This window comes from Blochmannia endosymbiont of Camponotus sp. C-046 (assembly GCF_023585865.1).
Classification (GTDB): Bacteria; Pseudomonadota; Gammaproteobacteria; order Enterobacterales; family Enterobacteriaceae; genus Blochmanniella.
This window is the reverse complement of sequence record NZ_CP097752.1, coordinates 403701-461371: the sequence shown is the minus strand read 5'-3', so window position 1 is coordinate 461371 and position 57671 is coordinate 403701. Positions and strand designations below refer to the sequence as shown.

Below are 57671 nucleotides of genomic sequence, written 5' to 3'. Positions count from 1 at the left end.
AATCTTCAATGTATCTTTTTATATTATACTATAAATTATTTTTTTATTAATTAAAAATTGATCATTACTCATATTGCATATACAGTATTGCTACTGTAATAACAGTCCAATGACTGATATTTGAATTTTATTTTTCTTACAATTTATATTGTTATTAAAATAATAAGAAGTAGTTTTAAAAATATTTGTTTAACAAAATCTAAAAAATTTTATTCAATTAAATTTATTTATATATGTCAGTCATTCGTATTGTTAAACACCCAGATAAATTGGATTGCATGAATAAAACAATATTTTAGTAAAGATATACACTTTTACTAATTTATAAAATTAATTCTTTATAAAATAAAATTAAACAGTTTAATTTAATGATGAAAAAAACAACACATAACGCGATAACACCGTTCACTTCGGAACAGTTGGATTACATTCGATCATTTTTAGATACTTTGTCTAGATCTCAACTCATTTGGATATCTGGATATTTATGGGGATTGACAAGCGTTTCAGGATCTAAAAAAATAACTGGTATTTCTGAAAACACGACAATAGAAGATGTTCACCTTAATAAAAAAATTACTTTGATATCTGCTTCTCAAACTGGAAATGCACGTCAATTAGCTGAACAATTACGCAATGATATTAATGCAATTAATTTGGATGTTGTGTTATTTAATGCTGGAGATTACAAATTCAAACAAATCTTCAAAGAAACATTTTTAATTATTATTACTTCCACCTATGGAGAGGGAGAGCCTCCAGAAGAAGCAATTGAGTTATACAGATATTTATTTTCCAATAAAGCAATTAAAATGATAAATACCTATTTTGCAGTATTTAGCTTTGGAGATCGGTCATATGAATATTTTGCTAAAGCTGGAAAAGATTTTGATCACCGCTTAGAAGAGCTTGGGGGGCATCGATTATGCGATCGAGTCGACGTCGATATCGATTTTAAAGAAGAAGCGAATATATGGAGAAAAAAAATAGTTCTTTTGTTAAAAAATAAAATAATATCCACTTCCATATTTAATAAAAATAATAATATTTGTAGTATTGAACAAATAAATCACACTGTATATAACAAAGAGTATCCATTGCTTGCTTGTTTATCAACCCGATACAAAATTACTAGTCGCAATTCACTTAAGGATGTACACCATTTAGAGATAGATATTGCCGATTCTAATTTATATTATCAACCAGGAGATGCGTTAGGAGTGTGGTATGAAAATGATCCTAACCTTATTAATGAGTTATTAACATTATTAAGATTAAAAGGAACTGAGCAAGTACTAGTTAAAGAAGAGCCGATGTCTCTTCTTGAAGCATTACAAAAATATTACGAATTAACTCATAATACTTCTATTGTTGTAAAAAATATAGCTACTATTGCTCAGGATAAAATGTTGTTGGATTTATTCCGGAATCAAGAAAAATTAAATAAATTTATTTTAACTACACCTATTATTGAAATGATGCATCGTGTATCAATTTCAATAACTCCTCAAGAGTTATTAAAAATATTACGTCCTATGCAACCCCGATTTTATTCCATTTCTTCTGCTCAATCAGAAGTGGGAGATGAAATACATATTACTGTGAGTGTAGTACGATATAAGACAAATGAACGCTTCAGAACAGGTGGTGCTAGCGGTTACTTAGTAGATCGCATCAAGGAAAATGAAAAAATACGCATTTTTGTTGAACCTAATAATAATTTTAGATTACCAAAAAATCCTAATGTTCCAGTAATTATGATTGGAGCTGGGACAGGTATTGCTCCGTTTCGTGCTTTTATGCAACAAAGATCTTCAGATGGTGCGTCAGGAAAAAATTGGTTGTTTTTTGGGAATTTAAGATTTATAGATGATTTTCTTTATCAAATTGAATGGCAACGTTATTTTAGAGATGGGTTATTAACAAAAATTGATACAGCTTGGTCCAGAGATCAAAATAATAAGATTTATGTACAAAACAAATTGTTAAAGAATAGTGTTGAACTATGGTCATGGATTCAAGAAGGAGCTCATGTTTATGTGTGTGGCGATGCTAAGCACATGGCTCAAGATGTCAATGAGGCTTTAGTTACGTTAACATCTAAACACGGGAGCATGGACTTAGATAAAGCACATGAATTTTGGAATAAAATGCGGATACAACACCGTTATCAGAGAGATATTTATTAATGAACAAAAAACATGATTATTATAATAATAATGAAAATATAGAGTTATTATCCGATAATGAGCGCATTAAAGAAGCAAGTAACTTTTTAAGGGGTACTATTGCTCAAAATTTAGACAATAACTTAACCGGTGGATTTAATACAGAAGATGCTCAATTAATTAGATTTCACGGCATGTATCAACAGGATGACCGTGATGTACGTGTAGAACGAGTACACCAAAAGTTAGAACCATTAATTAATATGATGTTACGTTGTCGTTTGCCAGGTGGTGTAATCACGCCGGCACAATGGTTGGCTATCAACGATTTTTCAGAAAAATATACTTTATATGGAACGATACGTCTTACTAGTCGACAAACTTTTCAACTCCATGGTTTACTAAAACCTAATTTAAAAAGTGTGCATCATTTGTTGAATAAATTGGGATTAGATTCCATAGCTACTGCTGGAGATGTAAATCGTAATGTATTATGTACAGCTAATCCAATGGAATCAACATTACATTATCAGGTTTGGGAATTAGCGAAAAGTATTTCTTCATTTTTACTACCGAAATCTAATGCATATGCAGAAATTTGGTTAGATTCAAAAAAAACAGAATCTCTAGATTCTGAACCAATTTTAAGCGCCACTTATTTGCCTCGTAAATTTAAAATAGCAATTGCGATACCACCTATAAATGATGTAGATGTTCATGCCAACGATCTGAGTTTTATTGCTATCAAGAATGATAAAGCTGATCAAATAATTGGTTTTAATGTGTTAGTAGGTGGGGGATTAGCGATGACTTATGGAGATATTACTACATATCCTCGTAAAGCTAGTGAATTCGGATATATTGCTGAAAAAGATGTTTTAAAAATTGCAGAAGCAGTAGTTACAACGCAAAGAGATTGGGGAAATAGATGTGATCGTAGACATGCTAAAACAAAGTATACTTTAACTCGAGTTGGAGTAACAACATTTAAATCAGAAGTTGAACGTCGTTCTGGGGTAAAATTTTATCCAATTCATCCTTATGTATTCACGGACAGAGGAGATCGATTCGGATGGGTACAGGGTATCGATGATTATTGGCATCTCACTTTATTTATAGAAAACGGGAGGATTTCAAATAATGACCCCCATAAGTTGTTAAAACGTGGGATCGCAGAAGTTGCTCACATACATTCAGGTTCTTTTAGATTGACTTCAAATCAAAATTTAATTGTTTCTGGAGTATCCAAGGACAATAAATTGATAATTGAAAATACATTAAGAAAATATGGTGTAATCAATGATGATATTACACCGCAACGAAAAGCATCTATGGCATGCGTAGCGTTTCCTACTTGTCCATTAGCGATGGCAGAAGCAGAACGATTTTTACCGAAATTTGTTACTAAGATAGAAAATATCATGTCAAAATATGGATTAGATAAAAATGCTATTATTTTACGAGTAACAGGTTGCCCAAACAGTTGCGCTCGAGCGATGTTATCAGAAATTGGACTAACAGGAAGATCAATAGGACGTTATAATCTTTATTTAGGAGGTGATAAAATTGGTACACGTATTCCTCGTTTGTACAAAGAAAATATCACAGAAAATGATATTTTAAATATCCTTGATATAACTATTCATCGTTGGGCGCGAGAGAGAAATAATCAAGAATCTTATGGAGATTATGTAATAAGATCTGGAATAGTTAATGCTGTTGTAAATTCTGAAAAAGATTTTTATGAATAAACTATTAAATATTATTAATCATTGTTGGACTTTTACAGAACTTAATTCACTAGACATGAATGAACAAAAATTGATTTTAATCAAAATAAATCAATATTTAGAATCTTTAAATACAGCTGATAGATTGATATGGGCTATAGAACATTTACCGAATCAAGCGATATTGTCTTCAAGTTTTGGTATTCAATCATCAGTCAGTTTACATCTCGTCACTCATTACTATCCTAATATTCCGATTATTTTAATTGATACTGGTTATTTATTTCCAGAAACATATCGATTTATTGACCGTTTGACAGAAAAAATGCAATTAAATTTACATATATTTTCCCCTAATCAATCTGCAGCATGGCAAGAAGCACGATATGGTAAATTATGGACGCAGGGTATAAAAGGAATTAAACAATACAACACTATTAATAAAATTGAACCTATGAATCGTGCTTTAAGAACTCTGAAAGTAAAAACATGGTTCTCAGGACTAAGGAGGAATCAATCAGATAGTCGTAAAACATTACCAATCATAACTATTCAAAATGGAATTTTTAAATTCCTACCTATCGTTGATTGGAATTCTCTTCAGATCCATAAATACATGCAAAAGCATTCTTTAGAATATCATCCATTGCAGCAACAAGGTTATGTATCCATAGGAGATGTACATACTAGCAGAAAATGGGAACCTGGTATGAGAGAAGAAGATACACGTTTTTTTGGGTTGCAACGTGAATGTGGTTTACATATTATTGATTGAATTTATTATTATTTACACGAAATATAAGAGTTGTCAGCAGTGTTCTGGTTGAAAGGATGATCTCTCGTATTTTAATAATTATTAAGATATTCTTAGTACATACGTTTATGATGATAGAAAGTAAAATTTTAAAAATGAAAGATATGAGCTATTCTTATAGTTGTAATTTACAATTATATAATTATATTATATATACATTAATGTTCCTGAGGTTGCTTGTATCCTCAACATCAGCGTCAACGTAATTCTGTGGAATATTTGCCAATATTCATTGATCTTAAAAATAGGCCAGTGTTAGTAGTTGGAGGAGGTAGTGTTGCTGCACGTAAAATAAAAATGCTACACAGGGCGGGCGCTACTATTACAATAGTAGCGCCCGCCCTGTGTAGGGAACTAAAAAACACTTTAATTACACATAAAATCCATTGGATTAATAAAGATTTTCACCCTATGATGTTAGATCGAGTAATTTTAGTGATTGTAGCAACCAATAATTCTAAATTAAATACTGTAATATACCAAAATGCTGAAAAACGCCATCTATTAGTTAATACTGTGGATGACAAGAATAAATGTTCATGTATTTTCCCTGCTATTGTGGATCGGGATCCCATTTTAATAGGCATTTCTTCTTTCGGGAAAGCACCTATATTAGTGCGTATTTTACGTGAAAAACTGGAATTGTTATTACCAAAGTCTCTTGGATTTCTAGCAAAATTGGCTGGAGCATGGCGTAATCGAGTGAAGCAACATATCGTAGATACAGTGCTCAGACGTCAGTTTTGGGAGAAAATATTTTATCATGGACAGGTTGCTGCCTTAATAGAACAAGGTCGCCCTAAAGAAGCTAAAAAAGTGTTAAAATATACTCTTAATAATTCTAGAAACAATAAAAGTGATAAAAAAGGTCATGTTGTATTAGTAGGAGCAGGCCCCGGAGATATAGGATTATTAACTATCAGAGGGTTGCAAGTCATGCAACAAGCAGATATCATATTGTATGATTACTTAGTAAACTCAGATATTCTAGATTTAGCTCGTCGCGATGCAGATAAAATTTGTGTTGGAAAACATGTTGGAAATCATTCAATTTCCCAAAAAGAACTCAATCAATTTATGGTGCAATTAGCTCAAAAGGGGAATAAAGTCGTTAGACTCAAAGGGGGAGATCCATTTATTTTTGGACGGGGTGGAGAGGAATTACAGGCAATATCAGAGGCAGGTATTAAGTTTCAAGTAGTTCCTGGTATTACAGCAGGAATAGGTGTTGCAGCTTATTCTGGTATCCCCTTGACTCATAGAAAATTTGCTCGTAGCGTTATTTTTATTACAGGGCATAATACAAATGACCACAACGATCAATTTAACTGGAACAGTTTGTCAAACAATAAGCAGACATTAGTGATTTATATGGGGAAACTTAATGCTATAAATATTAGGAACAATTTGATTATTCATGGACGAAATATACATACTCCCATAGCTGTAATTAGTAAAGGAACATATCAAGATCAAAAAATCTTAATTGGCACCTTAATTGAATTAGAAAAATTAGCACAAATGGCTGATAACCCCGCCTTGTTAATTGTTGGTGATGTAGTTTTATTGCATAATCAAATAAATTGGTTTGGTCAAAAAGCATTGAATTACTATCCTATTAATTCAATTATTAATTTGATATAAATTAAAAGGGTAATATATGATCTATAATAGAAAATACATTACTTATTTTCATAAATTAGAATCAGAAAGTATCTATATTATTCGTGAAGTAGTTGCTGAGTTTCAAAAACCAGTCATGTTGTATTCTATTGGTAAAGATTCTTCAGTAATGTTACATTTAGCTCGAAAAGCATTTTATCCTAGTCCATTACCTTTTCCTTTATTACATATAGATACTGGTTGGAAATTTCATGAAATGTATGTATTTCGAGATAATACCGCTAAATCTCATAATTTAGAGTTATTAGTATATAAAAATCCAGAAGGGGTATCTATGGGAATCAACCCATTTATTCATGGTAGCGCTAAGCATACAGATATTATGAAAACAGAAGGTTTAAAACAAGCATTATATCAATATGGATTTGATGCAGCTTTTGGAGGTGCTCGCCGTGATGAAGAAAAATCTAGATCTAAAGAACGGATCTATTCATTTCGAGATAAATTTCATTGTTGGAATCCTAGAAAACAACGCCCGGAGTTATGGTACAACTATAATGGAAGAATTAATAAAGGAGAAAGTATTCGTGTATTTCCTTTATCCAATTGGACAGAATTAGATATTTGGCAGTATATTTTCTTTGAAAAAATTGATATAGTATCACTATATTTAGCTAAAAATCGCCCCGTAATTCATAGAGACGGCCATTTAATCATGGTGGACGACAATCGAATTAATCTTAAATCTGAAGAAATCGTAGAAACTCGTATGGTACGATTTCGTACATTAGGATGTTGGCCATTAACCGGAGCAATTGAATCTCAAGCAGAGACATTACCTGCAGTAATTGAAGAAATGTTAATGTCTAATAAAAGTGAACGTCAAGGTCGAATTATTGATTTCGATCAATCCGGATCTATGGAAAACAAAAAACGCCAAGGTTATTTCTAAAGGAACATCATGATAAATACCATAGAACAGGAAATTATCGATCATGGAGGAATTGAAAATTATTTATATGCGCAACAACATAAAATGTTGTTGCGCTTTCTTACATGTGGTAGCGTAGACGACGGTAAAAGCACCCTGATAGGCCGATTATTACATGATTCTTATCAAATTTATGATGATCAATTATCTATTCTTCATACGGATAGTAAAAAAATTGGTACTCAAAAAAATAAATTAGACTTGGCTTTGCTAGTAGATGGATTACAATCGGAACGCGCTCAAGGTATTACCATAGATGTTGCTTATCGTTATTTTTTTACTAAAAAACGTAAATTTATCATTGCTGACACTCCAGGACATATAGAATATACAAAAAATATGATTACTGGCGCTTCTACTAGCGACTTAGCTATTTTATTAGTTGACGCTCGTAAGGGCGTACAGAATCAAACTAGAAGGCATTGGTTTATCACTGTACTTCTAGGTATTCAGCATATTATAGTAGCTGTTAATAAAATGGATTTAATAAATTATAATCAAAAAATATTTCAAAAGATTATAGAAGAATATTTAGAATTCACTAAAAAATATTTACCTACCGAAATAAATACAAAATTTATCCCAATATCCGCTTTAGACGGAGATAATGTTACAACGTTATCAAGAAATATGAAGTGGTACAATGGACCCACATTATTAGAAATTTTAGAAGATATTCATATTGATGATGATTTGCATTTCGATAAAAAAGAATTACGTTTTCCAATACAATATGTAATTCGTCATAATTTAGATTTTAGAGGTTATATTGGTACTATTGCTTCTGGTAATATGCATGTTGGACAATGTATTAATATTTTTCCTTCGAATACTACTTCTATTATTAAACGTATTATTAAATTTAACACAGATCAAACACATGCTGAAGCTGGAGAGGCAATTGCTGTAATTTTGGAAGATGATCTTGACGTTAGTCGCGGAGATATGATAATTGATTCTCATGCCGCTATTACACCTGTTCAAAAGGCTTTGGTAGATGTAGTATGGATGAAAAAAGAAGCATTAAAAGAAAATCAATATTTTAATGTTAAAATCACTACTAAAACAGTAAAAGCTCAGATAAAAAGTATAGAATACCAAATAGATGTAGATACCTTGCAATATCGAAAAACAAACATAATCCCACTCAATGGAATTGGATTAATAAAATTGTTATTTTCTGAACCATTGCTATTAGATCAATACTCTCATTATCCAATAACTGGTAGCATGATATTTATTGATTTATTAACTAATGAAACTGTAGGAGCTGGAATGGTACGTACTCCTATCGTGTGCCATAAATTAAAGTATAACAACAAAAATTATAATGAATTTGAATTGGCATTACATGAATTTATTCGTTTTCATTTTCCTCATTGGAAAATCCCAAATTTATCATGACGACAATCATACTATGACTCACAAAAATAATCATCACATATCCAACAAAAATATTTTTTGGAACACTGGGTATATAACACAAAAAGATCGTGAATTTTTACATAAACATCATGCTATGTTATTATGGTTTACAGGACTATCAGGAGCTGGAAAATCAGTTTTAGCTAATATTTTAGAAAAAAAATTACACTACAGAAATGTTAGCACATATATGTTGGATGGAGATAATGTCCGATATGGATTATGTCGGGATTTAAGATTTAGAGATCATGATCGACATGAAAACATACGTCGATCGGGAGAAACAGCACGATTGATGGTTGATGCTGGCATAGTGGTATTAGCTACTTTTATTTCTCCTTATGCTTGTGATCGTCAAATGGTACGCAGTATGTTTCCTACCAATAATTTTGTTGAAATATTTGTCGACACACCATTTCATATATGTGAACAACGTGATACAAAAGGTTTGTATAAAAAAGCTAGATCTGGTGAAATAGAAAGTTTTACTGGTATAAGTTCTGCTTATGAAAGACCAAAAAAACCAGATATATATTTAGACGGTCAAAAATCAATTACAGAGTTAATTGACCAAATATTGCAATCATCATGTATTGAATATTTATTTACAATAGATCTATCTAATAATAGATAGGATATGTAACAAAATATTGTATAATTAATAATTTAAGTGAATTAATCATCTATGATAGCAGTCTTTATTAAAAATTAATTGATTATAACAAAAACCGTTGCCCTTTAAAAATACAATAAATCTTTCAAACAAGCAATATTCTTTTTATAATTAAAATTTAATAATTTATGAGATTTTTCAATCAATCATGACAACATTGCAATTCTAAATTTTACACCAATGAACTACAATTATGCATTTAATGATTATTATCATCTATCCAATAAATATTTATTCATTATTAGTAACAGAGAATTAATTGTACGATGAATATAATCGTTTAATTAATATGAAACATAATGAATTGGCGGCGCAAATGAACAAATTAAATTGTATGTTATTGGCATTGTTTGCTTGGTTACAGTATTCACTATGGTTGGGTAAAAATGGTATCTATGATTTAATATCTACTCATAATACAATTATATTATATAAAAATATTAATAATATCGATCAAATGAGGGCTCGTAATAATCAATTATTATATGAAATTTATGATTTACTTCATGGATATGAAGCAATTGAGGAACGATCAAGATATGATCTTGGCATGATTAAACTCGGTGAAACTTTTTATTTACCAACATTGTATAGTAATGTTAACTAAACTAACGTCAAAAAACGATCTAATCCCAATTAATTATATATAAATTGTTTGTTTATATCTGAATATGTTGAAAAAAAAATTTCCATACATTACTGCTATTCTTCCGGCAGCAGGCACTGGAAAACGCATGAATAGTTTATTACCAAAGCAATATTGTACCATAGGTAACAAAACTTTAATTGAATATTCCATCAATGCCTTGCTATGTCAATCATGTATTCGCCATTGTATTGTAGTAATTAATGCACAGGATCGTTGGTTTCATCAATTATCTATTTCTTATGACCCCAGAGTTAGTGTAGTTGTTGGAGGGCACACACGAGCTGATTCAGTGATGGCTGGATTACGGCATGTAAAAAAAAAATCAGTTTGGGTTATTGTGCATGATGCGGTACGTCCTTGTTTGCATCATGAAGATTTAATAAGGCTCTTTGAAATTACAAAATTTTCTCAAGTAGGTGGGATTTTAGCAATACCAATCTTTAATACTATTAAACGAAGTTACTATGGAACTAATTTTATTAAATATACTGTAAATCGTGAAAATTTATGGCATGCTTTAACTCCACAATTGTTTAATTATGATCTTTTAAAATATTGTCTTAAAAAAGCTTTAAAAAATAGAGTGACTGTTACTGATGAAGCATCAGCTATAGAATATTGTGGATATAAATCCATTTTGATACAAGGCCGCTCTGATAATATAAAAGTTACTCATCAAGATGATTTAAAATTGGCTAATTTTTATTTATCTAAATCATATAAAAAAACTTAATGAGATTGTAAACATGTTACGCATTGGTTATGGTTTTGATGTACATCAGTTTGGAGGATGTCGACCGCTTATTATTGGAGGAGTGGAGATCCCCTATATGAAAAAAATTAAGGCACATTCTGATGGCGATGTGATGATGCATGCTTCGATAGATGCTTTATTAGGAGCCGCTTGTCATGGTGACATTGGGTCAATGTTTCCGGATACTGATCCTAAATATAATAACATGGATAGTCGAAAATTATTACGAATTGCCTGGAATAAAATTACTATACAAGGGTATTTGTTAGAAAATATAGATATTACTGTAATTCTACAAATCCCAACAATAAATACATATATTTATCAGATGAGACATCATTTATCCCAAGACTTAAATTGTGCAGTAGATAATATTAATATAAAAGCTACCACCACTGACACACTGGGATATATCGGACGATCTGAAGGTATTGCGTGTATAGCAGTCGTATTATTAACACGTTAAAGTATTGATCAAACTGTACAATATATATTTTACAGTTACATATGCACCTATCAGGTACGATACGTTTATTAAAAAAGTATTTGATTATTATTTATTATTATGGCGTATCATTATGATGCGCGATTCGTTCTATTATCTGTTAGATAAAGTATTACATCAGTATCATCAAGTGTAATATAAAAGCTCAATGTATATTATTGCATAATATTTATGTTTGATTATCCATATTATATTATGGATACTAATGATTTATAAAAACATACGAAATTATTTAAATTTTATAAGATACTTATTCATTTTTGAATAATCATAAAAATATAGTCTAGTGGTTTTTATCTATGAAACAAAAATATGTAGATATTAAAAAAATATTATAACGATTCCTAAAAATTATAAAAAATAATCCATTGTTGTATACACATAAATAAGTATTTTTTACTAATTGTTGATATGCAGCATATAAGTGTATGTCACAAACATATGAGTTATTTATTTGATTATTAAAATATATCTAATATTAATGCCAAATGTATATGTGTTATTCATATAATGTGTGATTTTTAAATAAATAAATTATCAATAGAAAATAAGCAGGAAGCAGAGGAGTTTAACGCATCTATTATGCTGGTAGATAGCAGATCGATAATTTATATAATAGTGGTTCTTGTATTGCTGGAAGGATGTTCTAGTGACAATATCCATAAATACCATAATCAACGCGCGTCACGATCCACAAATTCTGATGTTACTATCTATATGTCGCAAGAAAAAAAGACAAATCTGCGATATCCTCAGAACACACCTATTGCGAATAACATACATAAGTACAATAATGCAAATTATAGTTCTTATCATAAATCTACATACACAGTAAAATCAGGCGATACCTTATTTTATATTTCTTGGATTACAGGAAATGATTGTCTAAATTTAGCAAAAATAAATAATATTAAGGATATCAATGTATTAAAAGTAGATCAAGTTTTAAAAGTACATCATAATACAATATGGTTGTATTTTCAAAAATTATTGAGAGAGATTTTCATCTCCTTTGATAGAGCTAATAATGCTTTAAAAAAAACATTGATTTTTGATGCAAAACAATCGTTTTATCCTAAACCGTATAATAATACTTATTCTAATCTCGATATGTCTTGTAATATGATTACTCGTTCAAAAATATCACATTTGGTGGCAATCAAAGATTGGTATTGGCCAACAAATGGCACAATTATTAATACTTTTTCTGATGCTGAAAGAGGCAATAAAGGAATTGATATATCCGGCACTTTAGGTCAGCCTGTTGTGGCTACCGCTAATGGAAAAGTAGTATACATTGGAAATACGTTAAAAGGATATGGCAACTTGATTATCCTCAAACATGATAATAACTATCTTAGTGCTTATGCACACAACGATATGATATTGGTTGCTGAACAACAGACAGTCAAAATGGGTGAAAAAATTGCAACTATGGGTAACAGCGGGACTGATAAAGTAAAATTACATTTTGAAATCAGATATAAAGGAAAATCTGTAGATCCTTTATATTATCTCCAGAACAGGTAAATTTAAATTGACTATAAGTTAATATTTTATTTGAATTAAATATACAAAATGCTGTATTTGTATAAATAAATACTACTTTTTATGTTTGCACTGGTTTAATACTGATTTAAAATATTTTGATTTAAAAATTTTAGTCAGTTATTAATCTAAAAATACAGTACATAATTTTTAAATTTTAATTTTTCAGGTATGAAGTAAGATATATCCATTGATATATATATTAAGCATAAAAAGGTCATATTTATCTCATTCTATAAAATATGGTATATATGTACTACATAATAACGTTTTAATGCACCTATAATATTAATCAAAACAGTAAAATTTAGTACTAATTGAGCAAAGGAAAATAAATCATAATAACTGTGAAAGATTATATATATTATTATGCATTTTTACTATTGTAAAAATGTTGTAAATGATTATGGCATTTGAAGGTATTGTATTAAATAAGTGACAATGTACTTTGATTTGATATATCCTAATTTTTTTTGAAAAATAAATATTGAAATATATATTTATATATATGTTATTACAGAAAAGATTATGTTACACAAACATACATTATCAACTAAATATTACATCCATGTTTAAAATTTTATCTATAAAAATAGATCATATAAACTACTTAAATGCCCATTCATCTATTATCGGTGAATAGAAAAAATTATTATAAAGAATTTTTTGATTTTATATTTTTTAAAATTTAATTTGTAATAGAATAAATTATAATATTACTAATAATAATCGGTAGTATTTATTCAAAAAAATGAATTTCTATATGACTTAAATATAAATAATATTCTATTGTTTTTGATTTCTATCTTTTTGAAAATTGTTTATAATGTGTAGTTATGCAATTTATATATGTGTGTGGAATTTTTTATTCCATGATGGAATTTGTATGTACAAAAATATTGATGATATTCGTCAAGAATTTCTTAGTTTTTTTAAAAAAAGAGGACATGAAATTGTATCAAGCAGTACTTTAGTGCCTAATAGTGATCAAACATTATTATTTACTAATTCTGGTATGAATCAATTTAAAAACATATTTTTAGGCATTGATCATCCATTATTTAAGCGTGTTGCTACCGCGCAACGTTGTGTACGTGCTGGAGGTAAACATAATGATTTAGATAATGTTGGATACACTGAATGGCACCTAACATTTTTTGAGATGTTAGGTAATTTTAGTTTTGGAGATTATTTTAAACATGAAGCTATTCAGTTGGCTTGGGAGTTATTGACTAACGTTAATTGGTTTAATCTGTCTAAAAATAAATTATGGGTAACAGTGCATATTTGCGATGATGAATCCTATGATATTTGGTCCAAAAAAATAGATATCCCTAACGAACATATTGTTAGGATTGGTAACAATACAAATGATTTTTGTGATTCTGATAATTTTTGGAAAATGGGAAATATTGGACCTTGTGGTCCTTGTTCAGAAATATTTTATGATCGTGGAGATCAGTTTCCAGGGGGACCTCCTGGTAGTGTAGAAACATTTGGAGAAAGATATGTTGAAATTTGGAATTTAGTATTTATACAATTTAATCGTCAAGAGAACGGTCATCTTTTGTCGCTCCCTATGTTATCAGTAGATACTGGGATGGGTTTAGAACGTATTACTTCAATATTACAAGGAGTAAATAGTGCTTATTCTATTGATGTATTCAAAAAATTGATATCTTCTATATCTCGAATCATGAAAATTAATGATATTCATGCGAATAGATCCGTATATGTAATCGCCGATCATATTCGTACATGTTCATTTTTAATTCAAGATGGCATTCTTCCTTCTAACGAAGGTCGCGGTTATGTATTACGTCGTATTATTCGTAGGGCTATTCTTCATGGAAGAAAACTGGGTATAAATGATATTTTCTTTTACAAATTAGTCCCCCCTCTTATTAAAGCTATGCATCATATAGCTAATATATTACATGAAAAAAAAGATTTTATAGAAAAAATTTTACTTAGTGAAGAAAAATTATTTAAAAATACTTTAAAAAGAGGATTAGAATTATTAGAGAAACAATTAATACGATTACAAGGAAATTGCTTACACGGTGAAATAGCATTTCATTTATATGATACTTATGGATTTCCATTAGAATTAACTCAAGATGTTTGTTTAAAACATGGTATACACATAGATCAAATAGGATTTGATCAAGCCATGTTAACACAAAAAAAACGTACAAAAGAATCAAACAAATTTGATATAACTTATGAAAAATTATCACTATATAATGTATCAAGTATATTTGTTGGACATGATAAGCTTAATTGTAAAGCTCGGGTAATAGCACTGTTTCAAAAAAATAAATCAATAAATAAAATTGACACAGAAGAAGAAGGAATAGTCATTCTAAATAATACTCCTTTTTATGGAGAATCTGGGGGGCAAATTGGAGATTGTGGTCAATTAAATACTAAATCTGGATTTTTTCAAGTTACTAATACAAAAAAATATGGGCACACAATAGCTCATCTAGGAATGGTCAATAATGGTGGAACTATTAGTGTTGGAGAAGAAATAGTTGCTCAAGTAGATCAACATAAAAGGAAATGTATTTCTTTGAATCACTCCGCCACACACTTGTTACATGCTGCTTTGTTTCAAGTTATTGGATCTCATGTGATGCAAAAAGGATCATTGGTAAATGATCGATATTTACGTTTTGATTTTTATCATCACGAAAAAATGACAACGATGCAAATAAATACAGTAGAAAATATTGTAAATCAACAAATTTGGAAGAATTCTCCTATTACAGTTGACGTTATGCCAATAGAAGTAGCTAGAGATAACGGAGCTGTAATATTGACCAATAAAAAATACGATAAAAAAGTTCGTGTTCTCAGAATAGGAAGTTTTTCTATTGAATTATGTGGGGGAACTCATGCTGCGCGTACTGGAGAAATTGGTGTGTTTGTGATTACCAAATACTTTAGTATTGCTTCTGGTATTAAACGTATTGAAGCAGTAACTAGTAACGTAGCGTTATCTGTAATACATCAACATAAGATGTTGCTTAAAAATATTTTTCAATTAACTCAAAGTGATGATAAAAATATATTAAGTAAAATACATGAATTTAAATACCGTTATCAAAAATTAGAAAAAGAGATAGATTGTTTAAGAAACCAACAAAATATACAACAAAGTTTATCATTCATTAAGAACACCTACTATATTAAAGATGTACCAGTCTTAATCAAACAAGTGGTTAATCTGACTCCAAAAACGTTACTTAAGATGATAGATTGCATTAAACATCAATTAAAATCAGGAGTGATTATTCTTATTAATATCAATGAAAACAACAAAACTAATTTAGTGACAGCTGTAACTAAAGATTTAATAGAACGTAATCGTATAGATGCTTTATCTTTGGTTCGGTGTATTATAAATGCCCTTGGTGGAAAGGGTGGAGGTAGACCTGATTTTGCTCAAGCTGGTATTAACAATATCACAACTACATCTAAAGTATCTATTGCAGTAGATTCTTTGTTACATAAGATATTGTAAATAATTACACAACTATATTAAAGTTGTTTTAAAATAAAAAAATTGTTCATGTATTGTGAAGTAGTGCGCTAAAATTTTCGAAAAGTAAAGTATAAATGTTATATACAGATATTGATTTCATATTGTTCATAAATTTTAAAAACAGTAAAATTTAAGCAGTCTGGGTTATTTGAATTTTTCAAGGAGTAAAGAATGCTTATTCTGACTCGACGAGTTGGTGAAACTCTCGTCATTGGAGATGAGGTTACAGTCACTGTATTAGGTATTAAAGGGAACCAAGTCCGCATTGGTGTAAATGCTCCCAAGGAGATATCTATACACCGAGAAGAAATTTATCAACGTATTAAAGCTGAAAAATCACAACAGAACTTGTGCTAAAGTTATTATTTTTTAATAAATTTATAAAATAGTAGTTTTATGACAAAAAATTTAGTTGTAAATTACATGAAAACAACGTAATGTAGCAGAGAATTTTTGATCATAATAAACAAATAAAATAAACCAATAAACAGAGCAGATAATAAAATGTTCAGTGAGGTGGCCGAGCGGCTGAAGGCACTCCCCTGCTAAGGGAGTATATGGTGCTTAACACTGTGTCGAGGGTTCAAATCCCTCCCTCACTGTTTTTTGTTTTGTTAGCAGTGACGATGCACCCGTAGCTCAATTGGATAGAGCACTCGGCTACGAACCGAGCGACCGGAGGTTCGAATCCTCTCGGGTGTATTGTATATTATTTAAATTATTAAATAATTAAAATTTAATTGATTATACAAGTAAATTTGTATTTCATTTATAACGGAAATGACACCATCTATGATGGACTGTGTCTACGATGATTTTAGTGCAATTGTATAATATGTTTATTCGAGTATTTGCTTTTGATTTTGAGCTATAGAAATGTTTAAAAACTTATCCAATAAAATATCACAATCAATACGTAATATTGTTGGTTCTGGACGTTTAACAGAAAACAATATTAAAGAAACTTTAAATACAGTTAAAATTGCTTTATTAGAAGGAGATGTGGCGTTACCCGTGGTACACAGTTTTGTTAATAAAGTTAAAAACAGCATAATAGGAAAAGATATAAACAAACATTTAACTCCAGGTCAAGAATTTATTAAAATCATGCATACGTCTTTGGTAAAAGTTATAGGAGAAGGATCAAATGATTTAAATTTAAATACTCAAATACCAGCAATAATATTAATAGTAGGTGCGCAAGGTTCTGGAAAAACTACTACTGTTGGAAAGCTTGCAAAATTTTTAAAAATTAAAAAAAACAAAAAAGTATTAGTGGCATCAACTGACGTGTATAGACCAGCGGGTGTACAACAATTAAAATCATTGATATATTCTGAAGATATAAGTTTTTTTGAAGATTATAATATTATTAAAAACAAACCAATTGATATACTAAAATCAGCAACCATGGTATCAAAATCATTATCTTATGATGTTTTATTAATAGATACCGCTGGTTGTTTAGATACAGATGATTATTTGCTTGCGGAACTATCTGAAATACATGAATTTATTACTCCAATAGAAACTTTATTCATTGTAGATTCTATGATCGGACAAGTAGCTATTAATAGTATAAACGTGTTCAATAAAACCTTACCGTTAACCGGAATTATTTTAACTAAATTAGATGGAGATTCACGCGGCGGGGTAGCTTTATCCATCAAATACCTTACTAATAAACCTATAAAATTCATAGGAACAGGAGAAAAAATTGATGCATTAGAGTCTTTCAATGCATACAGAATAGCTGGACGCATACTTGGAATGGGCGACATACTTTCATTAATTGAAGATATTGATAATCAATCAGAATGGGTTAAAGAAAAAAAATATATTAATAAAAATAGTGTAGACTTTAATTTATATGATTTTTTAGGTTACATAAAACAAATACGAAGTATGGGGGGGGTTAATAAAATAATAAGTAAATTACCTCTTAATATAGGAGGAGTGAACTTAGATAGTATTCAATCATATACTCATGACAATACATTCATACGTATGGAAGCCATAATCAACTCTATGACTCTGAAAGAACGTATGCATCCAGAAATAATTACGGGATCTAGAAAAAAACGTATTGCCAGCGGATCTGGAGTACATATGCAAGATGTTACTAAGTTACTAAACACATTTAATCGTATACGTATTACGATACAAAAAATAAACAAAAATGAAATATTTCGAATGATACGCACATTAAAAAATAAAATATCATCTAAATTTACAATTAATTAAAAGATATTTTATTGATTAAATCGATAAATATATATTCATATTATTGAATGTGAGTTTATTGATTTTTTTGGTTACTAATTTAAGGCATATACTTATGGTAAGAATCAGATTATCGCGAGGAGGTCATAAAAAAACTCCTTTTTATCACATAGTTGTTACTGATAGTAGAAATGCACGGGATGGTCGTTTTATCGAATGTGTTGGATTTTTTAACCCAATTAAATTTAGAAATCAAAAAGAATTACATATAAATACAAAACGTGTAAAATATTGGTTACATAGAGGAGCGAGTCCGTCTAAACGTGCTTTAAAATTAATAAAAAATTTATGAAAAATAATGAATACCCAATAGACAAAGAAGGCATTACGGCGCCACCCCCTCACCCTGTAGTAATAGGAAGAATAGTAGGCGCATATGGAATATTAGGGTGGGTACGAGTGATATCATTTACTGAACAAAATGATAACATATTTCATTATAGCCCATATTTTACTATCATCCAATCTACATGGAAATCCATTTATTTAGATCAATGGAAACTAATTGGGAAACATTATATTGTTAAAATACGAGGAATTTCAAATAGAGATTCTGCTCAATTGTTAAGTCGTTGTAATATTATTATTGATGACACACAATTTCCACGTATAAATAACGATGAATATTATTGGAGAGATTTAATAGGATGTGCAGTGATTACTGTACCGGGAGTCCTTTTAGGGAATATTGTCAGTATAATAGAAACCACAGCAAATGATGTTTTAGTAGTAAAAATGCATCAATCTAATCCTCATAGAATCAAAAATTGCCTTATTCCTTTTCTTATCAAAAGAGTTATTAAAAATATTAATTTTATCACGCATATTGTTACTGTAGATTGGGATCCTAATTTTTAATTTTATTATAAAATAAAGTATAAAAATATATGTTGTTAGGTGTAATTACTTTATTCCCAGATATGTTTCAGTCTATTGTTCGTTACGGAATAGTAGGCCGATCAATTCGAAGGGGTATTCTTTCCTTAAAATTGTGGAATCCGCGCGTGTTTTCAGATGATCGATACCACAAAGTAGATGACCGTCCCTACGGAGGAGGACCAGGTATGGTAATGATGATTGCACCTCTTAGGAATGCAATCAATCAAGCAAAAAATGCATTAGGAAATAACATTAAAGTAATTTATCTCTCTCCTCAAGGAAGAAAGTTGAATCAAAAATATGTATATAAATTAGCATATGATCATCAGAAGTTAATTTTAGTTTGTGGTAGATATCAAGGTATTGATGAAAGATTAATTCAAACAGAAATCGATGAAGAGTGGTCTATAGGAGATTATATAATTAGTGGAGGAGAGTTAGCAGCTATGGTGTTAATAGATGCGATATCTAGAGTTCTGCCTGACGTGTTAGGAAATAAAGATTCAAAAAAATCAGATTCTTTTTTCAAAGGAAGATTAGATTGTCCACATTATACGCGACCTGAAACTTTTAATGACATGAAAGTACCCTCAGTATTATTATCAGGAAATCACTATAACATCCATCGTTGGAGACAAAAACAAGCTTTGGGTTATACCTGGATTAAAAGACCAGATTTACTTAATGATACACAATTAACTGATGAAGAAAAAAATTTGCTTGCTGAATTTAAAAATGAATACTTTAATCATTAAATAAAAACTAGAGAATAATATATATGCATGAATCAATAAATAATTTTGAAGAAAAACAAATGAAAAAAAATATACCGTACTTACACCCAGGTGATACAATAGAGGTGAAAACATGGGTTATTGAAGGTAATAAAAAACGCCTACAAATTTTTGAAGGAATAGTTATTTCTATTAAAAATCGTGGATTACATTCTTCGTTTACTGTAAGGAAAATTTCTAGTGGAGAAGGTGTAGAGCGAGTATTTCAATCACATTCTCCTGTAATTGAAGAGATTAAAATTAAACGATTTGGCATCGTACGTCGTGCTAAATTATATTATTTACGTAATCTTAGCGGAAAATCAGCACGAATCAAAGTACGTATGAACTCATAACGTGATATATTTGTATTAAAAACATTTAATATGAGTTTGATACACAGTATTGGTTTATTAAAATTTTTAATCATTATTGTTTATGTAAACCAGTGATATTGGGATCATGGATCATGCAAAACATTTGGTTTTTTATAAAATAATCAATTCATTTAAAAGATTGTAATATTTAAATTTTTCAAAAAAATCATTTAATGCAATATAACTATTTGATATGACATAATATGTATTAAAATTAAAAACTATATTTCATATTATATATTATATAAATAATAATACATATTCATACAGATATGATTTAGCTTATGTATGAACAGAATCTTACATGAGATTCAACATTAAATGTCACTCAGTTCACCAATTTATAATAATTTATTAAAAATAATAATATATAACTATATTTACGTTAGTTTTATATGTGTATATATAATATGATATATGTTATCATTTTTAATGATTATTTTAGTTTTATAAATTTATTATACAATGCCTAATTATATTAAGGATAATAATATGCAGAAAAATGAGCACGATAATATCTATATCGATAACACATACCCAATCATTACTCCTAAACAATTAAAGACTCAATTTCCTGTAACATATTTTGAACAGAAAACCGTTGTAGATTCTCAAAATATAATTATGAATATTATTCATAGGCGTGATCCGCGTCTATTGGTAATATGCGGTCCTTGTTCTATTCATGATGTTAATGCTACTTTTGATTACGCTAATAAATTAAAAACCTTATCAACAGAGTTGCAGGATCAATTATATATCGTTATGCGTGTATATTTAGAAAAACCTCGTACTAGCATTGGTTGGAAAGGATTAATTAACGATCCACATATGAATGGTTCCAACGACATTGAATTGGGTTTAAAAATTGCTCGACATATGCTGGTAGAATTAATAAAAATTGGATTACCACTGGCTACTGAAGTATTAAATCCGTATATTCCACAATATATTGGAGAACTCTTCAGTTGGTCATCTATTGGAGCACGTACTACAGAATCCCAAATACATCGAGAAATAGCGTCTGGCTTATATACACCTGTAGGATTTAAAAACAGTACCAACGGAAATTTTTATAATGCAGTTAACGCAATACATGCTGCAATGCTACCTCATCGTTACATTAGCATCAACCAATCAGGTCAAGTATGTTTACTACATACTAAAGGCAATCCTAATGTTCATATAATTTTAAGGGGAGGAGAAAATCCTAATTATTATCCGGAAAATATTATTGATTGTGAACAAAAAATAATAGAAGCTAAATTACCCTTAGCATTAATGGTAGATTGCAGTCATGGTAATTCTAACAAAGATTATCGTCGTCAGGTTGATGTAGCACGATCCATTTTACGCCAAATTAAATGCGGAAACCGTTCTATTATTGGATTGATGATAGAAAGTTATATTCATTCTGGTAATCAATCCATCAATTTATCATCTTCTACAACACAATACGGAATATCAGTTACCGATGCGTGCATAGATTGGAAAACAACCAAACACTTACTATATGATTTACATAAAGAACTCAAACCATTGCTTATCAATCGCATATCGGGAGCTGAAATGGCATGACAACAGAACTAAATACTTTACGCAATAAAATTGATAAAATAGATCAGAATTTATTAAGATTGTTATCTCAACGACTTTTTTTAGTTTCAAAAATAGGAGAAATAAAAAGTCGTTGTGGATTATTTATTTATTCACCAGATAGAGAAGAAATGATAATCTCCTGTCGGAGACAAGAAGCATTAGAATTAGGTATTTCTCCAGATTTAGTAGAAGATATATTGCGTCGCATTATAAGTGAATCTTATTATAATGAGAATGAAAAAGGATTTAAAACGTTGCATCCAAACTTAGGGCCAATTGTGATCATTGGTGGAAAAGGACAAATGGGGCAATTTTTTTATAAAATGTTAACTTTATCAGGATATAAAGTGCGAATTTTGGATAAAGATAACTGGGGGCATGCAAAATCAATGTTAACCGATGCCGGGATGATAGTAATTAGCGTTCCTATTCATTCAGTTACTAATGTAGTTGAAAAATTATCATATCTACCCCCCCCAAACTGCATTATAGTAGATTTATCATCTGTAAAAAAAATATCCTTCAATGCTATATTGTCTGCGCACACTGGTCCAGTATTAGGATTACACCCTATGTTTAATCCGGCGGACTATGGAAGTATGGTAAAACAAGTAGTCATTTACTGTGAAGGACGTTATCCAGAAGCATATCAATGGTTATTAGAGCAAATACAATTGTGGGGTGCAAGATTGCATTCCTGCAATACAATAGAACATGATCAATACATGAGTATTATGCAAGGATTATGTCATTTTATTACTTTTGTAACTGGATATCATTTTTTAAAAGAAAACATTAATTTAAAAAAAATGCTATTTCTGGCTTCACCAACATTTCGATTGAAACTAATAACAATAGGGAAATTATTTAATCAAGATCCTCAGTTATATGCTGATATCATCATGAATTCTAAAAACAATCTCATATTGATTAAACGTTATTATAGAAGATTAGGTAGGATTGTAACATTATTAGAACAGGATAAAAAACAAGAATTGATTGATCAATTTAAAAAAATTCAAAATTGGTTTGGCTCATATACTGATCTTTTTTTTAAAGAAAGTCGTAAGATATTACGTCACGTTAATAATTATAAAGATAATGTATAACGTAAATAATAATCCGAATAATTATTTTAATTATATGGTGGTAATTTTTAATTAAAGCCTACTTGTGTAGGCCTAATAGTTTGCTATATAAGATAATTTTTTAAATTTAAAAATTATTTTACATGCACAAAAATATATATATATTTATTTTTTAAAATAATTGAATAGCATATATACGATTACAAGTATCCATTATTTTCTGCAATAAATTTTATAATTTATATGTTGAATAACATATAAATTATAAAATTTATTGCAGTATTGAACTACCTCAGTGATTAGATTCACCTAATAACAACCTAATATTTTTAATGAATAGGCAATTTTTTGTAATTCCGAAAAGATCTGTTGTGTATATATATTATTTATATGCGCCATCATTTCAATAATAACTATATTTTTTAATCTTTCATATGATAAGAGACGTGCTCTTAAATAAGTTGTGTGAGTATTATAAAATTGTAACACATTTAATATTTCATACAATTTCTCCGATTGTCCTTCAATAGAGACCATAAAAACAGTTTTTCTAGCTATAGAGCGATTAATAACTACAACATTTTTATTTTTTAAAATAATAAATCTAGTTGTATTTTTGTAAGAATTAGCAAGATTATATGTCAATAATGAATTTAATCCATAAAATTTACCTCCCTGTATACTGCCCAAAGCTGCCAAATTGGATTGATTTAATTTAGATATCGTTTCCATGGCAACTGCACTGCTTTCACAAAATACAATCTTCCATTCTGAGAAACATTTTAAAAATTTACTACATTGCTGAACGGGTTGAGGATGGCTGTATATAATTTGAATTTGATTTATATCAGTATGATTATTGACCAAAACACAATGATTGACAGGAATAGTAATTTCGTCTACTAACAACAATCGGGTGTTTAGTAATAATTCACCTATTTCATCGATTAATCCAGAACTAGAATTTTCTATGGGAATTACACCGTATTCTGCCTGATCACATTCTACTAAAGTAAAAACATCATCAAATCTTTGACAACTATACTCTATGACTTGATCAAAATGACGACTAGCATACTGTGTAGCGGCAATATGAGAATATGATCCTTTAGGACCCAAAAATGCTACATGCGCTATAGATTTGTAAATCATAAAAAAACTCATTAATGGTTATATTTTTATATTTAAATATAACATTTGTAGATAATTTGAGGTTTTCCGAGTGTCAGTAGTATCATTATTATAAATTGATATTTATTTATATGGATAAATATTCAATTCTTTACACATATTATATTATACTTCAACATACACAATGTTTAAAACATTGTTTCAATCATATAACATCTACAAATATAGATATTTTATTTATAAAAGTATATTTGAATTAATATACTGGATTAGTAGCAATAATTTTTGCTACTTTGTTAGCTTGATCCGGCAAATATATATTTCGATAAGCTTGTTGCATATAATATAGTGCTTTGCGAGTTGCTTGAGTATCTGGAAATTGATGTAACATTTTTTCTACACGAACTATTACTGATATGTAAGCATATTTTTTAGCATAAAATTTTACAATAGAAAGTTCATGTTCAGCTATTCTATTTTTTAAAATTAAACGTTTATAAGCGTCTGCAGAATATTGGCTATTTGGATATTGATGTATAAGTTTTGAAAAAGTATGGAATGCTATGCATGCATACATGGGATCACGATCAAACCAATTTATATTTAAATATTTTATTAATTTTTTATTATCTTCATCTAAGCACATGTTGAGTACGCCACGCATGTATAATACATAATCAAAATGTTTATGATTAGGATATGATTTTAAAAAATATTCTATGTAATGATTTGTGGATTTTAAATCGTTTAACTTGTAATAAGCGTAAATTAAATCTAAATAAATTTGCTGCGGGCAAGGGTCTAATAAATATAAGTTTAATAAACTTATCAAGTCCTCTGTAGCTTCTTTATAATCAGTGTTATATAATTTTCTTTGAGCGGACTTGTAAAGATTATGAGTAGTGTTGTTTAAAATATCAACAGAAGCATAGGTACAAGAAAGCATAATGATATTAATTACCAATATCATCATTATACAGTATTGATTACATTTCATAAAAATTTTTATTAATACTCCCTATTAATATGGCAAATGTTAGCCAAACAATATGTATCTAATATTTATTTAATCAATATAACCATACAATAATTTGGTTACATTAAAACTCAGTCGTTAGTCGCATATCAACATGATAACACCTAAATCTTATATTATAAAACCTATGATTGTGCAGAAATATCAATCTGGAAAACGATTAGATTGTGTTCTCTCTGAATTACTGCCAATTTATTCACGTTCTAAAATAAAATGTTGGATCCTGTCTAAAAAAGTAAACGTTAATAATCAGACAGTTATTATACCTAAAAAAAATGATAGGCGGTGAATTCATTGAAATAAAAGATATTGTTGAGATTGATAATAATGTAATTCCTCAAGATATTCCTCTTGAGATTATATATGAAGACGATGATATCGTAGTAATAAATAAAACAAAAAATATGGTAGTCCATCCTGGAGCTGGCAATTATTCAGGTACTATATTAAATGCTTTGCTATACAAGTATCCATATATCACAGAAGTATCCCGAGCGGGTATTGTTCAACGGTTAGATAAAGACACTACTGGTTTAATGGTTGTTGCCAAAAATATTATTGCATATCATAGTTTATTGCGATTGTTCAAAGAAAAAAAAATTACTAGGGAATATGAAGCGATAGTTCTTGGGAATTTTTTACATAATAAAGGAACGATCAACCAACCTATTCGAAGACATGCTGTTCATCGTACCTGTATGACAGTCAACCCTATGGGAAAATCAGCCGTAACTCATTATTTTATTACAGAATCATTTAGTATGTATACCAGAATTCGTGTACGTCTTGAAACTGGAAGAACTCATCAAATTCGTGTACATATGGCCTACATTAATCATCCGTTATTAGGAGATCATAAATATGGAAAATCAACTTATTTCATGAGAGGTGTATCTGATGAGATCAATGACTGTTTACATATGTTAAATCGCCAAGCATTGCATGCGGCGACATTACAATTATATCATCCTATTATTAAAATAAAAATGAAATGGGACATACCTTTACCGCGGGATATTGTAACATTAATAAATATATTAAGGAAAAATGTAAGAAAATATTAAATAACATTATCTATTCTTATAATAGGGGTTTTTATTACGTACAAATTATTGCAGAATATAGCCGCAGACTTATAATCTTTCGTACAAAAATCATATCATAAACTAAACTGTAGTTAGTACCATATCATATATTTTTAAATTTATGGGTTATATTAATTAATTTTTAAGAGAATGAAAATATACTTTTATTCCAGTAGTTTAGGTGCTTGAATTTTAGTAGTCTCCATATCCAGAATAGATGCATACTGTGTGTACGTAATCGATATTTTTATATTATTATAAGAGGAAAATGAATATTATGCGGTTAGGTCATTTTACTCATAATTTTCAATTAGCTATTTCTGATGCTCAATCCATAGCACTTAGAAAAGATAATCAGTTTGTTGAGCCCATTCATGTAATGCTTGCTTTTCTAAAAGAAAAAAATGGGTCAGTATATCAGATATTGGATCATGCTGGACTTAATATATCTCAGTTCACTACATTAGTTGAACAGACATGCGATCGTCTACCAAAAGTAGAAGGTATTAACGGAAACATTCAATGTTCTCATGATTTAATTAGAATATTAAATGTATGTGATAAATTAGCGCAAAAACATAATGATACTTTTATCGCATCAGAAATGTTTGTTTTAGCATCCATTGAAACTCATGGAACATTAAATGATTTATTAAAAAAATCTGGAATAAATCCAGAAAACATAAAAAAATCAATAGATTATATACGTAATAATCATTCAGTTGATAATCAACGGTCAGAATCTCAACGTCAAGCGTTACAAAAATTTACTGTCGATATAACTAAATTCGCAGAACAAGGTAATCTCGATCCTGTTATTGGTCGAGATGAAGAGATTCGTCGCACTATTCAAGTATTACAAAGACGTACCAAAAATAATCCTGTTCTTATCGGACAACCCGGAGTAGGAAAGACTGCTATTGTGGAAGGATTAGCGCAACGTATTATCAATGGTGAAGTTCCTGAGGGACTGAAACATAGTCGTATATTGGCTTTAGATATGGGAGGATTATTAGCAGGAGCAAAGTATAGAGGAGAGTTTGAGGAACGTTTAAAAAGTGTATTAAATGATGTATCCAAAGAAGATAGCAATATTATTTTATTCATTGATGAATTGCATGCTATGGTTGGAGCAGGTAAAGTTGATGGAGCAATGGATGCGAGTAATATGCTTAAACCAAGACTTGCTAGAGGTGAATTACATTGCGTTGGAGCAACTACACTTGATGAATATAGAAAATATATTGAAAAGGATGCAGCTTTAGAACGACGTTTTCAAAAAATACTTGTCGCCGAACCTAGCGTTGAAGATACTATAGCTATTCTTCGTGGATTAAAAGAACGTTATGAACTACATCATAATGTTCATATTACTGATCCGGCAATAGTAGCTGCTGCAATTTTATCTCATCGATATATTTCTGATCGTCAGTTACCTGATAAAGCCATTGATTTAATTGATGAAGCTGCTTCTAGCATTCGCATACAAATAGATTCAAAACCAGAAGAATTAGATAGATTAGAACGGCGTATCATACAGTTGAAATTGGAACAACAAGCGTTAAAAAAAGAATCAGATGATGCTAGCATAAAACGATTAGATCTATTGACTGCTGAACTCATCCAGAAAGAACAAGATTATGTTAAACTTGAAAAAGAATGGAAAAAAGAAAAAGTTGATTTAACTAAGGCTCAAAGTATTAAATCTGATTTAGAACAAGCAAAAATTGCTATTGATCAATCACGCCGCATTGGTGATTTGGCCCGTATGTCTGAATTACAATATGGTAAGATCCCAGAATTAGAAAAAAAGTTATCTATAATATTACAATCTAATCATAAAAAAATACGTCTTTTAAGAAATTGCGTTACTGATATAGAAATTGCTGCAGTATTATCTCGATGGACTGGTATCCCCATGTCTCACATGTTAGCTAATGAAAAAGATAAATTATTAAATATGGAACGTACTTTACATCAATTAGTTGTTGGCCAAGATGAAGCAGTAAAAGCAATATCTTATGCTATTCGTCGAAATCGTTCTGGATTATCTGATCCTAAACGCCCAATTGGTTCATTTATGTTTTTAGGGCCTACTGGAGTAGGTAAAACTGAATTGTGTAAAGCATTATCTATTTTCCTTTTTAATACTAATAATGCAATGGTGCGTATTGATATGTCTGAATTTATGGAAAAACATTCTGTATCTAAATTATTAGGAGCGCCTCCTGGTTATGTTGGATACGAATCAGGAGGATATTTGACTGAATCAATACGTCGTAGACCATATTCTGTTATTTTGCTAGATGAAATAGAAAAAGCGCATCCAGAAATTTTTAACGTATTGTTGCAAGTTTTAGATGATGGACGATTAACAGATGGACATGGACGTACGGTGAATTTTAATAATACTGTCATTATTATGACATCTAATTTAGGGTCAAATTTAATTCAAAAACGTTTTGGAATCGTAGATTATCAAGAAGTTAAAGCTACAGTATTAAACATAGTCCATCAACATTTTCGTCCAGAATTTGTTAATAGAATAGATGAAATAGTAGTATTTCATCCTCTTAGTACCGAACATCTTATGGAAATTGCTAATATTCAACTACAGCGTGTATGTGATCGTTTGGAAGAAAAAGGATATCCTCATACTAATATCACTAATTCAGTTCTAGTATTTTTATCAAAAGTTGGTTTTGATCCAGTATACGGTGCACGTCCATTAAAGCGCGCTATACAACAACACATTGAAAATACATTGTCTCAAAAGATAATATCTGGGGAATTGTTGTCAGGTAAACAAATTACTTTAGATGTTGTAAATAATACCATTGTTTTTATTCAATGAAATTGAAAATTTATAAATAAAAAAATCATTTGAAATAATTAAAATAATTTCACAGTAATCATTATTATATGTTAAAATAAATACTTTTCCATGTGATACATGGAAAAGTATTTATTTCGTATTTTTTAAAAAATTATGAGCTAAACTAATTGTTTTACAATCATAAAACATAAATACAATCTTATACAACAACTGAAAAATACAAAATAATATAAGTATATTTTTAGTGTAGTTGCAGTTACGTTCGATATGAAAAAAAATTTAATAATCATTATCAAATAATAACAGATAATAATATCTGTTTTTAAACAAAAATAAATGCATGAAGCATCATTTTCAATTAAAGTCACTAAATACCTTTTCCATTAATGCATTCGCTAAACGTATTGTAACAGCATATCATGAACATACATTATTAAAATTTTGGAGAGAAGCTCAAAACCAAGGCAAACCTGTTCTTATTTTAGGAGGTGGTAGTAATATTTTATTCTTAGAAAATTATATTGGCACAATATTATTAAATAGGATAAAAGGCATTTTTGTTACAGAAAATAAAATAGCATGGCAATTACATGTTGGAGCTGGAGAAAAATGGGATAAATTAGTAGTGCATACTATCAATAAAAATATGCCAGGTCTAGAAAATTTAGCATGTATCCCAGGATATGTAGGGGCTGCACCAATTCAAAATATCGGAGCTTATGGCGTTGAGTTATCTCAAATATGTGAATATGTAGATGTTATAGACTTATATAGTGGAAGAAAAATTCGTTTCACTTGTGCTGAATGTAATTTCAAATATAGAGACAGTATTTTTAGAGATCGTTTAAAACAATATGCTATTGTGTCTGTAGGATTGAGATTACGTAAAAAGTGGAAACCTATATTAAACTATCATGAATTAACTTACTTAAATAAATTACATGTTACACCTCGTCAAGTTTTTAATCTTATCTGCATGATTAGACATAGGAAACTACCAGATCCTGTTTTAGTAGGAAATGCTGGTAGTTTTTTTAAAAATCCAATAGTAGATATTAAAACAGCACGTTATCTATTTCAAATTTATCCAAATATACCGTATTATTCTCAAAACAATGGTAAAATAAAATTATCGGCAGGATGGTTAATAGAGCAGTGTCAATTAAAAGGTTATGTGTTTGGAGAAGCAGCAACATATTCTAAACAGGCATTAATATTAATTAATAATAATCAAATAGCTACCGGAACTGAAATTGCAGCACTAGCTCTTCACATATATCATAAGGTTGCAGATAAATTTAATATTTGTTTACAACCGGAAGTTAGATTAATTGGTAATTATGGAGAAATAAACCCAAAAAAATTATTCATGTAGTAAATAATCAATATATGTATGTTATTTTAACAATTTGTAATTAGATCTATTTATAATACTTTCATTTTACAATAGAATTGAAAATATATTTGAATAGTAAAATTTAATGAAATTCAATGTAAATATTGATTGATTTTTTTGGAGATGTGAAAATCTTGTTAAGATACGATGAAGATCACAATTTGTCTACATTTCGTCTTTTCCTAAATGAATCTGAGATTTTAACACAATTACCTGAGGGAAGGGTAATTGTGTTAAATAAAGTTCACTCAACTAATCAATATATAATAGACAACATTCCATATTTTAAATCAGGGGATGCTTGTGTCACGGAACACCAAACACAAGGGAGAGGAAGACGTGGTAAAATTTGGGTAGCTCCTGTTGGAGAAAGTATTTGCTTATCTATGTATTGGAAATGGAATAAAATTCTGCCGACGATGATTGAATTTAGTTTAATGATAAGTATTGTAGTAGCAAAAATATTAAAGAATTTAGGTGTATCTCAAATTAAAATTAAATGGCCTAATGATTTATATGTTCATGAAAAAAAATTAGCGGGAATTTTAATTGAAATTATAACAAGAACTGATTATATCAGCCATATAATAATAGGTATCGGTATTAATTTATCTATACGTACGGATACGACATTAAATACTAAAATTGGTAAAAATTGGATTAATCTGATAGATACTGGCATCGTACTTGATCGCAATATTTTAGTGGCAACGCTTATTAATGTATTACGCAAAAAATTAAAAGATTTTATAATTTTTGGGTTCGCTCCATTTATTGCATATTGGAAGATTTTTGATTATTTATATAATAAACCAATCACATTATTAGTGGGAGATCGCACAATATGTGGTACAGCGCTTGGAATAAACATGCATGGAGCATTAATAGTTGATCGAATAAGTTCAGTGTGTTGTTACTCGGGAAATAATATTTCTGTTTATGCATCATCTTTAAAGTATAATTTTTTTTAAAATTTTTAATTTAAAATATTTTGAGCCTATATGACATCAATCAATAAAATAACTATTTGGTCAACTAAAAATCTATGGTTATTGTCATCAAATATAATTGGACCAAAACATTTCAATGACAAAACATATATTAATAATAATTGCGGAAAGTAAAACTGTTGTTTTATGATTATTTATTACTTTCTCAATTGGATCTTGTTTATTATATGATTCAAGCCCTTTCTTAAAATTAAATTTGCCCGTTCCCGAGTAGGTAAAATATTTTCCCGCAAATTAACTCTATTTATTTTAGTCCATAATTCTGAAGCAATAGAAATCATATTTCTTTCAGATAATTGAGCATAACGATAAAAATAAGAATCGGGATAATAAAAAGTAGTGTAACACAATTTTAAAAATCTATCGATATACCATTCTTGCAGCAAATATTCTGGAGCATCAACGTAAATAGAAAAATCAACAAAATCAGATACAAAAACACAAGGTAAATTGTAATGATAATTGTGATCAGTTTGTAAAACATTTAATCCTTCCAAGATAAGAATATCTGGTTTGCAAATTACCTGTTGAACATTAGGAATAATGTCATATATTACATGAGAATATACAGGAATTGTTATTGATTTAACTCCAGATTTAATTTTAGAAATAAAATTTACTAGACTAGTTATATCATAAGACTGCGGAAAACCTTTTTTTTTCATTAAACGTCGTTTCTTTAATACTTTGTTAGAATACAAAAATCCATCAGTTGTTACTAATTCCACAACACGGTGTTCAGGGTATTTACTCAGTAACGCTTGTAAAACTTTAGCTGTAGTGCTTTTCCCTGCAGCAACACCACCAACAATACCAATAACATACGGCGTATGTTGTCGATTTTGAGTGTTTAAAAATTGTTCTAAAACATTTTGTCGTTTTACATACGAATGAATATATAGATTAAGCAATCTCGATAATGGTAAATAAATGTCTGTTACTTCATTCATAGAAAGATTAGCATTTATTCCTCTTAAATTTAGGATTTCTCTGTGAGATAATGTTAGCGGTATCGTCTCTCGAAGAGATGACCATTCCTTACGATTGAAAGTTAAAAATGGAACAGACGAAACATGTAGCATATTGTTTCTATTATCATTAATAAATGATCATCTTATAGAATTAAACTTCATGTAAATACTTGATCAAAACAAAAGATTTAATTATAATTATGTATTATAATAAATTCTGAAAGAACAATTAATAATTTTATTTTTTATTAAAAATGAGTTTATATATTTACAAATATTTTGAATAATTTTTTATTTTAAACACAACAGTTTTGATGAGATTTGTTTCGTAACATATCTTTATATAAATAAAGATAGGTTATTCGTATTAAATGATGTAAAAATGATCGCCGGTATAGCTCAATAGGAAGAGCAACTGATTTGTAATCAGTAGATCAAAGGTTCGAATCCTTTTACCGGCATCTCTATGGTATTTTGATGGGGTTCCCGAGTGGCTAAAGGGAGCAGACTGTAAATCTGTCGTCATAGACTTCGAAGGTTCAAATCCTTCCCCCATCATTATTAATGATGATATAAACAAACAATATAGTTTTATGTTATATTGATTTACAATATAAAAAACATAGATTTTCTAATTATATATAGTGGGCATCGTATAATGGTTATTACCTCAACCTTCCAAGCTGATGATGTGGGTTCAATTCCCACTGTCCACTTTATGTGATATAGCTCAGAACTATGCTGATATAGCTCAGAAGGTAGAGCACACCCTTGGTAAGGGTGAGGTCAGCAGTTCGAATCTGCTTATCAGCACCAGCAAATCTTATAACTTTTTCAATAAAAAAGACAAATATGATTAAATACTGGTTACTGGTTATAATTTTTAGAATATTTAATTTATAATTAAAAATTCATAAAATACAATATACATAGATACATATTTAGGAGATGTTATGAAAGGAGATGATCACATTATTGTCCATCTTAATAATTTATTAAGCGACGAGTTGATTGCTGTAAACCAATATTTTTTACATTCTAAAATTTTTGAACACTGGGGATTAAAGCGTCTTAACAAGATAGAATATCAAGAATATGCGGATGAATTAGGTCATGCAGATCTTTATGCAAAACGTATTTTATTTTTAGAAGGTACGCCTACCTTAAGGAAATTTGATCCATTAAACATTAAAAAAAATGTTGAAGATATTCTGCGCTCTGACCTTAATTTGGAATTTCACAGTATTGAAAATTTACGCAAAGGCATCAAATACGCTGATTCAGTACAAGATTATGTATCTAAAGATATAATGACACAGATTCTTAAAGAAGAAGAAAAGCACATTGATTTTCTAGAAACAGAATTAAATCTCATGATAAAAATTGGTATGCATAATTACATACAATCACAGTTAAAAAAATAATTCTATATTTATCAAAATAATATAAATTATTTGTAATATTTTCAATATTAAAATTACCAAACAATATTTTGAATTTTATTATAGATTAATCTTGTTTTTTATTTGTTTACTGATACACTAAGTTGATGTAATTTTCTGCATAGAAAATAAAAAAGTTGATTAGCGTGTTCGTAGGGACCCGCACATATTAGATGTAATGCCTAAATGTTTTATGTCGTTAGACTTTAAGCTTTCAAATGAAATATTCAAAAGGTCTATATAAATTTATTTATGAATAGTTAAATTTTTTTTGGGAATCTATATTTAAATATGCAAAATCAAAGGATCCGTATTCGTTTAAAAGCATTTGATCACCGGTTGATAGATAAATCAACCATAGAAATTGTAGAGACTGCTAAACGTACTGGCGCTCAAGTACGCGGACCCATTCCTTTGCCTACTAGAAAAGAACGATTCACTGTCTTAATTTCCCCACATGTCAATAAAGATGCGCGGGATCAATATGAAATACGAACTCATAAACGGTTGATAGATATCGTTGAGCCTACTGATAAAACGGTAGATGCTTTAATGCGCTTAGATTTAGCGGCAGGAGTAGATGTGCAAATCAGTCTCGGTTAGTATCATATAGAATGATAATGGCACCTATAATAGGTATTCATTTGTGCACTATGTGTGAAATAATAGAATTAATAATTTTTATGCTAAAAGAATAGAGAGGTTGTATTCCAATATTATGCAAGGTTTAATTGGTCAAAAATTGGGTATGACTCGTGTATTTAATCAAGATGGAGTATCTATCCCTGTAACTATGATTAAAATAACACCACATCGTGTAACACAAATAAAAAAAATCGAAAAAGATGGGTATTGTGCAATTCAAGTAACTACTGGCGTTAAAAACTTTAAACATATCAATAAACCAGAAGCAGGGCATATGATAAAGTCAGGAACTGATGCTGGCCGGGGTTTGTGGGAGTTTCGTTGCGAAAAAGAAATACAAGATATCTCAGTGGGTGATATTATAAGTATACAGATTTTTACAGATGTTAAAAAGGTTGACATTACAGGAATTTCTAAGGGAAAGGGGTTTTCGGGCACAATAAAACGTTGGAATTTTCATATGCAAGATGCAAGTCATGGTAATTCATTATCACATAGAGCTCCTGGATCTATCGGTCAAAATCAAACTCCTGGTAAAGTATTTAAAGGCAAAAAAATGGCAGGACAATTAGGAAATTATAAAATTACAGTACAAAATTTAGATGTTATTAATGTTGATGTAAAACTTAATTTATTATTGGTTAAAGGTGCTGTTCCAGGAATAATCGGTGGTAATTTATCTATAAAAAAATCTGTTAAAATAAATACGAAAGAGAAAATTTAAATGGAATTAGACATCAGAGATTTTACAACAGAAGTAAGTATGCCAGATTCAAATAAATTTTCTGTATCTGATGAAATATTTAAATACCCTTTTAATCCAGATTTAATACATCAAGTGATTTCTACTTATTTAACTAATTCTCGTCAAGGTACTCGGTCTCAAAAGAGTCGATCGGAAGTTTCGGGTTCTAATAAAAAACCTTGGCGACAAAAAGGTACCGGCCGCGCGCGTTCTGGATCGGTAAAAAGTCCCATTTGGCGCTCTGGCGGAGTAACTTTCGCGGCTAAACCTAAACTATATACTCAAAAAATAAATAAAAAAATGTATAGAGGGGCAATAAAAAGCATTTTATCTAAATTAGTTTGTGATAATCGTTTATTTTTAGTAAAAAATTTATTCATAAGAGAACCAAAAACTAAATTATTCTTAGAAAAATTAAGAAAAATAACATCAAAAAAAAGTAGTATATTGATATTTACCGATTTTTTGGATAAAAATCTAGTTTTAGCATCGCGCAACGCTTACAAAATAGAGGTGCGCACCATAGCACATATAGATCCAGTAAGTTTAATAAATTTTAATATTACTTTAATTGCTGATAACGTTATCAAAAAAATTGAGAAAAAATTAATATGATTTATCAAGAGCGTTTATTAAAAATACTGAGATCTACACATATCTCAGAAAAAACATCTATTACATTAGAACGACAGAATACTGTTTCTTTTAAAGTAGTAAAATATGCAACTAAATCAGATATTAAAAATGCTATTAGTATGTTGTTTTCCGTGAAAGTAGATACCATAAACACTATAATAGTACCAGGGAAATCTAAAAGAACAGCTAATAAAATTGGTTGTCGTAGTGACTGGAAAAAAGCATATGTTATTTTAGAAAAAGGCCAAAAAATAGATTTTATTAATACGGTAGAATAAATAAATACGGAAGATCAAAAGAGATGCCTATTATTAAATGCAATCCAACCTCTCCAGGTAGACGCCATGTAAATAAATTAGTAAACTATGATCTATATAAAGGGAATCCTTTTTCTTCGCTATTGTCCAATAAATCTAATAACAAATCAGGTGGACGTAACAATTACGGTCGTATCACTGTGCGACATATAGGAGGAGGACATAAAAGACGTTATAGAGTAATTGATTTCAAACGTAACAAGGATGGGGTTTCCGCTGTGATAAAACGTTTAGAATATGATCCAAATCGTTCAGCAAATATAGCATTGCTTTCATATAGAGATGGGGAATATCGTTATATTTTAGCGCCAAAAGATGTAAAAATAGGAGATTTTGTAAGTTCTGGGACAAATGTTCCAATCAAACCAGGCAATGCTTTACCTATGAGTAATATTCCGATCGGATCTACTATCCATAATGTAGAAATGAAACCAGGAAAAGGTGGTCAATTAGCCCGATCCGCAGGATCTTACATACAAATTGTAGCACGTGATGGAAAATATATGATACTTCGTTTGCGATCTGGTGAGATACGCAAAATTCGCTGTGAGTGTCGAGCGACCGTAGGAGAAGTTGGTAATTCTGAACATATGTTACGCATGTTAGGTAAAGCTGGGTCCAATAGATGGCGCGGAACTCGCCCTACTGTCCGTGGAACAGCTATGAATCCAATCGATCACCCTCATGGAGGAGGAGAAGGAAAAAATTTTGGTAAACATCCTGTGTCTCCTTGGGGAATGCAAACCAAAGGAAAAAAAACCCGTAGTAATAAACGTACCAATAAGTTTATATTGTCTCATCGTAATAAATAAAATTTTGAAAATTGGGAAACTGTGTATGTCACGTTCTATTAAGAAAGGACCATTTATTGACTTGCATCTTCTAAAAAAAGTAGAAAAAGCAATAGAAACAGGTGATAAAAAACCTATTAAGACTTGGTCACGGCGATCAACAATATTCCCAAGAATGATTGGGTTAACCGTATCAGTACATAATGGACGGCAGCATATACCCATATTCATTTCAGATGAAATGGTTGGACATAAATTAGGTGAATTCGCTCCAACTCGTACGTATCGTGGTCATTCAGTTGATAAGAAAATAAAAAAACATTATTAAAGATATGTTTATGATCTTAAAAATAAGATGTGCTATAGAGGATATTTTGGTATGGAAACAATTGCTAGATGTCGTTATATTCGTTCTTCTGCTCAAAAACTTCGTTTAGTAGCGAATACAGTAAGAGGGAAAAAAGTATCTCAGGCACTTGATATCTTGAAGTATACCAACAAAAAATCTGCCGAGTTAGTAAAAAAGACCTTAGAATCTGCTATTGCTAATGCGGAACATAACGACAATCTAGATATTAATAATTTAAAAATTATTAAAATTTTTGTCGACAACGGTCCTACTATTAAAAGAATTATGCCGCGTGCTAAAGGACGATCAGATAAGATCATGAAACGAACAAGTCATCTTACTATAGTAGTATCTAATTAAAAAAAGATTATATTTAAACGAACGGAGCATTTAAAAATGGGTCAAAAGGTACATCCGAATGGTGTGCGTTTGGGTATTACCAAGACGTGGCATTCTACCTGGTACGCAAATAACAAAGATTTTTCTGATAATTTAGGCAATGATTTTAAAGTACGTCAGTTTTTGATGCAAAAACTTTCGAAAGCTTTGGTATCCCGTATAATTATTGAGCGCCCTGCCAAAAGTATAAGAGTAACCGTTTATACAGCTAGGCCTGGTCTTATAATTGGAAAAAAAGGGGAAGATATTGAAAAATTACGTAAAAATATAGCAAAAATTTCTGGTGTTCCAACGCAACTTAATATCGCTGAAGTTCGAAAACCAGAATTAGATGCCAAGCTGTTAGCTGATAACATCGCATCCCAATTAGAACGTAGAGTAGTATTTAGGAGAGCAATGAAACGTGTTGTACAAAGTGCTATGCGTTTAGGAGCTAAAGGTATTAAAGTAGAAGTCAGTGGAAGACTAAGCGGGGCTGAGATTGCTCGTACTGAATGGTATAGAGAAGGCCGGGTTCCATTGCATACTTTACGTGCTGATATTGATTATAGTCTTTCAGAAGCACGTACTACGTACGGTGTAATCGGAATTAAAGTATGGGTGTTTAAGGGGGAAATTTTAGGAGACATATTACTGAATACCCTGCATTCAGGGGATCAAACGATGAATAATTCTGTCAAGAAAAAACACAAAACTCGCGTATAAAGGATAGCACGATGCTTCTGCAACCAAGTCGCACAAAATTTCGTAAAATGCATAAAGGGCGTAACCGGGGAACAAAAGTAAACGACAATATTAGCTTTGGTCAATTTGCTTTAAAAGCTATTAGTCGCGGACGGTTAAAATCTTGTCAAATTGAAGCAGCACGACGTGCTATAAGTCACGCTGTAAAACGTCAAGGAAAAATATGGATTCGTGTATTTCCAGACAAACCTATTACCAAAAAACCCCTCGAAGTACGCATGGGAAAAGGAAAAGGTAATGTAGAATATTGGGTGGCTTTAGTACAACCAGGCAAAATATTATATGAAATAAATGGAGTGCCAAAAGAACTAGCATACAACGCTTTTAAATTAGGTGCATCAAAATTACCAGTTAAAACTATTTTAATAGGAAAATAATGAATAACATCATAAAATCATTAAATCAAAAAAAAAATAACACTGTTATATCACTTCAGTCAGAGTTAATAAAAGCATTACGTGAATATTTTAATTTACGTATACAATCAAAAGCAGGTCAATTAAAACAGTTACATTTATTAAAAAAAGTACGTCGCCATATAGCGTCTATCAAAAATTATTTAGCTAATAATAAAAAAGTATGAAAAGGAGACTATTCTATGAGCAATAGGATTCGTATCCTACTAGGGCGTGTATATAATAAAAAAATGAACAAATCTGTTGTTGTCTCCATAGAAAGATTAATTAAGCATTCAACATATGAAAAATTTATTAAACGTACTACCAAACTGCATGTACATGACCCTAACAACGAGAGTAATATGGGAGATCTTGTTGAAATACAAGAATGCCGTCCGATTTCTAAAACAAAATCTTGGGTACTAACTTCTGTTATCAAAAAATCTAATTTATTAAAAAATAATAATCATACGAATGAATGATAAACTTTTAGTTATAACTAATAAATCAAAGAATATATACATATTATATATAATGTATCTTTTAATAATTTAAATTTTATTACTACTATGGAGTAATTGTGTGATTCAAGAACGCACTGTTTTAAATGTTGCCGACAACTCTGGAGCACGATACGCAATGTGTATTAAAGTGTTAGGAGGATCTGGTCGTCGTTATGCCAATATAGGAGATGTAATTAAAGTTACTATTAAAGAAGCAATACCACGTGCTAAAGTGAAAAAAGGTGATGTATTAAAAGCTGTTGTAGTACGTACGAAAAAAGGTGTACGCCGCCTAGATGGATCTATTATTAGGTTCGATAATAATGCCTGTGTATTATTAAATGACACCAATATCCAACCTATAGGCACACGTGTTTTTGGTCCAGTAACTCGTGAATTACGTAATGAAAAATTTATGAAGATTATTTCTCTAGCCCCCGAAGTACTTTGATGGGAGTATTATATATATGGCAGCAGCTAAAATTAAACGTAACGATGAAGTTATTATATTAAATGGAAAAGATAAGGGAAAAAAGGGAAAAGTAAAGTATGTTTTTTATAATAAAGGGAAAGTTATAGTAACAGGAATAAATTTAGTGAAAAAACATCAAAAACCTATTCCCAATAAAAATCAACCAGGAGGCATTATTAAAAAAGAAGCATCCATTGATTTATCTAACATTGCTATATTTAATAGCACTTTAAATAAAGCAGATCGTGTAGGCTTTACAATACAAAATGGCAAAAAAATACGTATCTTTAAGTCTAATGGAGATATAGTTAAATGATTGGAATAGTATATGACTAAATTATATGATGATTATAAAAATAATATAACAAAAAATTTAATGCAAAAATTTAATTATCGATCTATTATGCAAGTACCTAAAATTAAAAAAATTACTATTAATATGGGAGTAGGCAAATCTGTTACTAATAAAAAGATTTTGGAACAATCAGTAGAAGATTTAATGGTAATTTCAGGACAAAAACCAGTCATCACCACAGCACGCAAATCTATCGCTAGTTTTAAAATTCGTCAAGGTCAACCAATCGGATGCAAGGTAACTTTACGAGGTTCACGTATGTGGGAATTTCTGGAAAGATTTATTTGCATTGCTATGCCTCGTATTCGTGATTTTCGTGGGTTATCTATTAAATCTTTTGATGGACATGGTAATTATAGTATTGGAATTCATGAGCAAATTATCTTTCCAGAAATTGATTATGATACTGTGGATAATATACGAGGAATGGATATCACTATTACTACTAACTCCGTTTCTGATAATGAAGCGCATGCTTTACTAACTGCATTTCGATTTCCATTTAGAAAATAATCGTGTTACTTCAAATAAAAGGAGAGCATTTATCATGACCAAGGAATCTGTAAAGGCACGCGAAATAAAGCGCTTAAAATTAGTTAATAAATATTATACACAACGTATTTCTCTAAAAAAAATCATTATTAATAACAGCATTCCTAACGAGGCACGTTGGAATGCTGTTCTAAAATTACAAACTTTACCACGCGATTCTAGCCCATCTAGACAACGTAATCGTTGCCGACATACTGGACGTCCTCATGCTTTTTTAAGAAAATTTGGATTATGCCGTATGAAAGTACGTGAAGCTGCCATGCGCGGCGAAATACCTGGTTTAAGAAAAGCTAGTTGGTAACTATAACAATATTTTACTGCTTGGAGCTAAAATGAGTATGCAAGATTCAATCGCAAATATGTTAACTACTATACGTAACGGGCAAATTTCTAAAAAAGAAAAAGTTTGCACTCCATCTTCTACAATAAAGGTGGCAATTGCCCATGTGTTGGTAGAAGAAGGATTTATAAAAAAATACAATGTTCAAGATAGCAGCAAACCAACTCTAGAAGTATTTTTAAAATATTATCAAAAAAGAAAACCTGTTATAGATATTATAAAACGTATTAGTCGACCTGGATTACGTATCTATAAAAAAAGAAAGGAATTGCCTCAAGTAATGTCTGGTATGGGTATTGTTATCATTTCTACTTCTAAAGGTGTAATCACAGATAATAAAGCTCGTCAACTTAATGTTGGTGGGGAGATTATATGTTATGTGTCTTAATACCAAAATATTGTCGCACTATATATATAAAATAATAATTTCTATTCCTAAAACAATAACTATACACACGATAATAGAAAACCATAGTGTTGCTATTACCGGTTCACTTGGTACGCTAATTCATACATTACACAAATCGATCAATGTACAATTATGTGATACATCAAAACTGATAATCTATACAAACAGTTTTGATGTCAAAAATAAAGCCTTGATGGGCACAACCCGTGCATTAATTAATGGTATGATTACTGGCGTTACAACAGGGTTCACTAGGACACTACAACTAATAGGAATAGGTTATCGTGCATCTATCCTAGACAATACCATCAACCTAATCATAGGTCTATCTCATTCCATTAATTATATATTACCTATGGAAATCACAGCAACATGTCCAAGTCAAACTGAAATTATTTTGACAGGGATAAATAAACAACTTATCGGACAAGTTGCTGCAGATCTAAGAGCACTGCGTCCTCCTGAACCTTTTAAAGGTAAGGGTATCCGTTATATCGACGAAATAATATATAACAAAGACACTAAGAAAAAATAATTTATTATCAATCATATAGAGAAGAATATAACATGAGTAAAAAAGATGCTCGTATCAAAAGAGCTATAAAAACACGAAAAACGTTATATAAATTAGATGCTATAAGATTAGTAGTACATCGAACTTGTCGACATATTTATGCGCAAATAATCTCAAAAGACAATTCTAACGTTTTAGTTACAGCTTCTACTGCGGAAAAATTAATTTCCAATCAATTAATAACAACTAGTAATAAAAAAGCTGCAGCTATAGTAGGGACAATCATTGCGGAACGGTCAATAAAAAAAGGTATTACAAATGTATCTTTTGATCGCTCTGGATTTAAATATCATGGTAGAGTAAAAACGTTGGCTGATTGCGCTAGGAAAACTGGGTTAAGATTTTAATCAAGGTAAACAATATGAAATATACTGATAAACAGCCTGGTGAATTACAAGAAAAATTAATTACAGTAAATCGAGTATCCAAGACAGTGAAAGGTGGCCGTGTATTTAGTTTTACAGCGCTAACTGTAGTAGGAGATACAAACGGTCGAGTAGGATTTGGGTACGGTAAAGCTCGTGAAGTTCCATCAGCAATTCAGAAATCAATGGAAAAAGCCCGTCGTAATATGGTAATTATTTCTTTATATAAAGGTACTCTACAACATTCAGTTAGAGGAGTATACACAGGTGCTCGAATTTATATGCAACCTGCTTCTGAAGGAACTGGAATTATTGCTGGCACTACAATGCGTGCTATTCTAGAAGTAGTGGGAATACATAATGTATTAGCAAAAGCTTATGGATCTACAAATCCCATCAATATAGTGCGTGCGACTATAAATGCGTTACAAAACATGAAATCTCCTGAAATGATTGCAGAAAAAAGAGATAAATCTATGAAAGAAATTTTAAGTTATTATAATTATGTTAAAAATTATTAAACTTATTCAGCTTAAAAGCTCTATCATCAAAGTTTATATCTTATAACATCAATCAACTTTATATGACAGATGAGAGGGGGGGGTGGTGTTGTACCAAAAACATTTTTGAAATCATTGATACACCTTTTATCCGTGGTATGATTTAATTGAAATTGATTACACATTCAAAGTGGAGTATTGAATTATGCATCTTAATACTATTTCTCCGTCCAAAGGATCTAAACATTTAAGTAAACGAGTAGGTCGAGGCATAGGATCTGGATTAGGTAAAACAGGAGGTCGTGGACATAAAGGACAAAAATCTCGTTCTGGAGGTAAGGTACGTCTTGGATTTGAGGGAGGACAGACTCCGTTATATCGTAGATTACCAAAATTTGGATTTGTATCTCGCAAGGCTATGGTTACCCAAGAAATTAGACTATCTGATTTATCTCGTATTTCAGACAAAATAATAGATTTAAATGTTTTAAAAACATATAATATTATCAGAAATAAAATTAAGTTTGTTAAAATTATAATGTCGGGAGAAATCAAACAGCCTGTTACAATACGTAAATTACGTATCAGCAAAGGCGCACGAACTGTAATTCAATCTATAGGCGGTCAAATAGAGGAGTAATTGAAATTAAAATGATGACAGTTACTAATAAACGACGATCTAGATCTACTTTTCACAGTATCAAAGGCGGGTTAAGTGACTTAAAACGTAGAATTATGTTTGTGATCGGAGCTTTAATCATTTTTCGTGTAGGATCTTTTATTCCGATTCCAGGAGTCGATTTAATTGTTTTAGAAAAAATTATTGAACAGCAACATGGTACCATTATTGAAATGTTTAATATGTTTTCTGGAGGTTCATTAAGTCGCGCTTCTATCTTTAGCTTAGGAATCATGCCATATATTTCAGCTTCGATTATTGTTCAGTTATTGACTGCAGTACACCCTGCTTTAATAGAAATTAAAAAAGAAGGAGAAAGCGGCAGGAGAATAATTAACCAGTATATCCGCTACGGAACTTTAATACTTGGAATATTACAATCAGTAGGCATTGTCACTAGTTTACCAAATGTATCGGGATTAGTGATTAATCCAGGATTTTCTTTTTATTGTGTAGCAATAATCAGTCTGGTTTGTGGTACTGTTTTTCTAATGTGGTTAGGTGACCAGATTACTAGTAAAGGAATTGGAAATGGTATTTCAATTATTATTTTTTCAGGGATAATTGCTGGGTTGCCATTGGCTATAGGACATACCATAGAACAAGTGAGACAAGATGAGTTACATTTTTTCATCTTAATTTTAATTATTTGCTTAGTATTGAGTGTTACTTTTTTTGTTGTGTTTATGGAGCGAGGACAGCGTCGTATTTTAGTACATTATGCTCAACGTCAACAAGGTCGTCGTATTTATGCTGCTCAAAGTACACATTTACCACTTAAAGTAAATATGGCTGGTGTTATTCCCGCCATCTTTGCTTCTAGTATCATTTTGTTTCCAGGCACTGTGATTTCTTGGTTTGGCAGTAACACTAGTTGGAAATGGTTAACTATAATTTCTTTATATCTACAACCAGGTCAACCATTATATATTTTACTTTATGCCGCAGCTATTATGTTTTTTTGTTTTTTTTATACCTCTTTGGTCTTTAATCCACGCGAAACAGCTGAAAATTTAAAAAAATCGGGAGCATTTGTTCCTGGCATTAGACCGGGAGAACAAACTGCAAAGTATATTGATAAAATTATGTTTCGTTTGACTTTCATTGGCGCAATATATATTACATTTATTTGTTTAGTACCAGAGTTTATGAGAATTGCTATGAAGGTCCCTTTCTATTTTGGAGGCACATCTTTACTTATTGTAGTTGTAGTAATTATGGATTTCATAGCTCAAATACAAACTTTACTGATGTCTAGCCAATATGAATCTGTACTAAAAAAAGCAAACCTGAAACATTTTAATCGTTGATTAAAAATCATATACATACAATTATAGGACAAATTATGAAAGTACGTACGTCAGTGAAAAAATTGTGTCGTCACTGTGAAATTGTAAAAAGACATAACGTTATTCGTGTAGTTTGTAGAGTGGATCCAAAACATAAACAACGACAGGGATAATTGTCATTCAACACAGAATATTTATTTTTTAGGAGTATAAAAATAATGGTACGTATAGCAGGCGTCAATGTTCCTGATAAAAAACATGCCGTTATTGCTTTAATGTCTATTTACGGTATTGGCAAATCTCGTGCTCGATCAATTTGTTTGAACACAGGTATAAACGAAAATGTACAACTTTGTAAATTATCTGAAATTCATATAGATAAATTACGTGATGCCGTTGGTAAATATATCGTAGAAGGAGATTTACGTCGAGAGGTGACTCTAAGTATCAAACGATTAATTGATCTGGGCACTTATCGAGGATTACGTCATCGTCGTAATTTACCAGTACGGGGGCAAAGAACTAGAACAAATGCTAGAACCCGTAAAGGTCCACGCAAATCAATAAACAAATAATTCAAATAAACATTAATAAATAAAAAAATAAAAAATATAACATGATTAAATCATCCAATCTTAGAGCGCGAAAGCGGATCAAAAAACAAATTTTAGATGGCATAGCGCATATACATGCATCTTTTAACAATACTATCATTACTATTAGTGATAAACAAGGTAATACTTTAGGTTGGGCTACAGCTGGAGGCTCTGGATTTCGAGGATCTCGAAAATCTACACCATTTGCTGCTCAAATAGCAGCAGAGCGTTGTGCTGAAATAGTTCAAGAATATGGAGTAAAAAATTTAGAAGTTATGGTTAAAGGGCCAGGACCAGGACGTGAATCTGCAATAAGAGCATTAAATGCAGCAGGATTTCATATTACGAGCATCACTGATATCACCCCAATTCCTCATAATGGTTGCCGTCCTTCTAAAAAACGCCGTGTCTAAATAAAATTTATTAGTTTATTTGTAAGGAATAAAACATATGGCTAAATATTTGGGACCTAAACTTAAATTAAGTCGTCGTGAGGGGACAGATCTTTTTTTAAAATCTGGAATCCGTGCTATTGATTCCAAATGTAAACTTGAACAACCTCCAGGACAACATAATATACGTAAATCTCGATTTTCAGATTATGGAATACAACTACGAGAAAAACAAAAAGTTAAACGCATATATGGTATCTTAGAACGTCAGTTCTCTAACTATTATAAAAGAGCTGCACGTATTAAAGGTAATACTGGTGAAAATTTATTAAAATTATTAGAAAGCAGATTAGATAATACTGTATATCGTATGGGATTTGGAGCAACACGCGCTGAAGCTCGCCAACTAGTAAATCACAAATCTATTATGGTTGAAAACCATATTGTTAACATAGCTTCATATCAAGTTGTTCCGAATACTGTTATTAAAATACATAAAAAATCACATAAACAATCCAGAATTCACGCCGCTTTAGAACTGACTGAGCAGCACAGAGAAAAATTACCATGGATTGAAGTGGATCCCGTGAAACTACAAGGTCTATTTAAACGTTATCCAGAACGTAGTGAATTATCTGCAAATATCGATGAACATTTAATTATTGAATTATATTCAAAATAATCAAAATTATTTGAAATAATAAAAAAGAGAGGCAATATGCAGAGCTCTGTAATAGAATTTTTAAAACCACGCTTAGTAGATATCGAACAAATCACTGCAACACGCTCTAAAGTAACTTTAGAGCCGTTAGAACGAGGATTCGGTCATACTTTAGGAAACGCTTTGCGTCGTATTTTGCTTTCTTCAATGCCTGGATATGCTATAACAGAGGTTGAAATTGATGGAGTATTACATGAGTATAGTACAAAAGAAGGTATACAAGAAGACGTTCTAGAGATTTTACTTAACTTAAAGAAATTAGCCATTAGAATTGAAGGAAAAGATAGTATTACTTTAACTTTAAAAAAATCTGGTATTGGACCTGTGATTGCAAATGATATTTTACATGATAATAATAGTGTAAAAATTGTTACCCCAAATCATATTATATGTCATATAACTGACAAAGATACATCTATTAATATGCGTATTAAAGTGCAGCGTGGGAGAGGTTATGTTCCCGCTTCTTCTAGATTCAATCCTGAATCAGATCTGTTTCCAATTGGTCGGTTGTTATTAGATGCATGTTACAGTCCAGTAGAGAGAATTTCTTATAATGTAGAAGCTGCTCGTGTTGAGCAACGTACAGATTTAGATAAACTGATTATTGATATGGAAACAGATGGAACTATAGAACCAGAAGAAGCAATTAGACGTGCAGCAACAATTTTATCTGAACAACTTGAAGCATTTATTGATTTAAGAGATATACATCAACCAGAACACAAAGAAGAAAAACCAGAATTTGATCCCATTTTATTACGTCTTGTTGATGACTTAGAACTTACTGTACGTTCTGCTAATTGTCTAAAAGCAGAATCTATTCACTATATTGGAGATTTAGTGCAACGAACAGAAGTAGAATTATTAAAAACTCCTAATTTAGGAAAAAAATCACTGACAGAAATAAAAGATGTATTAGCATCTCGTGGATTATCTTTAGGAACACATTTAGAAAATTGGCCTCCTACAAGTATTTTAGACAATTAATCATGAATAATTTAGTATCCAAAAAGGTGATTTATTATGCGTCATCGAAAAATAGGTTTTAAACTAAATAGAACCAGTTCTCATCGTAAAGCTATGTTTAAAAATATGGTTGCTTCATTGGTAATGCATCAAATTATAAAAACTACTTTATCTAAAGCTAAGGCATTACGTCGTATTATTGAACCGCTGATTACATGCAGCAAAGTAGATACGATTGCAAATCGTCGTCTAGTTTTTTCTAAAACTAGGAATAATGATGTTGTTACAAAATTATTCACACAAATAAGCCCGAATTTTTATAATCGTCCTGGAGGGTATACCCGCATACTAAAATGTGGATTACGTAAGGGAGATAACGCTCCAATGGCATATATAGAATTAGTGGAACGATCCAAAATAAAACAAAAAATATAAAATAAATAATTCAAAAAGATACATATTTAAATCTAATCAATAAATGTAAACATACTAATACCATTCTATTCTAACACAGAATTAGGTTTGAACCATTCTTGATATGCATTGAGAATATCACGTACAGGTGTTATTTTTTTTCCTGCAATTTGCAACATAGTAAGTATTAATATTCCAGAACCAGTACCAACATGAATTCCAGTTAAATCAGTTGCTAATATAGTACCCGGTAATACAGATGATAACGAAAATCGGTTATTGACGTTTTGATTACTTACTTCAGCATCCCATACTCTAATTCTGATGCGATCATTTTTTATTTGAAAATAACTAATTGGCCATGGATTAAAAGCTCGGACACATCGTTCCAATTGGATCGCTGATAAATTCCAATTGATGCGTGCTTCTTGTTTATTCAATTTATGCGCATATGTTGCATAAGTCGGATCTTGAGGTATCAAAGTAAATGTACCTAATACAAATTGATCCAGTACTTGAAACAACATAGTAGATCCGATGTTGACCAATCTATTAGAAAGAGTATAACTAGTATCTTTTGGAAAAATTTTGCAAGGCATAATATGCAAAATATCTCCAGTATCAATTCCTAAATCCATTTGAATAATAGTTATTCCTGTAATGGAGTCACCATATTCTAATGCACGTTGAATTGGCGCTGGACCTCGCCAACGAGGTAATAGTGACCCATGTATATTAATACAACCCAATCGTGGTATATTTAATATTTCTTGCGGTAAAATCAAACCGTAAGATGCAACTATTATTAAATCCACGTCGATTTTTTTGATAATATACACAATATCAGCAATAGATAAGATACGAGATTGAAACAATGATATGCTGTATTTTTTTGTTATTTCGTATAAAAATAAAAAGGATTTAGATGATCGTATCTCTTGTGTAAACACTGCTATTATCTTATGTACAGATAAATGAGCTAACATATGTAAATGCCACATCGCAAAATTTGTAGTTCCAAAAAAAACAATACGCAACGGTTTCAAGTGTGCCATAATACATTATATGTCAAAAGACAGCTGATTTTTTTTGAATGTTTTAGATAATTTTTTTATTTTTTTATGAATTCTTTTAATTTGTAATGGAGATAAATAATCAATAAAAAGTTTTCCAAATAAATGATCTACTTCATGTTGAATACAAATTGCTAATAACTTATCAGCTTCCATTTCAAATTTATTACCGCATTGATCTAATGATTGAATAGTTATCTTTGCTGAACGTGGAATAATCTCGTATATTTGAGGAATAGATAAACAACTTTCAGTAATACTAATAATACCTTCTTTTTTTGTAATAACAGGATTAATAAAAACTAAACGTTGATTGTCTTTTTTATAAAGATCAACAACAATAATTTGTTGATGGATATTAACTTGTGTTGCAGCTAATCCAATACCTTTTTTAAAATACATAGTATCAAACATATCACTTATAATTTGATTGGTATCATTAGATACTGTAACAACAGGATCAGCGATTGTTCTAAGACGTTCATCAGGATAATACAATATCTCTAATATCGACATAAAATAAAAATATTATTAAATGAAATTCGTACATTATCTAATGACTTATGAATATAATCAAGATATGGGTGTGGATATTTTATATTTATAATGATAATATACTGCAATAAAAACTTAATGAATAGGTCAATGGCATTTGAAATCATTACTTAATATCTAATCAATAAACGTACCATTTTTCTAAATAATTAAACAATATTTAAAATACAGTTAAATACATATAAAGACCATATATATTATACCACAAAATATTTGATAAAATATATAATTATATTTTTTATAAAAATAATTAATATATAAAATAAAAAACTGTTTAATTAATCACCGAAAATTTATTATTTTTATAAAATATTTTTTAGATAAAAGAATATTATTCTATTATTATTAAATAATAAACTTAGGATTATGATCTATAATAAAGATATTCCCTTTATCAAATATGAAAAATTTACTTATACAACTAAATCAAGGTAAAGTGATCATTTATCCGACAGAATCAATGTTTGGTTTAGGATGTGATCCTGATAATAAACAAGCGATATCTACCTTACTAAAAATAAAAAATAGATCTTGGAGGAAGGGTTTAATTTTAATTGCTGCTAATTATACACAATTACTTAAATATATTGACGATAGTTTCTTAAATGAAAATCAACAATCACAAGTCTTTTCTACTTGGCCTGGGCCAGTGACATGGGTATTTCCAGCAAAATCTAATACTCCATATTGGTTGACAGGCCAATTTTCATCTTTAGCAGTACGAGTTATTCATTTTGAACTAATTCAACATCTTTGCTTAGCCTTTGGAAAACCCTTAGTATCTACCAGTGCAAATTTATCTGGACAACCCCCTGCGCGTACTATTAAAGAAATACATGAGCAACTCGGGCATAACATGCCTATCATGTATGAAGATATACTTGGCAGATCTAATCCTTCAGAAATTAGAGATGTTATGACAGGCAAACTAATTCGAGGTGGATAATTTCCATTATTCAAGGAGATAAACAGATGAGTGCTTTTGCTGTTTTTGGTAATCCAATTAAACATAGCAAATCATCAGAAATTTACGCATTGTTTGCACATGAAATTGGAATATCAAAAGAATACAAACTTATATTGGCATTACACGATAATTTCCATTATTTATTGCATAATTTTTTCAAATTAGGCGGATTAGGAGCAAACATTACTTCTCCATTTAAAGAAAATGCATACTTTTTGTGCAATCAATTAACTGAACGATCTAAAAAAGCTCGCTCAGTTAATACGATAAAAAAACTAAAAAATGGTACTTTACTGGGAGATAATACTGATGGTATAGGATTTATTAGCGATTTAAAACGTCTTAATTGGATAGATAATAATAATCATATTACTTCTCAAGAATCTACAACAACGAATATTCTATTAATTGGAGCTGGAGGTGCAGCAAAAGGAATTGTTCCTATGCTTTTAAACACTATTACAACATGTCATATAAATATAGTGAATAGAACATTTGCTAGGGCACAGAAATTGACATCTTATTATCAAGAAATAGGGTATAACAACATATCATGTCTCCCTTTATACAAATTACGTTATGACACTAATAAATATAGTTTAATTATTAACGCTACCACTAGCAACATATACAACACTATTCCAAAAATACCATCTGTTCTTGTTAATCCTGAAACTAAATGTTATGATTTGTTTTACACAAAACAAGATACATTGTTCATAACATGGTGTAAAAAAAATGGGTCAAATTATTGTTCAGATGGATTAGGTATGCTAGTAGAACAAGCAGCTCATTCTTTTTTCTTATGGCACAATTTGTTTCCTACTGTTGATCCTGTGATAAATCATTTAAGATCTGCGCTTTATATATAAAGTTATATTGATTTTACAATGAAAGAAATATAGGAACGATACCATCATAAGATGGTGTACTATTATTTAATAGTATAGTGAACAGATAAAAATTAATAATTTTTAGAATCTATTTTGTTTTAAAAAAAAATCCTATACAATGTAAAACGTTGATTGAATTTGTTGATATTTGGTTTGTTATTCAAAGATTATACTTGGCGGCATTAGCGCGATAGTACCACCTGATTCCATTCCGAACTCAGAAGTGAAATGTCGTAGTACCGATGGTAGTGTGGGGGTTTCCTCATGCGAGAGTAGGGGGCTGCCAAGTATCTTATATTTAACAGAATCTAATCAGAACAATGTAGAATAACTGAAAGAATAATACAGAGATAAATGAATTTTGTTGTTTATGCAATTGAACAAATTATTATGATGACCAGAAAACTTCTATGTGTATTTATCAAATAAAATAGACTAAATATAAAATTACAACTTAAATTTTTTTGAGTATTTTATTACGTATCATATGTCTTTTATAAAGATATAAAATTAACAAAACAGTTTTAATTAGCACTGGGTATTATTTTTAAATTAGGCATTACGCAATAAAAAAGATTCGTTTTAACTTATACTAAAATATAGGCTAAAACGAATCTTTTTTATTGCGTAATGCAGAAAAAACTTGCCATTCTTCTTTCAGATTAAAAGGTAAATTTAGTGATTTTTTTATATCTAAATTATCACAACAAAAAAAAGGATTAATCTTTCTTTCTAAATTTACTGTTGTTGGGACAGTAGGTTGATTGTTTTTACTCAATTTAATAATCTTATTACAATAATCAATGATAGATTGATCTCGAGGCAAAATAGAAATAGCAAAATTAATATTAGATAAAGTATACTCGTGTCCACTGAAAATTAAAGTATTGCGAGGAAGATGTTTAATTTTTAAAAAAGATTCATACATTTGCTGAGCAAATCCTACACAGATTTTACCGCAACCCGCAGAAAACACAGTATCTCCGCAAAACAACCAAGGTGCACTATAAAATCCAATATGCCCCAATGTATGTCCAGTCAAATTAATAACTTTAAATTTTTTCTGTAATAATACAAAATCATCTCCTTCTGACACCAAGCAGTGAGCGCCATTATTTTTAGTTTCCATTGGACCATAAACAATAGTTTTTGGAAAATATCGAGTTAACGAGAACACTCCATTGATATGATCAAAATGATTATGAGTTAATAAAATTGCTCGTAATTTAAATTGAAGCTTCTTTAGGATATTTAATACTTTTACCGCCTCTCCGGGATCAACAATTATGCATTCACCTCTGTAATTATACAAAAACCAAATATAATTAGTGTTAAATACCCGAACTCTAATAATATTCATCAATTGACTGTAGTTAAAAAATTTTAAAATAGTTATTTTAAAATTTTTTTATAAATATGCAATAAATAAAAAATATTATTTTTTACACTTAAGTTAATTTTTTTTAAATATAAATATAAATGCAATAAAAATTTCATAAATTATTATGAATAGTATTTATATCATTGTAAAATGAAAAGATATATGTTAGGTTGACTAGTAAGAATCTGAAAGATATGAATATATACTGAAATTGTATATTTTAAAAATATATGTATGCTTACCACATATATTAACATTAATTATATTGTAATACTTATTACCGATAATATTATTGTCATTAATAAAAATCTTCTTTCAAAGGACATCTAGCGGCTAATCGAGCTAGTTGATCGCACCGTTCATTATCTGGATGTCCAGTATGACTTTTTAACCAATTCCAATGAATAATATTATGAGTTTGTATTGCTGTATCTAAACGTAGCCATAAATCAATATTTTTTACTAATTTTTCTTCAGAAGTTTTCCAGTGATGTTTTTTCCATATGTGAATCCACTGAGTAATTCCATGTAACAAATATTGGCTATCAGTATTTAGAGTAATTTGACAAGAATTTTTAAGCGATTCTAATGCAATAATAGCTGCCATTAATTCCATACGATTATTGGTAGTTAAGCGGTATCCCATACTAAATTCTTTTTTATGTTGTTTGTACCGTAATATCGCAGCACAACCACCTGGTCCTGGATTACCAAGACATGATCCATCAGTAAAAATTTCTATTTTTTTATACATATTATAGGATATATTATGATTTCAATTCAAATAACTAGTGTGACACAAATGGAAAGCTATGAGCACTAATATTGTACGACAAATTGTTTTAGATACTGAAACCACTGGAATGAACAAGTTTGGACCACATTATGAAGGACATAGGATCATTGAAATAGGTGCAGTGGAAATAATAAATCGTCATTTAACTGATAACACATTTCATGTTTATATAAAACCAAATCGCATGGTGGATATTGAAGCTATTCAGATACATGGAATTACCGATCAATTTTTGAAAAATAAACCAACTTTTTCAGAAATAGTAAATGATTTTTTAGCATTCATTCGTGGCAGTGAATTAATTATTCATAATGCTCCGTTTGATCTAGGATTTCTTAATCAAGAATTACAAATTTACAACGCAAACTCAAAAAAAATAGAATCTTACTGCGTTATTATTGACAGCTTAAAATTAGCTCGCAAAAAATTTCCAGGACAACGTAACAACTTAGATGCATTATGCGAGCGTTATTGTATTAACAATGGTAACAATCAACGAAACCTACATAGTGCATTGATTGACGCACAACTTTTAGCTAATGTATTTTTAGCTATGAGTGGAGGTCAAATAAAAATGAAATTTATGGAAATAACAGATACAAATATATCAAATAATAAAATTAATAATATTAAACAATCAAATAATATAAAATGTACACATAAAAAATCATTAAAAATTATTTATGCTAGTGAACAAGAAAAATTGGTTCACGAAGAATATTTAGACAACATACAGCAGATAAACAAACACTGTATATGGCGACAAAATAATAAATGATGTAACACAAAAACCATTTTCAATTTATCTATGATAATAAAATAAAAGAGCAGATATGTTTATAACATATCAATAATTCTATGTTATAGATAAATTTTACACTAGAAACAAATATATTTTTATGGATAATCATGAAAAATTCATATTTCTAAATTGCTTAAAGAAATAATACATATCGCTATAACAATAATATATATATATATCTTGATTATTTTAAAGGAGTAATTATGTATCATAATTTAATTTATAACGAATTTAAAGAAACTATAAAAATAATGCAGATATTTTCTTGTGAAAAAGATAACATTAAAATAATAGAATCATCTGCAAAACTTATCGCTAATACTTTCAGAACAGGAGGAAAAATATTGTCCTGTGGAAATGGTGGTTCCCACTGTAATGCCATGCATTTTTCAGAAGAACTAACTGGGCGCTATAGAAGTAATCGATCAGGTTATGCAGCAATAACTATTTCTGATCCTTCATATTTATCGTGCGTTAGTAATGATTTTGGTTATGAATATGTTTTCTCCCGCTATATTGAATCTATTGGAAACGAGAAAGATGTGTTATTTGCTATCTCTACCTCCGGAAAATCAACTAATATTCTATATGCTATAGAAGCAGCATACAAACAAAGTATGAAAATAATTTTTTTAACCGGAGAAAAAAAAGAAAAAAAATTATCTGATTATATAGATATGGAAATTTGTGTGCCATACGCAAGTTATCCTGATCATATTCAAGAAATTCATATTAAAATAATCCATGTACTTATCTTTCTTATAGAGAAAGAAATGGGATCTATTTCATAATAAATAATGAAAAACTAATGTTGATATATGCAATCCACACTCAATATTATTAATCAAATCAAAAATAAAAGCGCATTTACTTGATTGTTCTGTATAAATGTGATATACTGAGCAATTATTATCTGTTTATGTTTCCTAGGATTGAAGATATAAGCCCTTTCTTCTTTATAAAAGAAGAAAGGGTAGGAACATTTTATTTGGGCAATATGTTATATGTTATTACCGCTCTCTTTCTGCTTTAGTAATAAACAAATGCCGATATAGCTCAGACAGGCAGAGCAGCGCATTCGTAATGCGAAGGATATAGGTTCAAATCCTATTATCGGCATAATGAAGAAAGAACCTTATTCTTCTCTTTAAATAAACTAAATAGTTTACACTTAAATTCACTGCTGCATCTGTATCTTATTATATTAGTATCACTCAAAACAAAACTAATAGCCTAATAATCCTACCACCATTATTGAATGATGATGTTAGTAGTAAATCGCTAGGCACATGATGATATACTTACAATTGAGAGAAATTGTCAGAAAGATAATTAACCACCCCTTTCTGTGATGCTTCTAATCCCTCCTTATTCTTGTTCCATTGAGCGGGACACAACAAACCATGTGCCTCATGAAACTGCAAAGCATCTACCATCCGAATCATTTCATCAAAATTTCTACCAAAAGGTAAATCATTGATTACTTGATGACGTATAACTCCCGATTTATCTATCAAGAAAGAAGCACGCAAAGCCACTCCTTTATTTGAATGTTCAACACCATATTTCTTAATAATTTCACGTTTTATATCAGAAACCATAACATATTTCAATAACCCAATTCCACCTTGACTGACAGGAACTTGTCTCCAAGCATTGTGCACAAAAACCGAATCTATAGACACTCCCACAACCTCTACGTTTCGTTTCTGAAATTCAATATAACGTTTGTCACAAGCAATCAGCTCCGAGGGACAGACAAATGTAAAATCCATGGGCCAAAAGAATACTATTGCTTCTCTTTTATTAATATAATTTAATAAATTAAAATTATCCACAATTTCACCGCTTCCTAATACTGCAGAGGAAGTGAAATCTGGAGCACAATGACTAACTAATACCATGATTAATTCCTTATTCCTTGCTTAACGTGTTTAATATATTTAAAAAATTAAATATACAAATAGTAACAATGATAATCAAAAGTACTCATTCTACTGTTTAAACTATCTTTATGCAAACAATACTATATAATTTTTTTTAAATAAAAATTTCTCATTCACCTAAATATCATGATTGTTAAATTTTATTTTTTTATGGGTTACTAACCTAGTTATTTTGATTGTTGTTATATAATAACACTATAACGTGTTTTGAAAATTAAAACTTATTTTTTAATATTTAATATAATAATTAAAATTAATCATTACCGTACAATTTATTTTATAAATCTTTATTTATAATATTAAACACTATTAATTAAAATTTTAATATTTCTTGACAATAAATATATAGAACGACAGTTATTACTCTGTATTTGGAAAATTTACAATATTTTCTAATTAAAAGGTCAATATTTTAAGAAATTATAAAAATTTGGAATAATTTATTTACATTTTTTAAGCACTAAATTTTTGTGTTTCAATCACAAATTTCATCATAAATTATGACCATTTAGTTCACAAATAACTAAATAAATATAATCAGATCGATGAAATTTTCTCAAAAAATTAAGTCGTTACATTTATAACATTTGATGTTATCAACAATAATAACAATTAGACCATATAAAAATATATGATATCATTAATACTTTTGGACCATATCTACAGTTTCTCTATAAGAAACAAATACTCATCATGTGTAATCTCTGATTCAATAAAATCAATATTTAATTTAACAATCGGTAATAATGAAAATTTGTGAGATAATCA

At 29.9% G+C, this 57671-nt stretch carries 62 protein-coding genes, 7 tRNA genes, 1 rRNA gene and 2 pseudogenes; 64 read left to right on the top strand and 8 right to left on the bottom strand.

The window, feature by feature from the left end; translation table 11 throughout:
* Positions 1–368: 368 nt before the first annotated feature.
* The 22 genes and pseudogenes from cysJ (at position 369) to tyrA (ending at position 23450) form a co-directional block, all read left to right on the top strand.
* Positions 369–2189, top strand: coding sequence for an NADPH-dependent assimilatory sulfite reductase flavoprotein subunit (gene cysJ / locus M9409_RS01990; RefSeq protein ID WP_250226707.1), 1821 nt, complete (start codon positions 369–371; stop codon positions 2187–2189).
* On the top strand, positions 2189–3919 hold the full coding sequence (gene cysI / locus M9409_RS01985) for an assimilatory sulfite reductase (NADPH) hemoprotein subunit (RefSeq protein WP_250226706.1): 1731 nt from the start codon (positions 2189–2191) through the stop codon (positions 3917–3919). The genes cysJ and cysI overlap by 1 nt, the downstream gene beginning before the upstream one ends.
* Positions 3912–4673, top strand: coding sequence for a phosphoadenylyl-sulfate reductase (locus M9409_RS01980; protein WP_250226705.1), 762 nt, complete (start codon positions 3912–3914; stop codon positions 4671–4673). Before cysI ends, M9409_RS01980 begins: the two co-directional genes overlap by 8 nt.
* 249 nt (positions 4674–4922) lie before the next feature.
* The gene (gene cysG / locus M9409_RS01975) at positions 4923–6356 is read left to right on the top strand and encodes a siroheme synthase CysG (protein WP_250227200.1); all 1434 of its coding nucleotides are present in this window, start codon (positions 4923–4925) and stop codon (positions 6354–6356) included.
* 16 nt (positions 6357–6372) lie between these two features.
* A complete protein-coding gene (cysD, locus tag M9409_RS01970; RefSeq protein WP_250226704.1) occupies positions 6373–7287 on the top strand; it encodes a sulfate adenylyltransferase subunit CysD in 915 nt (304 codons plus the stop codon).
* 9 nt (positions 7288–7296) lie between these two features.
* Positions 7297–8730, top strand: a complete 1434-nt coding sequence (cysN, locus tag M9409_RS01965; protein ID WP_250226703.1) for a sulfate adenylyltransferase subunit CysN — start codon at positions 7297–7299, stop codon at positions 8728–8730.
* 13 nt (positions 8731–8743) lie between these two features.
* Complete coding sequence (gene cysC / locus M9409_RS01960; protein ID WP_250226702.1) at positions 8744–9385, top strand: adenylyl-sulfate kinase; 642 nt, start codon at positions 8744–8746, stop codon at positions 9383–9385.
* 328 nt (positions 9386–9713) lie between these two features.
* Complete coding sequence (locus M9409_RS01955) at positions 9714–10031, top strand: septum formation initiator family protein (RefSeq protein WP_250226701.1); 318 nt, start codon at positions 9714–9716, stop codon at positions 10029–10031.
* Positions 10032–10095: 64 nt separating this feature from the next.
* The gene (gene ispD, locus M9409_RS01950; protein WP_250226700.1) at positions 10096–10806 is read left to right on the top strand and encodes a 2-C-methyl-D-erythritol 4-phosphate cytidylyltransferase; all 711 of its coding nucleotides are present in this window, start codon (positions 10096–10098) and stop codon (positions 10804–10806) included.
* A gap of 13 nt (positions 10807–10819) precedes the next feature.
* The gene (gene ispF / locus M9409_RS01945; protein ID WP_250226699.1) at positions 10820–11293 is read left to right on the top strand and encodes a 2-C-methyl-D-erythritol 2,4-cyclodiphosphate synthase; all 474 of its coding nucleotides are present in this window, start codon (positions 10820–10822) and stop codon (positions 11291–11293) included.
* 855 nt (positions 11294–12148) lie between these two features.
* Positions 12149–12862, top strand: a pseudogene (locus M9409_RS01940) (peptidoglycan DD-metalloendopeptidase family protein); the annotation flags it as partial.
* 904 nt (positions 12863–13766) lie between these two features.
* Positions 13767–16409, top strand: a complete 2643-nt coding sequence (gene alaS, locus M9409_RS01935; RefSeq protein ID WP_250226697.1) for an alanine--tRNA ligase — start codon at positions 13767–13769, stop codon at positions 16407–16409.
* A 192-nt stretch (positions 16410–16601) separates the two neighbouring features.
* Positions 16602–16787, top strand: a complete 186-nt coding sequence (gene csrA, locus M9409_RS01930) for a carbon storage regulator CsrA (protein ID WP_250226696.1) — start codon at positions 16602–16604, stop codon at positions 16785–16787.
* A gap of 153 nt (positions 16788–16940) precedes the next feature.
* Positions 16941–17032: transfer RNA gene (locus tag M9409_RS01925), tRNA-Ser, on the top strand.
* A 26-nt stretch (positions 17033–17058) separates the two neighbouring features.
* Positions 17059–17132, top strand: a tRNA-Arg gene (locus tag M9409_RS01920).
* 174 nt (positions 17133–17306) lie between these two features.
* Positions 17307–18674 (top strand): signal recognition particle protein, encoded by a 1368-nt coding sequence (gene ffh, locus M9409_RS01915; protein WP_250226695.1) that lies wholly within the window; start codon positions 17307–17309, stop codon positions 18672–18674.
* A 94-nt stretch (positions 18675–18768) separates the two neighbouring features.
* Complete coding sequence (gene rpsP, locus M9409_RS01910; protein ID WP_250226694.1) at positions 18769–19005, top strand: 30S ribosomal protein S16; 237 nt, start codon at positions 18769–18771, stop codon at positions 19003–19005.
* Positions 19002–19571, top strand: a complete 570-nt coding sequence (rimM, locus tag M9409_RS01905; protein ID WP_250226693.1) for a ribosome maturation factor RimM — start codon at positions 19002–19004, stop codon at positions 19569–19571. Before rpsP ends, rimM begins: the two co-directional genes overlap by 4 nt.
* A gap of 29 nt (positions 19572–19600) precedes the next feature.
* Positions 19601–20347 (top strand): tRNA (guanosine(37)-N1)-methyltransferase TrmD, encoded by a 747-nt coding sequence (trmD, locus tag M9409_RS01900; protein WP_250226692.1) that lies wholly within the window; start codon positions 19601–19603, stop codon positions 20345–20347.
* A gap of 23 nt (positions 20348–20370) precedes the next feature.
* Positions 20371–20721 (top strand): 50S ribosomal protein L19, encoded by a 351-nt coding sequence (rplS, locus tag M9409_RS01895; RefSeq protein ID WP_250226691.1) that lies wholly within the window; start codon positions 20371–20373, stop codon positions 20719–20721.
* A gap of 513 nt (positions 20722–21234) precedes the next feature.
* A complete protein-coding gene (locus M9409_RS01890) occupies positions 21235–22320 on the top strand; it encodes a 3-deoxy-7-phosphoheptulonate synthase (RefSeq protein ID WP_250226690.1) in 1086 nt (361 codons plus the stop codon).
* The gene (tyrA, locus tag M9409_RS01885; protein ID WP_250226689.1) at positions 22317–23450 is read left to right on the top strand and encodes a bifunctional chorismate mutase/prephenate dehydrogenase; all 1134 of its coding nucleotides are present in this window, start codon (positions 22317–22319) and stop codon (positions 23448–23450) included. Before M9409_RS01890 ends, tyrA begins: the two co-directional genes overlap by 4 nt.
* 288 nt (positions 23451–23738) lie before the next feature.
* On the opposite strand, the gene M9409_RS01880 is transcribed toward tyrA, so the two are convergent.
* A complete protein-coding gene (locus M9409_RS01880) occupies positions 23739–24581 on the bottom strand; it encodes a prephenate dehydratase domain-containing protein (protein ID WP_250226688.1) in 843 nt (280 codons plus the stop codon).
* A gap of 235 nt (positions 24582–24816) precedes the next feature.
* Positions 24817–25506: an outer membrane protein assembly factor BamD gene (gene bamD, locus M9409_RS01875; protein ID WP_250226687.1), complete on the bottom strand. Its 690-nt coding sequence runs from the start codon at positions 25504–25506 to the stop codon at positions 24817–24819.
* Positions 25507–25723: 217 nt separating this feature from the next.
* Here bamD and rluD point away from each other — a divergent pair.
* From rluD to M9409_RS01855, 4 genes and pseudogenes are all read left to right on the top strand, one after another.
* Positions 25724–26660 (top strand): annotated as a pseudogene (rluD, locus tag M9409_RS01870) (23S rRNA pseudouridine(1911/1915/1917) synthase RluD).
* A 298-nt stretch (positions 26661–26958) separates the two neighbouring features.
* A complete protein-coding gene (gene clpB, locus M9409_RS01865; protein WP_250226686.1) occupies positions 26959–29535 on the top strand; it encodes an ATP-dependent chaperone ClpB in 2577 nt (858 codons plus the stop codon).
* A gap of 322 nt (positions 29536–29857) precedes the next feature.
* Positions 29858–30892 (top strand): UDP-N-acetylmuramate dehydrogenase, encoded by a 1035-nt coding sequence (murB, locus tag M9409_RS01860; RefSeq protein ID WP_250226685.1) that lies wholly within the window; start codon positions 29858–29860, stop codon positions 30890–30892.
* 146 nt (positions 30893–31038) lie between these two features.
* Positions 31039–31884: a biotin--[acetyl-CoA-carboxylase] ligase gene (locus M9409_RS01855; protein ID WP_250226684.1), complete on the top strand. Its 846-nt coding sequence runs from the start codon at positions 31039–31041 to the stop codon at positions 31882–31884.
* 176 nt (positions 31885–32060) lie between these two features.
* Here M9409_RS01855 and coaA read toward each other — a convergent pair whose 3' ends face one another.
* Positions 32061–33005: a type I pantothenate kinase gene (gene coaA, locus M9409_RS01850; protein WP_250226683.1), complete on the bottom strand. Its 945-nt coding sequence runs from the start codon at positions 33003–33005 to the stop codon at positions 32061–32063.
* Positions 33006–33282: 277 nt separating this feature from the next.
* Between coaA and M9409_RS01845 the strand changes: the two genes are divergently transcribed.
* The 32 genes from M9409_RS01845 (at position 33283) to rplQ (ending at position 48511) form a co-directional block, all read left to right on the top strand.
* Positions 33283–33355 (top strand) — tRNA-Thr (locus M9409_RS01845).
* Positions 33356–33370: 15 nt separating this feature from the next.
* Positions 33371–33452: transfer RNA gene (locus tag M9409_RS01840), tRNA-Tyr, on the top strand.
* Positions 33453–33538: 86 nt separating this feature from the next.
* Positions 33539–33610: transfer RNA gene (locus tag M9409_RS01835), tRNA-Gly, on the top strand.
* Between the two features lie 24 nt (positions 33611–33634).
* Positions 33635–33710, top strand: a tRNA-Thr gene (locus M9409_RS01830).
* A 137-nt stretch (positions 33711–33847) separates the two neighbouring features.
* Positions 33848–34318 carry a bacterioferritin gene (gene bfr / locus M9409_RS01825; RefSeq protein ID WP_250226682.1) on the top strand — a complete coding sequence of 157 codons (471 nt, stop codon included), beginning with the start codon at positions 33848–33850 and terminating at the stop codon, positions 34316–34318.
* Positions 34319–34627: 309 nt separating this feature from the next.
* Entirely contained in the window at positions 34628–34939 is a 312-nt protein-coding gene (rpsJ, locus tag M9409_RS01820; RefSeq protein ID WP_250226681.1) for a 30S ribosomal protein S10, read from the top strand.
* Positions 34940–35054: 115 nt separating this feature from the next.
* The gene (gene rplC / locus M9409_RS01815) at positions 35055–35705 is read left to right on the top strand and encodes a 50S ribosomal protein L3 (RefSeq protein WP_250226680.1); all 651 of its coding nucleotides are present in this window, start codon (positions 35055–35057) and stop codon (positions 35703–35705) included.
* Positions 35706–36341 (top strand): 50S ribosomal protein L4, encoded by a 636-nt coding sequence (rplD, locus tag M9409_RS01810; RefSeq protein ID WP_420022198.1) that lies wholly within the window; start codon positions 35706–35708, stop codon positions 36339–36341.
* Positions 36338–36640, top strand: a complete 303-nt coding sequence (gene rplW / locus M9409_RS01805) for a 50S ribosomal protein L23 (RefSeq protein ID WP_250226679.1) — start codon at positions 36338–36340, stop codon at positions 36638–36640. Before rplD ends, rplW begins: the two co-directional genes overlap by 4 nt.
* A gap of 23 nt (positions 36641–36663) precedes the next feature.
* Positions 36664–37491: a 50S ribosomal protein L2 gene (rplB, locus tag M9409_RS01800; protein WP_250226678.1), complete on the top strand. Its 828-nt coding sequence runs from the start codon at positions 36664–36666 to the stop codon at positions 37489–37491.
* A gap of 25 nt (positions 37492–37516) precedes the next feature.
* The gene (gene rpsS / locus M9409_RS01795) at positions 37517–37798 is read left to right on the top strand and encodes a 30S ribosomal protein S19 (protein ID WP_250226677.1); all 282 of its coding nucleotides are present in this window, start codon (positions 37517–37519) and stop codon (positions 37796–37798) included.
* Between the two features lie 51 nt (positions 37799–37849).
* Positions 37850–38179, top strand: coding sequence for a 50S ribosomal protein L22 (rplV, locus tag M9409_RS01790; protein WP_250226676.1), 330 nt, complete (start codon positions 37850–37852; stop codon positions 38177–38179).
* Positions 38180–38215: 36 nt separating this feature from the next.
* The gene (gene rpsC, locus M9409_RS01785; RefSeq protein WP_250226675.1) at positions 38216–38923 is read left to right on the top strand and encodes a 30S ribosomal protein S3; all 708 of its coding nucleotides are present in this window, start codon (positions 38216–38218) and stop codon (positions 38921–38923) included.
* 11 nt (positions 38924–38934) lie between these two features.
* Positions 38935–39339: a 50S ribosomal protein L16 gene (gene rplP / locus M9409_RS01780; protein WP_250226674.1), complete on the top strand. Its 405-nt coding sequence runs from the start codon at positions 38935–38937 to the stop codon at positions 39337–39339.
* Positions 39339–39545: a 50S ribosomal protein L29 gene (gene rpmC / locus M9409_RS01775; RefSeq protein WP_250226673.1), complete on the top strand. Its 207-nt coding sequence runs from the start codon at positions 39339–39341 to the stop codon at positions 39543–39545. The genes rplP and rpmC overlap by 1 nt, the downstream gene beginning before the upstream one ends.
* A gap of 15 nt (positions 39546–39560) precedes the next feature.
* Positions 39561–39842: a 30S ribosomal protein S17 gene (rpsQ, locus tag M9409_RS01770; protein WP_250226672.1), complete on the top strand. Its 282-nt coding sequence runs from the start codon at positions 39561–39563 to the stop codon at positions 39840–39842.
* Between the two features lie 100 nt (positions 39843–39942).
* Complete coding sequence (rplN, locus tag M9409_RS01765; protein ID WP_250226671.1) at positions 39943–40314, top strand: 50S ribosomal protein L14; 372 nt, start codon at positions 39943–39945, stop codon at positions 40312–40314.
* 16 nt (positions 40315–40330) lie between these two features.
* On the top strand, positions 40331–40651 hold the full coding sequence (rplX, locus tag M9409_RS01760; protein ID WP_250226670.1) for a 50S ribosomal protein L24: 321 nt from the start codon (positions 40331–40333) through the stop codon (positions 40649–40651).
* A gap of 12 nt (positions 40652–40663) precedes the next feature.
* Positions 40664–41203 (top strand): 50S ribosomal protein L5, encoded by a 540-nt coding sequence (gene rplE, locus M9409_RS01755; protein WP_250226669.1) that lies wholly within the window; start codon positions 40664–40666, stop codon positions 41201–41203.
* 34 nt (positions 41204–41237) lie between these two features.
* The gene (gene rpsN, locus M9409_RS01750; protein WP_250226668.1) at positions 41238–41543 is read left to right on the top strand and encodes a 30S ribosomal protein S14; all 306 of its coding nucleotides are present in this window, start codon (positions 41238–41240) and stop codon (positions 41541–41543) included.
* A 31-nt stretch (positions 41544–41574) separates the two neighbouring features.
* A complete protein-coding gene (gene rpsH, locus M9409_RS01745; protein ID WP_250226667.1) occupies positions 41575–41970 on the top strand; it encodes a 30S ribosomal protein S8 in 396 nt (131 codons plus the stop codon).
* Positions 41960–42526: a 50S ribosomal protein L6 gene (gene rplF, locus M9409_RS01740; RefSeq protein WP_250226666.1), complete on the top strand. Its 567-nt coding sequence runs from the start codon at positions 41960–41962 to the stop codon at positions 42524–42526. Before rpsH ends, rplF begins: the two co-directional genes overlap by 11 nt.
* A 32-nt stretch (positions 42527–42558) precedes the next feature.
* Positions 42559–42912 carry a 50S ribosomal protein L18 gene (gene rplR, locus M9409_RS01735; protein WP_250226665.1) on the top strand — a complete coding sequence of 118 codons (354 nt, stop codon included), beginning with the start codon at positions 42559–42561 and terminating at the stop codon, positions 42910–42912.
* Between the two features lie 14 nt (positions 42913–42926).
* Positions 42927–43451 carry a 30S ribosomal protein S5 gene (rpsE, locus tag M9409_RS01730; protein ID WP_250226664.1) on the top strand — a complete coding sequence of 175 codons (525 nt, stop codon included), beginning with the start codon at positions 42927–42929 and terminating at the stop codon, positions 43449–43451.
* Positions 43452–43635: 184 nt separating this feature from the next.
* The gene (rplO, locus tag M9409_RS01725) at positions 43636–44070 is read left to right on the top strand and encodes a 50S ribosomal protein L15 (protein ID WP_250226663.1); all 435 of its coding nucleotides are present in this window, start codon (positions 43636–43638) and stop codon (positions 44068–44070) included.
* A 14-nt stretch (positions 44071–44084) separates the two neighbouring features.
* Positions 44085–45419, top strand: a complete 1335-nt coding sequence (gene secY / locus M9409_RS01720; protein ID WP_250227198.1) for a preprotein translocase subunit SecY — start codon at positions 44085–44087, stop codon at positions 45417–45419.
* A gap of 35 nt (positions 45420–45454) precedes the next feature.
* A complete protein-coding gene (gene rpmJ / locus M9409_RS01715) occupies positions 45455–45571 on the top strand; it encodes a 50S ribosomal protein L36 (RefSeq protein ID WP_250226662.1) in 117 nt (38 codons plus the stop codon).
* A 45-nt stretch (positions 45572–45616) separates the two neighbouring features.
* A complete protein-coding gene (gene rpsM, locus M9409_RS01710) occupies positions 45617–45973 on the top strand; it encodes a 30S ribosomal protein S13 (protein WP_250226661.1) in 357 nt (118 codons plus the stop codon).
* Between the two features lie 41 nt (positions 45974–46014).
* A complete protein-coding gene (gene rpsK, locus M9409_RS01705) occupies positions 46015–46407 on the top strand; it encodes a 30S ribosomal protein S11 (protein WP_420022206.1) in 393 nt (130 codons plus the stop codon).
* Positions 46408–46444: 37 nt separating this feature from the next.
* On the top strand, positions 46445–47068 hold the full coding sequence (gene rpsD, locus M9409_RS01700) for a 30S ribosomal protein S4 (protein WP_250226660.1): 624 nt from the start codon (positions 46445–46447) through the stop codon (positions 47066–47068).
* Between the two features lie 36 nt (positions 47069–47104).
* Entirely contained in the window at positions 47105–48097 is a 993-nt protein-coding gene (locus M9409_RS01695; protein WP_250226659.1) for a DNA-directed RNA polymerase subunit alpha, read from the top strand.
* Between the two features lie 36 nt (positions 48098–48133).
* Positions 48134–48511, top strand: a complete 378-nt coding sequence (gene rplQ, locus M9409_RS01690; RefSeq protein ID WP_250226658.1) for a 50S ribosomal protein L17 — start codon at positions 48134–48136, stop codon at positions 48509–48511.
* 65 nt (positions 48512–48576) lie between these two features.
* Here rplQ and fmt read toward each other — a convergent pair whose 3' ends face one another.
* Positions 48577–49545, bottom strand: coding sequence for a methionyl-tRNA formyltransferase (gene fmt / locus M9409_RS01685; protein ID WP_250226657.1), 969 nt, complete (start codon positions 49543–49545; stop codon positions 48577–48579).
* A 6-nt stretch (positions 49546–49551) separates the two neighbouring features.
* Positions 49552–50079 (bottom strand): peptide deformylase, encoded by a 528-nt coding sequence (def, locus tag M9409_RS01680; protein WP_250226656.1) that lies wholly within the window; start codon positions 50077–50079, stop codon positions 49552–49554.
* Positions 50080–50518: 439 nt separating this feature from the next.
* Between def and tsaC the strand changes: the two genes are divergently transcribed.
* The 3 genes from tsaC (at position 50519) to rrf (ending at position 52267) form a co-directional block, all read left to right on the top strand.
* Positions 50519–51064, top strand: a complete 546-nt coding sequence (tsaC, locus tag M9409_RS01675) for an L-threonylcarbamoyladenylate synthase type 1 TsaC (RefSeq protein ID WP_250226655.1) — start codon at positions 50519–50521, stop codon at positions 51062–51064.
* 26 nt (positions 51065–51090) lie between these two features.
* Complete coding sequence (gene aroE, locus M9409_RS01670; protein WP_250226654.1) at positions 51091–51957, top strand: shikimate dehydrogenase; 867 nt, start codon at positions 51091–51093, stop codon at positions 51955–51957.
* A 193-nt stretch (positions 51958–52150) separates the two neighbouring features.
* Positions 52151–52267, top strand: a 5S ribosomal RNA gene (rrf, locus tag M9409_RS01665).
* Between the two features lie 315 nt (positions 52268–52582).
* Here the strand turns inward: rrf and gloB are convergent.
* Positions 52583–53338: a hydroxyacylglutathione hydrolase gene (gloB, locus tag M9409_RS01660; RefSeq protein ID WP_250226653.1), complete on the bottom strand. Its 756-nt coding sequence runs from the start codon at positions 53336–53338 to the stop codon at positions 52583–52585.
* A gap of 319 nt (positions 53339–53657) precedes the next feature.
* Complete coding sequence (gene rnhA / locus M9409_RS01655) at positions 53658–54113, bottom strand: ribonuclease HI (protein WP_250226652.1); 456 nt, start codon at positions 54111–54113, stop codon at positions 53658–53660.
* Between the two features lie 58 nt (positions 54114–54171).
* Here rnhA and dnaQ point away from each other — a divergent pair, with 58 nt between their 5' ends.
* The 3 genes from dnaQ (at position 54172) to M9409_RS01640 (ending at position 56076) form a co-directional block, all read left to right on the top strand.
* A complete protein-coding gene (gene dnaQ, locus M9409_RS01650) occupies positions 54172–54933 on the top strand; it encodes a DNA polymerase III subunit epsilon (protein ID WP_250226651.1) in 762 nt (253 codons plus the stop codon).
* Between the two features lie 227 nt (positions 54934–55160).
* Complete coding sequence (gene lpcA / locus M9409_RS01645) at positions 55161–55748, top strand: D-sedoheptulose 7-phosphate isomerase (RefSeq protein ID WP_250226650.1); 588 nt, start codon at positions 55161–55163, stop codon at positions 55746–55748.
* A 254-nt stretch (positions 55749–56002) separates the two neighbouring features.
* Positions 56003–56076 (top strand) — tRNA-Thr (locus tag M9409_RS01640).
* 182 nt (positions 56077–56258) lie between these two features.
* Here the strand turns inward: M9409_RS01640 and M9409_RS01635 are convergent.
* Positions 56259–56861 (bottom strand): peroxiredoxin C, encoded by a 603-nt coding sequence (locus M9409_RS01635; RefSeq protein ID WP_250226649.1) that lies wholly within the window; start codon positions 56859–56861, stop codon positions 56259–56261.
* Positions 56862–57671 lie beyond the last annotated feature (810 nt).

What these genes read in the sequence shown, in the direction of transcription:
- rpsS (WP_250226677.1), top strand. Translation starts at nt 37,517, where the DNA reads ATGTCACGTTCTATTAAGAAAGGACCATTTATTGACTTGCATCTTCTA.
- secY (WP_250227198.1), top strand. Translation starts at nt 44,085, where the DNA reads ATGACAGTTACTAATAAACGACGATCTAGATCTACTTTTCACAGTATC.
- csrA (WP_250226696.1), top strand. Translation starts at nt 16,602, where the DNA reads ATGCTTATTCTGACTCGACGAGTTGGTGAAACTCTCGTCATTGGAGAT.
- ffh (WP_250226695.1), top strand. Translation starts at nt 17,307, where the DNA reads ATGTTTAAAAACTTATCCAATAAAATATCACAATCAATACGTAATATT.
- clpB (WP_250226686.1), top strand. Translation starts at nt 26,959, where the DNA reads ATGCGGTTAGGTCATTTTACTCATAATTTTCAATTAGCTATTTCTGAT.
- rnhA (WP_250226652.1), bottom strand. Translation starts at nt 54,113, where the DNA reads ATGTATAAAAAAATAGAAATTTTTACTGATGGATCATGTCTTGGTAAT.
- M9409_RS01980 (WP_250226705.1), top strand. Translation starts at nt 3,912, where the DNA reads ATGAATAAACTATTAAATATTATTAATCATTGTTGGACTTTTACAGAA.
- rplC (WP_250226680.1), top strand. Translation starts at nt 35,055, where the DNA reads ATGCAAGGTTTAATTGGTCAAAAATTGGGTATGACTCGTGTATTTAAT.
- rpsN (WP_250226668.1), top strand. Translation starts at nt 41,238, where the DNA reads ATGACCAAGGAATCTGTAAAGGCACGCGAAATAAAGCGCTTAAAATTA.
- rpsM (WP_250226661.1), top strand. Translation starts at nt 45,617, where the DNA reads ATGGTACGTATAGCAGGCGTCAATGTTCCTGATAAAAAACATGCCGTT.
- rplW (WP_250226679.1), top strand. Translation starts at nt 36,338, where the DNA reads ATGATTTATCAAGAGCGTTTATTAAAAATACTGAGATCTACACATATC.
- murB (WP_250226685.1), top strand. Translation starts at nt 29,858, where the DNA reads ATGAAGCATCATTTTCAATTAAAGTCACTAAATACCTTTTCCATTAAT.
- alaS (WP_250226697.1), top strand. Translation starts at nt 13,767, where the DNA reads ATGTACAAAAATATTGATGATATTCGTCAAGAATTTCTTAGTTTTTTT.
- cysD (WP_250226704.1), top strand. Translation starts at nt 6,373, where the DNA reads ATGATCTATAATAGAAAATACATTACTTATTTTCATAAATTAGAATCA.
- rpsP (WP_250226694.1), top strand. Translation starts at nt 18,769, where the DNA reads ATGGTAAGAATCAGATTATCGCGAGGAGGTCATAAAAAAACTCCTTTT.
- M9409_RS01635 (WP_250226649.1), bottom strand. Translation starts at nt 56,861, where the DNA reads ATGGTATTAGTTAGTCATTGTGCTCCAGATTTCACTTCCTCTGCAGTA.
- cysC (WP_250226702.1), top strand. Translation starts at nt 8,744, where the DNA reads ATGACTCACAAAAATAATCATCACATATCCAACAAAAATATTTTTTGG.
- rpsQ (WP_250226672.1), top strand. Translation starts at nt 39,561, where the DNA reads ATGAGCAATAGGATTCGTATCCTACTAGGGCGTGTATATAATAAAAAA.
- fmt (WP_250226657.1), bottom strand. Translation starts at nt 49,545, where the DNA reads ATGGCACACTTGAAACCGTTGCGTATTGTTTTTTTTGGAACTACAAAT.
- rplF (WP_250226666.1), top strand. Translation starts at nt 41,960, where the DNA reads ATGTGTCTTAATACCAAAATATTGTCGCACTATATATATAAAATAATA.
- rpsD (WP_250226660.1), top strand. Translation starts at nt 46,445, where the DNA reads ATGGCTAAATATTTGGGACCTAAACTTAAATTAAGTCGTCGTGAGGGG.
- bfr (WP_250226682.1), top strand. Translation starts at nt 33,848, where the DNA reads ATGAAAGGAGATGATCACATTATTGTCCATCTTAATAATTTATTAAGC.
- dnaQ (WP_250226651.1), top strand. Translation starts at nt 54,172, where the DNA reads ATGAGCACTAATATTGTACGACAAATTGTTTTAGATACTGAAACCACT.
- rplQ (WP_250226658.1), top strand. Translation starts at nt 48,134, where the DNA reads ATGCGTCATCGAAAAATAGGTTTTAAACTAAATAGAACCAGTTCTCAT.
- ispD (WP_250226700.1), top strand. Translation starts at nt 10,096, where the DNA reads ATGTTGAAAAAAAAATTTCCATACATTACTGCTATTCTTCCGGCAGCA.
- trmD (WP_250226692.1), top strand. Translation starts at nt 19,601, where the DNA reads ATGTTGTTAGGTGTAATTACTTTATTCCCAGATATGTTTCAGTCTATT.
- rpmC (WP_250226673.1), top strand. Translation starts at nt 39,339, where the DNA reads ATGAATAACATCATAAAATCATTAAATCAAAAAAAAAATAACACTGTT.
- rpsJ (WP_250226681.1), top strand. Translation starts at nt 34,628, where the DNA reads ATGCAAAATCAAAGGATCCGTATTCGTTTAAAAGCATTTGATCACCGG.
- rplV (WP_250226676.1), top strand. Translation starts at nt 37,850, where the DNA reads ATGGAAACAATTGCTAGATGTCGTTATATTCGTTCTTCTGCTCAAAAA.
- rplB (WP_250226678.1), top strand. Translation starts at nt 36,664, where the DNA reads ATGCCTATTATTAAATGCAATCCAACCTCTCCAGGTAGACGCCATGTA.
- rplO (WP_250226663.1), top strand. Translation starts at nt 43,636, where the DNA reads ATGCATCTTAATACTATTTCTCCGTCCAAAGGATCTAAACATTTAAGT.
- gloB (WP_250226653.1), bottom strand. Translation starts at nt 53,338, where the DNA reads ATGAATATTATTAGAGTTCGGGTATTTAACACTAATTATATTTGGTTT.
- cysI (WP_250226706.1), top strand. Translation starts at nt 2,189, where the DNA reads ATGAACAAAAAACATGATTATTATAATAATAATGAAAATATAGAGTTA.
- M9409_RS01880 (WP_250226688.1), bottom strand. Translation starts at nt 24,581, where the DNA reads ATGATTTACAAATCTATAGCGCATGTAGCATTTTTGGGTCCTAAAGGA.
- rplR (WP_250226665.1), top strand. Translation starts at nt 42,559, where the DNA reads ATGAGTAAAAAAGATGCTCGTATCAAAAGAGCTATAAAAACACGAAAA.
- rpsC (WP_250226675.1), top strand. Translation starts at nt 38,216, where the DNA reads ATGGGTCAAAAGGTACATCCGAATGGTGTGCGTTTGGGTATTACCAAG.
- rpsK (WP_420022206.1), top strand. Translation starts at nt 46,015, where the DNA reads ATGATTAAATCATCCAATCTTAGAGCGCGAAAGCGGATCAAAAAACAA.
- rplS (WP_250226691.1), top strand. Translation starts at nt 20,371, where the DNA reads ATGCATGAATCAATAAATAATTTTGAAGAAAAACAAATGAAAAAAAAT.
- cysN (WP_250226703.1), top strand. Translation starts at nt 7,297, where the DNA reads ATGATAAATACCATAGAACAGGAAATTATCGATCATGGAGGAATTGAA.
- bamD (WP_250226687.1), bottom strand. Translation starts at nt 25,506, where the DNA reads ATGCTTTCTTGTACCTATGCTTCTGTTGATATTTTAAACAACACTACT.
- coaA (WP_250226683.1), bottom strand. Translation starts at nt 33,005, where the DNA reads ATGCTACATGTTTCGTCTGTTCCATTTTTAACTTTCAATCGTAAGGAA.
- lpcA (WP_250226650.1), top strand. Translation starts at nt 55,161, where the DNA reads ATGTATCATAATTTAATTTATAACGAATTTAAAGAAACTATAAAAATA.
- ispF (WP_250226699.1), top strand. Translation starts at nt 10,820, where the DNA reads ATGTTACGCATTGGTTATGGTTTTGATGTACATCAGTTTGGAGGATGT.
- rplE (WP_250226669.1), top strand. Translation starts at nt 40,664, where the DNA reads ATGACTAAATTATATGATGATTATAAAAATAATATAACAAAAAATTTA.
- M9409_RS01890 (WP_250226690.1), top strand. Translation starts at nt 21,235, where the DNA reads ATGCAGAAAAATGAGCACGATAATATCTATATCGATAACACATACCCA.
- rimM (WP_250226693.1), top strand. Translation starts at nt 19,002, where the DNA reads ATGAAAAATAATGAATACCCAATAGACAAAGAAGGCATTACGGCGCCA.
- rpsE (WP_250226664.1), top strand. Translation starts at nt 42,927, where the DNA reads ATGAAATATACTGATAAACAGCCTGGTGAATTACAAGAAAAATTAATT.
- rplD (WP_420022198.1), top strand. Translation starts at nt 35,706, where the DNA reads ATGGAATTAGACATCAGAGATTTTACAACAGAAGTAAGTATGCCAGAT.
- tsaC (WP_250226655.1), top strand. Translation starts at nt 50,519, where the DNA reads ATGAAAAATTTACTTATACAACTAAATCAAGGTAAAGTGATCATTTAT.
- rpsH (WP_250226667.1), top strand. Translation starts at nt 41,575, where the DNA reads ATGAGTATGCAAGATTCAATCGCAAATATGTTAACTACTATACGTAAC.
- M9409_RS01695 (WP_250226659.1), top strand. Translation starts at nt 47,105, where the DNA reads ATGCAGAGCTCTGTAATAGAATTTTTAAAACCACGCTTAGTAGATATC.
- rplP (WP_250226674.1), top strand. Translation starts at nt 38,935, where the DNA reads ATGCTTCTGCAACCAAGTCGCACAAAATTTCGTAAAATGCATAAAGGG.
- tyrA (WP_250226689.1), top strand. Translation starts at nt 22,317, where the DNA reads ATGACAACAGAACTAAATACTTTACGCAATAAAATTGATAAAATAGAT.
- rplX (WP_250226670.1), top strand. Translation starts at nt 40,331, where the DNA reads ATGGCAGCAGCTAAAATTAAACGTAACGATGAAGTTATTATATTAAAT.
- rpmJ (WP_250226662.1), top strand. Translation starts at nt 45,455, where the DNA reads ATGAAAGTACGTACGTCAGTGAAAAAATTGTGTCGTCACTGTGAAATT.
- cysJ (WP_250226707.1), top strand. Translation starts at nt 369, where the DNA reads ATGATGAAAAAAACAACACATAACGCGATAACACCGTTCACTTCGGAA.
- M9409_RS01955 (WP_250226701.1), top strand. Translation starts at nt 9,714, where the DNA reads ATGAAACATAATGAATTGGCGGCGCAAATGAACAAATTAAATTGTATG.
- def (WP_250226656.1), bottom strand. Translation starts at nt 50,079, where the DNA reads ATGTCGATATTAGAGATATTGTATTATCCTGATGAACGTCTTAGAACA.
- aroE (WP_250226654.1), top strand. Translation starts at nt 51,091, where the DNA reads ATGAGTGCTTTTGCTGTTTTTGGTAATCCAATTAAACATAGCAAATCA.